Origin of the sequence: Enterococcus sp. 1001283B150225_161107_E12, assembly GCF_015556925.1 — a bacterium.
Classification (GTDB): domain Bacteria; phylum Bacillota; class Bacilli; order Lactobacillales; family Enterococcaceae; genus Enterococcus_B; species Enterococcus_B mundtii.
In genome coordinates, this window is record NZ_JADNNI010000003.1 from 115,344 (window position 1) to 173,014 (window position 57,671).

Sequence of the window (57,671 nt, forward strand, 5' to 3'; positions counted from 1 at the left end):
AAAAGGAAATTACATTTGTCATGATAGTGATCAGTGCAATCAGCAACTAGTAAAGCTGGCACCATTCTATGAATTTACAGACATCGTGAAGAAAGAAAAATAGCGCCATTGTTTTTCTTGAGAATGTATGATAGACTTTCTGTAAATGAATAGGTGATGGTGTTCGCCTTTAAATGTCGATCGATAGATGACTAATGACGCCTACTAAAAATCGGAGAATCCGTTTTTTTAGTAGGCTTTTTTTGTGGGGAGGAATAGAAAAATGGATCAACGTTTACTTAGTCCATTCAAAGTAGGAACATATATGTTGAAATGGTTAGTGATCACTGCTTGTTTAGGCGTACTAATGGGAGGACTTTCCGCTTTTTTTCTAAATAGCTTAACCGTGGTGACGGATTTACGAGAAGCACATACTTGGTTATTGTATCTATTACCCGTTAGTGGGGCATTATTTGCATTTCTTTATCAACGATACGGTGGAAATGCCAGTCGTGGGAATAATCTGGTCATTGATCAAGGGAATGGTGGGGAAGAAAAAATCCCGCTCCGATTGATTCCTTTAACGCTTTTCGGTACGATCACGACGCATCTCTTTGGCGGTTCTGTCGGCCGAGAAGGAACAGCAGTCCAAATGGGGGGCGCTTTAGCTGAAAATCTAGCAAGAGGATTAAAATTGAGTCCTATCGAACGAGAGGTGCTGATCATTAGTGGGATCAGTGCGGGATTTAGTTCAGTGTTTGGGACACCTTTAGCAGGCACATTGTTTGGACTTGAAGTATTAGCGATCGGAAAGATGCGAACAGAAGCGATCTTTCCCAGTTTTTTTGCTGCTTTATTTGCTAATTTTGTAACGGAAAGTATTGGTGTCACGCATATCCATTATAAGATGGGGGAAATCCCAGGGTGGAGTCCTGCTCTATTTGGCAAATTGATGGTGGCGGGTATCGCATTTGGCGTGATTGGTTGGGTTTTTAGTCGTTCGATCGTCTTTTTGAAAAAGTGGTATCTGAAATGGTTCAAACATCCAATCACTAGAAATTTTATTGGTGGAGGAATTGTCGTAGTTGTTGCACTGATTTTACAAACACAACGCTACTTAGGACTTAGCTTACCTTTATTGCAAGATGCATTTGCCGGAAAAGCACATGCCTATGATTTTATCGGTAAATTGGGATTTACTGTCCTTTCATTAGGCGCTGGCTATCAAGGTGGGGAAGTAACCCCTTTGTTTGAGATTGGCGCAACTCTAGGGGCAACTTTAGCTCCTATCTTGCATGTTTCGATTCCTTTTCTAGCTGCATTAGGATTTATTGGTGTGTTTTCTGGAGCGACGAATACACCAATTGCTTGTTTTGTTATGGGGATCGAATTATTTGGAGGAGAAGCAGCTAGTTTCTTTTTTATGATTTGTTTGATCAGTTTCATGTGTTCAGGAAATAACGGAATCTACTCCGCACAAAAAGTAATGATCAAAAAAGGGATTTTATTTTTACCAATGAAAAAAGATCAGAGAGAATAGTTTACTGATTGAAAGAAAAAAAGAAGTTGCATGAAGCGCAACTTCTTTTTTTTAGGCGATAAGTGTGATCAAAGCTAGCAATCCAGTCAGTCCAAAGATAGTACCACATACGATCATGTGACGTTTTTTGTGCAACATCAAGATCGCGATATATTCTCTAAGAAAAGCATTCGGCAAATAATAAAAGGCTGTTTTTGCACCAATACCATTGGCTTTTAACTGTGCTTGCTTCGCAAAGAGTCCTGCACGGAAAATGTGGTAATTATTTGAACTGAAAATCGCACGATAAGCGCCACCGCCAGATTCACGATCCATCAATTCTTTAGAGAAACGCATATTTTCTAAAGTGGTTGTTGAATTTGTTTCAACTAAAATGTCTCGCTCTGGAATCCCTTTTTCCAAGGCATAGTTTTTCATGGCAATTGCTTCTGGTAACTTTTCGTCTGCACCTTGACCACCAGACATCAAAAGAATCGGTGGATTGAGCGTAGCATGACTTTGGGCCCAATAAAAGGCAATCGCTTTGTCGATCCGTTTAGCTAGCAGGGGAGAAACACGTTCCCCGTTGATCAGGCCTGCGCCTAACACAATAATATAATTCTGGTTATAACGTGGTCGGTTGAACTGATATAAGAAAGAGACAGTCATAAAATTATAGAAGACAATAAACAGATAAATCAAGATAACTGCTATACCAGAAAGAAGAACATTGATCCACGCTGGCAAGTAATTGATTAAAAATACTGTGGCAACTATATATAGTGTTAATGCAATCCCTAGTAGTAAAGTCAAAAGATTAGCCAGTGAACGTGATTCTCTTTTTAAGACGATGATGCCATTCCAAATGAGAAAGACGACCAAAATATATATACCAAATAGTAAAATCAATAGAGCAGGTACTGCAATCAAAGCAAAAATCCCACCAATAAAGATATTCTGCGTCTCAAAAAGCAAGAGTAATAAATAAGCGCCGAAACTAATCAAAAATAAATTGAAGATCAAACCATTCAGTAGTCGCCTTTTTTCGGTAAAATAAAAAAAAGCAAAGATACTGAAAAAAGCGAGAGGGATCAAGAAATAAAAACTCGCATAAAAGATCTCCAATACAATGAAATACGTAAGCATCAATGCGAATGTCCAAGTACCACAATAAAAGAATAACGCTGGATCTTTTTGTTTCCTGCGCCAGGTGATGATCCCAACCATCCCAACGATATAGAGAATCGAAAAAATCAAATCTCTTGTTAAATTCATAATACCAACTCCTTTTTCTAATCGTGGAGTCATCACTGCGAATGAAAAAGGAAACAGCTGATTAACAGACTAGTGATGATTATTCAACACGAACTGATAGTGTTACTCGCCCCTCATAGACCAACCCTCCAAGTAACAATCTACCATCTACAGTATAACGAAAAATTTGTAAAAATGCTGTTATAAAAAAAGAAAAAATAGAAAATACATTTATTTTCTGTAAGAAGCAGAAAAATACCCAAACAGTAAAGGTTGATGGCGTCTCGTCGATTCGTGAAGAAGAGCCAGCTTTGACTGTTTGGGTAAGTAGTTGATCTAACTATTTGGAATTTTTATTTAGAATAGATTACTGAAAAAATTAGTGACATTGCGCCAGCCAATCACAAAGATGTTCGCTTTTTCCACCGAACTAGCAGTGATGATGTCTGTGCTTGGAGAGGCACCATCTTCTAAGTAACCTAATTGATCATCAGCTAAAGTGATGGTGGCTGTGCCAACCTTTGTGCCTCTAACGATCGGTGCTTCAAGTTCATTATCCTTTACCTTTGTCTCATCAATCTTAGGTGTGATCGTCAATTGACCCGTATCCATATCATTTCTGACCCAGACACTGACTGGGCTTTTTAATACGACATTGACAGAAGTTTCTTTTCCGTTTTTCACATCGATCGCTTTGAGTGAAGGAATGCTTGCGTTTGCTTTACCGATTTCTTTGACTGACCAGTTATCATAGCAATAATCCATCAAGCGAGCCGTCTCGGTGAAGCGAACGCTTGGGTTTTGCTCATGACCTTCAGCATTCAATATGACTGTAATGATGCGTTTGCCATCTCGTTCGATGGTACCGACAAAACAAGCACCAGCAAAATCAGTTGTTCCAGTTTTTAGTCCATCAACGCCTTCTTTGAAGTTGATAAAACCTGGAAGCATCCAATTCCAATTGACCATTTCCACCGGGGATTGTGTGTTTTCACCAAACATTTTTGTTGCAGTGCTCGTCACTTCTAGTACCTCAGGGAAATCGAGTAACAGGTGACGTGCGATGATTGCTACGTCTTTTGCGGACATTTGATTTTCATCTGCCTCGCCAGTCCCTTCTGGACGATTTGCGCCAAGGTAAACATTGTTCAACCCAGAAACATTGACGATCGTTGCATTTTCAATGCCCCATTCTTTTAACTGGTCATTCATGACAGTCAGAAATGCTGTTTCACTACCAGAGATCTTTTCAGCTAAAGCGACCATTGATGCGTTGGCTGATTGGATAAAGGCAGAGTCAAAAAGTTCTTTTACAGTATAGGTATTCTCCTTATGTAAGGGAACATTCGATAAATTAGGTGCGATGCTTAATGTTTCAGCATAATCGGAGATTGCCACTTCATCATCCCAGGATAAATTTCCTTCTTTGACTTGGTCAAGTACGATGTACAACCCGATGATTTTTGAGATTGACGCGATCCCCATTGTTTTTTCTCCGTCTTGGTCGTATAAAATTTTTCCGCTTGTTGCATCCACAGCAAAGGCTGCTTGGGAATTCACAGAAAATGCTTCATCGGCCTGTACGGATAAAGTTGGCAAGAATGATCCTAACGTCAAAAGAAGCGTTGCCAACAGTAAAGCGAAATGTTTTTTCTTAGTGCCCATGTCCAATCTCCTTGTTTTCTAATTTGATTTGCTACAAATTAAAATTTTATCAGAGAGTGTGCGTAGTTTCAATGTTTCTGAAAAAAACTTTAGATAAACCAAACGAACACAAGAGGATAGTTAGCGTTGATTCTTTTTGACTCGCACAGGTTGAGCCTCGGGTTCATTTAGACGAAAGGCAGTGAATACAAATAGAGCAGTCATACATAGTAAACTAAATATCATCAATAATTGCATAAAAACACCTCGATTTCTACTTTTCTTAATGTTATCAGTTAGGTATGAATAATTTCGCTGTGAAATGTAACGAATCATTGATGAAATTTTGAAGAATAGTTGAAGAAAACAAGCCTTAGTTAGAGATGAGATTGAAAACGTTTTTTTGTCTAGGGGTCATTTTGTTTTATGGATAAAAATGGTTGTGGTAGACTTTAGTTAGTAGTATTGAAGAAATGATTTTTAGGAGGGGTACGTTTATGGCGAAAAAGGATAGAGAGTTACTGTCACAACTGACTTCAGAAGGTGCCAAAGGACCATTTATTACTATTATGCTAAACACTCACGTTGCACATCAAGATGTGGAAAAAGATCAGATCAAATTCAAGAACTTTGCAAAAGAAGCAAAAAAACGTTTTGAAAAGAAATATGCGGAGCATGATTGGTCGATTTTTCAAAAAAAGATCGATCAACTACTAGAAGATGCTTCATTTTGGCGCAGTGCCACTGCGAGTGTCGCGGTGATCTTGTCTCCTGAAAGTACCATTGTTCATCGTTTGAGCATTGCAGTAGATGATCAATATTATGTAAGTGATCTACCTTATTTATTAGCGATCATCAAAAATGGACATTTTAACTACTCGTATTATTTACTGGGATTGAATCGTGATTCAATGAAGCTTTACGAAGTAAGCAACAAACAAGTAAAAGAAGTTGATCTACCCGAAGGAGCACCAACAGATGTGGTGACAGCTTTAGGCTCTGAGTTGACAGGTGGAGGTATCAACTACTCGTCAAATGGTAGTGAAGGCTCAACATTCCATGGGGTGAACCCGAAAGACGAAGAAGTTGAAATTGACTGGATCAATTATTATCAAGCGGTCGATGAATTTCTTAAAGACAGCTTGGATAATCCTGAAAAATGGCCTGTGTACTTGTACGCTTTGCCTGAAAATCAAACAATGTTCAAAAAAGTGGCAAAAAACCCTTATTACCGTTCAGATGTGGCGATCTCAGCTTCACCTGCCCAATTATCTTTAAAAGATATCGAAGCAGGTGCGAAGAAACTTTCGGATGAACTGGCAGCGAAGGAAGCAAGTAGCTACAATCAATTGTTAGATAAAAAATTCTTGGATCAACTAGTGGACATCGTGCCAGCAGCGAAAGAAGGGAAGATTTCTCACTTATTTATCGCAACCTCTAATCTTGCTGACGGATTTGGTGAAGACCCAGAAACAGAATACGACCGTCGACAAGTGTTGAATCAACTGGCTGACGACGTGATCACTAATGGCGGACAAGTCTTTATCTTGGATCAAAAAGATGCGCCTGACGAAAAGAGTTTGACCGCGATATTGCGTTATTAGTCTCTAGGAACAGTACCTAGAAACGTTTGGTCATCCATTTAATAAAAAAGGAAAAGCCATGCAGATCATTTACTTGATTTCGTGGCTTTTTCTTATTTCTCAGGAGAAAGATGAGAAGATCAGCAAGTTGAAAAGTGAATTTTTTTTAAGTGTAAATTAAAAACGTTCGTTTTTTTTGGAGAAATAAGCAAAAGAATGAAAAAAAAATAAAAAAAGTCCAAAATTTACTAGCTAAACTGTAATTAATGTGCTACAATAACTATGTAGTTTTTGTTCGGTAATCTTGGTAGTTTGTTTCAAATAAACATCTTCCAGATATTCACCATTCAAGTAATTGCAAAATATGTGTTTGATACACAAGGAGGATTTTTATTATGGAAACAGGTACAGTGAAATGGTTTAACTCAGAAAAAGGTTTCGGTTTCATTACAGCAGAAAACGGCAACGATGTATTCGTTCATTTCTCAGCTATCCAAGGTGATGGATTCAAAACTTTAGAAGAAGGCCAAACAGTAAACTTCGATGTTGAAGAAGGTCAACGTGGCCCTCAAGCAACTAACGTTGTTAAAGCTTAATTAACCCACTACTAAATAAAAGCTCAGTCTGCTAGTTCCTAGCGGTCTGGGCTTTTTTGTGTTTTCTTTTCATATGCTCTGATTCTCTACACCTTAGACATCGCCTTGCATGGTTGGATGAGTGATAACGAGAGAAGGAGGCTGGAAGTGGACTTACTGTTTCTCTTAGTGGCAAAGATAACAACAGACGTATGCTTTAGGTTGATTTCCTAAGAATTTTCAAGTGATTTGTAGTATAATTTCAAAAGAAGACTAGAGGGAAGAGAAGAGGAAGATATGTTGAAACCGAAAACTTATGCAGTCGTTGATATTGAAACGACTGGGACAAATCCAAAAGAAGATCGCATTATCCAATTTGGATGTGTCATGATCGAAGATGGGCGGATCACCTCTCGTTATTCGATGGATATCAACCCTGGGCGAAAAATCTCAAAACAGATCCAGCATTTGACAGGGATCACCAATCAACGTGTCCATCGTTCACCCTATTTTGAAGATGTAGCACAAACGATTTACAACCTTCTAGCGGATACTATCTTCGTGGCGCATAATATTTATTTTGATTATCAGTTTTTGAATCATGAATTGACTCGCTGTGGCGTACCTAAATTAAAGATTCCGGGAATCGATACGGTCGAGTTGGCACAGATATTTTTGCCGACCGAACCGAGCTTTCGTTTAGCTGATTTGTCAGAAAGTCTGGGTTTTATCCACGATAACCCCCATCAGGCAGACAGTGATGCAGAAGTGACAGCACAGTTGCTCTTACTGATTGAAGAACGGATGCGTCAGTTACCTTTAGTGACGCTTGAACAGATCGTGAAACTGAGCAAGCATACAGGGATGGATACCAGATTATTCATCGAACAAATCACCAACGAACTGAGAAAGCAACCACCCCCTTTATCCGATGAACTGGAAATCATCGAGGGGATCGCCTTACAAAAAAAAGAAGTCGAACTGTTTTCAGAAGTTTACTATGGCCATAAAGATTATCCAAGAAAAAAACAAGCGAAAGAAAAAATATTTGGAAAAACGTTGATATATCGTAAAGAACAAAATCGTTTGATGAATGTTGTCTATGATCATTTTACCAAAGATGAATCGAAAAATTTGATGATCGAAGCAGCGACTGGTATGGGTAAGACGATTGGTTATCTATTGCCTCTTAGCTACTTAGCCACACCGGAGAAGCCGGCAGTTATCAGTACGGTATCGCTTGTTTTACAAGAGCAGATCATGGAAAAAGATATTCCTTTGTTAAACCAATTATTCGACCAACCGATCCAAGCGACGATTATCAAAAGCTACCGCCATTATCTCGATTTGCAACGGTTTAAAGCCACACTACTTGAGCCAAAAGAGCAAAAGCAGTATGCACTCTATCAAATGACGGTTCTTGTCTGGCTGACACAGACGAAAACAGGAGATTTAGATGAGTTGCATCTAACGAATTTGAATCATGCCTTTTTTACAGATGTTTCGCATCGCGGGCTTGACTTTTTAGCGAAAAAACAAGCGTTCTATGAACAAGATTTTATTCGATTCTTGCATCGACAAATCAAGCAAAGTAACTTCTTGATCGTCAACCATGCTTTTTTAGTCCAAGAAACACAAAGAAAGACACCGTTGTTGCCTGAAAGTCCTTATTTATTGATTGATGAAGCACATCATTTGCCAGAGATTGCTGAAAAAGTCAATGATCAACGATTCAGTTTGAGCTATTTTAACAAGGAAGTACAATTATTCGAAGAACCTGACCGTTTGTTCGATCGCTTCAAAGGCTATCTTCCAGCCAATCATGAAGGCCAGCGCTGGCTTGATATCTACAAAGAAGAGTTGTCTGCGCTTCGTGAGGCACAGCTTTGTTTAGCTGAAGGGCTACTTGAGATCGTACCTCAACAAAAAAGACAAACTTACCCGGAAGAAGTCATGATCATGAAAGAGGACTTGGATAAATTATCTTTTGAAGCAAGTACAGCCATTGACCATCTTCATCTTTTTTACCAAGAAATAAAGGAATTGCAGTACAGGATCCGTTCAGGGTTAGAGGTGCTTCAAGAAAGTTGGACGAAGCAAATGCGTGTCGATCTTGCAAGTTTGTATGCTTTATTTGATCGTTTAGATCAACAAGCAAGTTTTATGGAAGAATGGTTGGAGAATTGGCAAGAAAGTTTAGTCCATTGGTTCGTTCCGGGTTCCACCCCTCAGCAGACGATGTTCCATCTCCACGATTTCACTGCCGCACTGATCCCAAACACAGTTTGGTATCAGCGCTATGAACGGATTTTATATATAGGTGGGACATTAAAAGTAGGTCCAGATCGTCAATATTTAGCGAAACGATTAGGAATTGAAGGAACTCCGCTGAAAGTCATTGCCTCTCCTTATGATTACGAAAAACAAGCACGGATCTTCGTACCAAAAGAAGCACCAGAGATCAATCAATTAAGTGGTACAGCATATGTCGATTATCTAACGGATGTGTTATACCAGTTGATCAGACAAGAAAAAAGACCAATCCTGGTTTTGTTTACCTCTCATGATGTTTTACAAAAGGTATATCAACGAATGCATTTGACAATGCTTGAACAAGGAAGAGAGATTTTAGCTCAAGGAATCGGTGGCAGTCGTGAGAAACTATTGAAACGCTTTGTTCTTTCTGAAATGAGCGTACTATTCGGTGCAGATAGTTTTTGGGAAGGCGTCGACCTGCCAGGAGATGCGTTACAATTAGTCGTCATTACGCGACTGCCATTCGATCATCCACAACGTCCGATGGTCAAAGCGAGAAATGCGTATTTAGAATCAGAAGGCATCAATCCTTTTTATCAAGAATCCTTACCAAAGGCAGCATTGAAGGTCAGACAAGCTTTAGGTCGTTTGATCCGTTCGGAAACGGACAAAGGCGTCTTGCTGATTTTAGATCGACGATTGGTGACCGCAAAATATGGCGCGAGGATCATTCATGCTTTACCTAAAAAAATACCTGTCCAAGAGGCGCCTTTTGAACAAATTTGTGAGGATATCCATGATTTCTTAAACAAAAACGAAGAAATTAAGCCATGATCGAGGACTATTTTCACCTCGAAATCTGTTATAATGGACATCAATGAAAAAAGAAGGAGCGACAGTCCTTGAAGAATCAGACAAACAAAGAACATACGATCAATCGCGTGTTATTAGGCTTGATCATCGCTTTATTAGCAGTAATCGTGATCAGCACTATTTTTTATCTGCGTGCGACACGCCCAATGACGCAAGCGAAACAAGAGGCGACAAAGCTAGCTGAACAATATGCAAATCTCGAGGAAGTGGACCAATTCTATTGGTTTACTCGAGAAGCCACTTATTTTTCATTAACAGGCCAAAACGATAAAGGGCAAGATATTGCAGTGATCATTCCTAAATCAGGTGAGCGAGTAAAAGTTTTAGAACAAAAAGCAGGATTGACCGAAGAAGCTGCCCGCCAAGAAATCAGCCAGAAGCATCCCGATCAACAAGTGGAAAAAGCTTCCTTAGGGATGTACAAAGATGAACCAGTATGGGAAGTCATTGCCAAAACGCCAGATGACCAGTTGAATTATTATTTAATTTCTTTTGAAACGGGAGAGGAAGTCAAAGTCATCAGCGGGATATAGAAAAGACGGATGAAAGGGTAGATTGGATGAAACAGTCAAAAAGAGTGGAACGCTTAGAGCCTTCCGTAACACTAGCAACTGCAGCAAAAGCAAAGGCATTGAAAGCACAAGGGAAAGACATTATCAGTTTGACCGTAGGAGAGCCTGATTTTGCTACACCTGAAAATATCCAAGAAGCAGCGATCGCAGCCATCAAGAATGGAAAAGCAAGTTATTATACGCCGACAGCGGGTATTCCAGAATTAAGGCAGGCAATCGTTTCGTATCTGGAAACCTATTATGGATTGACTTACGATGCTTCTCAGACGATTGTGACAGACGGGGCGAAATTTGCCCTTTATGCCTTATTCCAAACGATCCTAGATCCAAAAGATGAAGTCATCATTCCAGTGCCTTATTGGGTGAGCTATGGGGAACAAGTCAAGTTAGCAGAAGGTGTCCCTGTTTTTGTCACGGGTCAAGAAGTCAATGATTTCAAAGTGACCCTTGAACAATTGGAACAAGCACGTTCTTCCAAGACAAAAGCAGTCATTATCAATTCTCCTTCCAATCCGACAGGGATGATCTATACAAAAGAAGAACTACAAGAGATTGGTGAATGGGCAGTAAAAAACGATATTTTAATAGTTGCTGATGATATTTATGGCCGATTAGTTTATAATGACAATGAGTTTACTCCAATTGCAACGATTTCAAAAGCAATACGTGAACAGACGATAATCATCAACGGTGTATCAAAAACCTATGCAATGACAGGCTGGCGTATCGGATACGCGGTCGGCGATCAAAAAATCATTGATGGGATGATTGCGATTGCGTCACAATCAACTAGTAACCCAACTGCAGTCAGTCAATATGCGGCTGTGGAAGCACTACAAGGGGAACAAGATACCGTTGAAGAGATGCGCAAAGCATTTGAAGAACGTCTAGACATCGTATTTCCGCTTGTTGCTGATTTGCCCGGGGTGTCGGTCAAAAGACCACAAGGCGCATTTTACTTGTTTCCGAATGTGAAAGAAACGTTAGCGATATGTGGCTATGAACAAGTGACTCCGTGGGTCGAAGATCTACTAGAAGAAGCAGGGGTTGCTCTAGTTACAGGTGAAGGTTTCGGCGCACCGGAAAATGTTCGTTTGAGTTATGCGGCGAATCTAGCAACGTTAGAAGAAGGAATCCGACGAATCCAACGTTTTATTGAGAGTAAAAGTCAAAACGAATAGAAATTATTATAGGACAAAGGAGAATTTTACGTGGAACAAATTCAAATCATCGATTCAAAAAAACATGTAGGCGAAACAGTAACGATCGGTGCTTGGGTCGCTAATAAGCGTTCAAGTGGGAAAATCGCCTTTTTACAATTACGAGATGGGACAGCATTCTTCCAAGGAGTTGTCGTAAAAAGTGAAGTGCCTGAGGAAGTTTTCCAAATGGCAAAAAATCTTTCTCAAGAAACATCGATCCTTGTGACAGGTGAGATTCGTGAAGACAGCCGTTCTAAATTTGGCTATGAGATCGGGATCACGAACATTGAAGTAGTAAGTGAAAGCCATGATTATCCGATCACACCAAAGGAACATGGAACAGATTTCTTGATGGATCATCGCCATTTATGGTTACGTTCTTCTCGCCAACACGCAGTGATGCAGATTCGAAATGAAATCATCCGTGCAACCTACGAATTTTTCAACAACAACCAATTCGTTAAAATCGATCCACCGATCTTGACTGGTTCTGCGCCAGAAGGAACAACCGATCTATTTGAGACAAACTACTTTGACCAAAAAGCATATCTGTCACAAAGTGGCCAATTGTATATGGAAGCTGCTGCAATGGCATTTGGTAAAGTATTTTCATTTGGACCAACTTTCCGTGCTGAAAAATCAAAAACACGTCGTCATTTGATCGAATTTTGGATGATCGAACCTGAAATGGCGTTCACGCATCAAGAAGAAAGCTTAGAAGTACAAGAACAATATGTTGCTTTCTTAGTTCAAAGTGTATTAGATAACTGCGAGTATGCTTTAGACGTCTTAGAACGTGATAAAGAAGTATTGAAAACTTATACTAAATTACCTTTCCCACGTATCACGTATGATGATGCTATCGAGTTATTGAAGAAAAATGGCTTTGACGATATCGAGTGGGGCGATGATTTCGGTTCACCACACGAAACGTTCATTGCGAACTCATTTGAACAACCAGTCTTTATCTTGAACTATCCAAAAGCGATCAAACCATTCTATATGAAACCACATCCAACAAGAGAAGATGTCGTGATTTGTGCAGATATGATCGCACCTGAAGGATATGGAGAGATCATCGGCGGAAGTGAACGTGCGACTGACTATGATTTCTTACTTGAACAAATCAAGAATCATGGCTTAGACGAAAAAGAATACTCATGGTACCTAGATCTACGTAAATACGGATCTGTTCCACATTCTGGTTTCGGCTTAGGCTTAGAACGTACAGTGACTTGGATCTCAGGGATCGATCATGTACGTGAAGCAATTCCATTCCCACGTTTGTTAAATCGTATTTACCCATAAGAAATAAGACGCGTTCCACGAAAATCGTTCATCGGATTTTCGTGGAACGCATTTTTTTAAGAAGTAGTTATAAAATCACTAATGTTCCATTTCCTTCTTTCTTTGGCTAGACGTGTATGGGATAATAACGTAAAAGTAGCATGGAAAGTAGGGGATGAGATGGAACAACGACTTTTATTCATTGGAGATAGTATCACAGATGCGGGTAGAGAAACTGACGATCTCGGTCATGGCTATGCACTGTTAACAGCAGCAAAATTGGCTGCGAGTGATCCAGAAAACACGTGGACATTCGTCAATCGCGGAATCGGCGGAAATAAGTTGGCAGACCTCAAGAAGCGCTGGCAAGCAGACTGCATCGATTTGAAACCTGATATCGTCTCAATTTTGATCGGTATCAATGATACATGGCACAATGTAGGCGAGCCTGAAGCATTTGCGACAAAAGAATCCTTTACTCGTTTTGAAGCAGATTATCGGTATTTACTTGATCGTTTAGTGGAAAGTGGCATCAAAAAAATCGTCTTGATGGAACCATTTGTTTTGCCAGAGCCTGAAGATCGGAGAAGTTGGCGTAGTGATCTTGATCCAAAGACCCACTTGATTCGTCAACTAGCAAAAGAATATCAAGCAGTTTTTGTCCCGTTAGATGGAACGTTGAATTCTTTAGGCATCTCATATGGCTATGAGAAATACACAGGGGATGATGGTGTCCATCCGACACTACTGGGTCATGAAACGATTGCCAATATTTGGATAGAAACGGTCAAAAAAAGAAAAGAGTGGTTTGAATGATCATTCGGCCAGCAACCGAAGCAGATCTACCGATGATCAATACGTTGATCAGGCAACAAGAAAATCGATTCTTGAAGGAACTAACGTTGCCAGATATAAACGATCCATTGAATATATCGTTTATAGCAGCACAAGATGACGCAGAAAAACCAATGATTTTCGCTTTTGGACAAGCGAGACAAATCGAAACGACTGACGCAGATCAGCAAACTGGTGAACTGATTCAAACGATTTTTGTAGCAGTCGATCATGAAAGAACCGTAGCCGCTCAGTTTATGGAGCAGTGGTTATTAGAAGCAAAAAAACGTAAAATCAAGAGAGTAGAATTCAATAGTTTTTAACGTAAGGCTCTCGTTAGAATGGAGAAAGAAACAATGAGTTGTATTGGAAATATTATTTGGTTTATTTTTGGTGGTTTACTCGGTGGACTTAGTTGGGCGATAGCAGGTGTGTTATGGTGTATCACAATTGTTGGTATTCCGGTCGGGCTACAATGCTTTAAACTAGCTTCTTTATCGTTTGCACCCTTTGGAAAAGAAGTCATTTATACAAACAATGGCGTATCTTTGATCGTCAATATCATTTGGTTGATCGTGTCAGGTCTACCGATTGCTCTAGGGCATGTCATCAGTGGGATTTTACTTTGTATCACGATCATTGGTATTCCTTTTGCAAAGCAGTCCTTCAAATTAGCCCGCCTAGCGCTGATGCCGTTTGGGGCAGAAATCGTTTAAATAGTCACTAAATATAAAAGTAACTCTCTTGCACAGTTGTTTGTCTGTCGAAAGAGTTACTTTTTTTTACACTTAGCGAGTGATATCTGTATGTTTTTTAGGTATTTGCTTACTCAAAAAATTCGATTTGTTGGTTGCGTCTACTATGCGATGATTAAAATTTGCTTGTGTAAGGGACGGATGTGTTGGAGAAGTTGGACTTAGCACGTCTGTGGAGTTACTTTTGGAGGTCTGTCTATCAGAAAAAATCCTTTCTCTGAATGTTTTGACTGTTGCACCAAATCGCTGGCTCTTAACTTTTACTTTTCGTCGATAGGCCTCTTTTGATGATTGATCCGTTCCATCAATGATTGCGCTGATGTGAGCATCCAATGGTTTCAATCGTCTGGAATCATCATAAAAAACATGATAATAATAAGGTGCGACCTCGACGGATTGATTTTTAACAAATGTTTTAGGTGTTCTAGGATCTTGGTAGACTTTCTTTACGAAATCATTCGAAATTTCAACAAAGTCATCTCTTGAGATAGTTTCTTTTAGACCAGTGATGTTTTTCCGCTGTTCATAATGTTTCCATAGCTGGGAAAATTTTTCATTATGCTTTGTGTTTTCACCTAGAAAAGTCTGATAGAAACGTTTGCGAAATGCTATTGATGTACAAAATTTTGGTTTTACTTTGCCTTCAGCAAAGGGGGGCGTGAATGTAGCCTCTTGGCAATGATGAAGGACACTTCGAAAGGCAGTAAGTGGTTCTAAGATGGGGCAAACAGGAATTAGCGCATATCCTCTCATGTCAAAATCAAGATTCTTTGGTGGCGTTTCTGAGAGTTGGTTGATTGCATCAATGATATTGACTTTAGATTCGCTATGATGTTCGAGTTTTGTAGCAAAAAGTATTTTACTTAACGTTTCCAAATGATCTGCTGGGATAGTTGATAACTGATTACCCATGTTGGTATTTGCCGCAAATTTATCTATTTTAGCGACAAGATAGTCATGTTCTTGCTTATAGATGATCAAAGTATAAATATGATTATGATGATAAGAAGGACTTACAATGTATGAAGGAATAATCATAAAACTCGCTGGATCATTTTTTTTCAGATTTTCGATTTCCTGTTGCAATTCTGCCGGTTTTTTCATTTCGTAGTATGTAATCGTACTTTTTAAAGACTGGATCACTTTAGTTTTTTGCGTTTCATTGATCAAGGCATGATCAACATCATTTTCGATCATTTTGATAAATCTTGAAAATAAAAATTGGTAATTCTTTTTCCCGTCTGCACCTACAACTTCAAACGCTGCTGCATTTCCTAATCTTAGAGCAAGTGCCAATTGATGGTATTGTCCGTCAAAATCAAGCATATTTCTTCTCCTTATCTTTTGATCTTTCAAAGATATTCTCCTTTATTTTCTATTGTAAAAAGTTTATCATTCGTCACTTTTACATAAGAAACTTCTTTTACACCTTAAAGAAATAATGATTCTCCCGAACGATACTTAAATCATGATCCGTTGTTACTATGATTTGACATATGAATACTCATTCATGTATAATAACTTATGAAGAGATAGTCATATGTTTAGTAAGGAGGGACTTAAAATGAAAAGTTATCAATTAGAAGGTTTAGATTGCGCAAATTGTGCGATGAAAATTGAAAAAAAAGTACAAGCAATACCTGGCGTAAAAGAAGCATCGGTCAATTTTGCGACTGGAAAAATGATGATCGATGCAGATAAAGCTGTCATTGAAACGATTGAAAAGCAAGCAACAGAAGAAATCCATCAATTAGAACCAGATGTCAAAATAATCGAAGTGAAAAAGCAGACAAGTAAAAATCATGAACCAGAAAAAGAAAATAAAACAGCATTGTTACGTATCGCCATAGCGTCACTTAGCTTGCTTTTATTGTTTTTATGGAAGCCTGCTGAGCCAATTCGTTTCATTACTTTTTTGGCCATTTTTGTTCTCATTGGCTTTGATGTTATCAAGCAAGCGTTCGTCAATATTCGTAAAGGACAAGTGTTTGATGAAAACTTTTTGATGTCGATTGCAACGATCGGTGCGATGATGATCGGTGAATATCCAGAAGCAGTTGCTGTCATGTTGTTTTATCAAATCGGTGAGTATTTCCAACATTTTGCGGTCGATCAGTCTCGTCGGTCAATTCGTGAGTTGATGGCGATCCGACCGGAAGTTGCTCATGTGATCACTGAAACCGGCTTGGTAAATAAGCAACCAGAAGAAGTGCGGATCGGTGAGTCGGTCATGGTCAAACCAGGTGAAAGAATTCCTTTGGACGGAACGATTTTGAAGGGACAATCCCTCGTAGATACATCTGCATTAACAGGAGAATCATTGCCTAAAGAAGTGATGAGTGGTGAAAATGTATTAAGTGGTTTTATCAATAAGACCCATCCTTTAACCATCGAAGTAAAAAAGAACTATGAAAATTCGACCATCAGCAAATTATTAGAACTAGTGGAGACAGCAAGCAGTAAAAAGGCACCAGCTGAAAAATTCATCACTAAGTTTGCTCGTTACTATACGCCGATCGTTGTTGCTTTAGCTGTTCTTTTAGCAACTGTCCCACCCTTACTTTATGGAGGAGATTTTTCTGAATGGATTTATCGAGCATTGACATTTCTAGTGATCTCTTGTCCATGTGCATTGGTCATTTCTGTTCCACTTAGCTTTTTCGGAGGAATCGGTGGGGCTAGTAAACGGGGGATACTTGTAAAAGGTGGAAATTATCTAGAACTTTTAGCTCGTACAGAAACAGTGGTATTTGACAAAACAGGTACCCTGACCAAGGGTGATTTTGCCGTACAAAAAGTTGTTTCTACCATTGACGAGAAAGCGTTTATGAAATATGTGGCGAGTCTAGAAAATCTATCGACACATCCAATCGCCAAGGCGGTCATGGATACCTACAGTGGCCCGTTATATGAAATTGAAGAACCTGTAGAAATCGCTGGTGAAGGAATCAACGCACAGGTCAAGGGACAAGAGGTACTTGTCGGAAATCAAAAATTATTGGCTCGCTATGGAGTCGAGCAACCAGAGAATCATGAAATAGGAACATTGATCTATTTAGCGATCGACAGTCAGCTCGTGGGCTATTTAGTTATCGCGGATACGATCAAAGCAGATGCAACATTTGCTATCGAGACATTGAAAAAAGTCGGCGTCAAAAAGACAGTGATGTTGACAGGTGATGCTAAAACGATTGCGGAACAAGTCGCAAAAGAGGTAAGGGTTGATGCAGTCTATAGTGAACTGCTTCCAGAAGATAAGGTAGAAAAATTAGAAGCTTTGATGAGCGAAACGACTCAGAAAACTGCCTTTGTCGGAGACGGGATCAATGATGCACCGGTATTAGCTCGAGCAGATGTGGGAATCGCCATGGGTGGTTTAGGCAGTGATGCAGCTATTGAAGCAGCCGATGTCGTCATCATGAACGATGAGCCATCAAAACTTGCGGAGGCGATTCAAATTTCAAGAAAAACGTTGAAAATCGTCAAGCAAAATATTGCATTTGCTATTGGAGTAAAAGTGATCGTATTGATTCTCGGAGCTATTGGCTTTGCTTCTATGGGGAATGCAGTCTTTGCCGATGTCGGTGTGACCCTGATAGCAGTTTTAAACGCCATGCGTGGGCTATCTGTCAAAAAAGTCAAATAAACAGTCAAAAAAGCACCGTTAAACCACAGAAATCATTTATTTGAGGACTGTGGTTTTTCTGTGATTAAAATAACTGGAAGATTTTAATTGTTCTGAAAATTCCAAAATAGTTAGAAAATAATTCATGTTTGTGAGCCTTTAGATTAGGTGTTAGAGGATAAAATGAAAAATAAATGTAAAAACAATGTGTTTTACCTAAAATAATCCACAAATAAAATAACGAAGTGTTGTAAACATTATGAAAATTGAATATGATAGTCAATGAATAATTATTAAATATTTATAAAGGAGAAATCAGATGAACGAAAAACAACTGCGCTGGTTTACAGTAGCGTTGATTGCATTCAACATGGTCTGGGGTATGGGGAATGTCGTCAATAACTACGCGCAACAAGGAATCTCAGTAATCACTTCATGGTTATTGATCCTGGCTATTTATTTTATCCCCTATGCACTGATCGTCGGTCAATTAGGATCAGCATTCAAAGATAGTAAAGGGGGCGTTAGTTCTTGGGTAGAAAATACTACTTCGAATAAACGCTTAGCTTATTATGCTGCCTGGACATACTGGGTCGTGCACATTCCATACTTAGCACAAAAACCACAAGCGATTTTGATTGCAGCTGGTTGGGCAGTTCAAGGAAATGGCGATATCGTCAATACGATGTCTGTCCAAATGGTCGCAGTGATCTCCTTGATCATTTTCTTAGCTTTCTTGTATCTATCAACAAAAGGCTTATCAACGTTGAAAGTTATCGGTGGTTTAGCAGGTACAGCGATGTTCGTCATGTCATTATTATTCATTTTACTTGCTGTTACTGCGCCATTCATCAATCCAACGATGGAATTTGCGACAGCAAATATGAACCAAGTCAAAACGTATATTCCTAAGTTTGACTTTAGTTACTTTACGACTGTTTCAATGTTAGTCTTTGCTGTAGGAGGCGCTGAGAAAATCTCTCCTTATGTTAATTCTACACGTAACCCGGCAAAAGAATTTCCAAAAGGGATGATCTTTTTAGCAGCGATGGTCGGTATCTGTGCTGTTTTAGGTTCTGTGGCAATGGGTATGTTATTTGCAAGTGACAATATTCCTAAAGATTTAATGGCAAACGGTGCGTACAGTGCCTTCCAAATCTTAGGTAACTATTATGGTATTGGCAATGCATTGATGATCATCTATGCATTGACGAATATGGTTGGTCAAATTTCTGCCTTGGCATTTTCTATTGATGCGCCATTGAAGATCTTGTTAGCCGATGCAGATCCAGAATTTGTGCCAAGTTGGTTACGTAAACGTAACCGTAAAGGAACGTTGGTCAATGGTTACATGTTAACTGGTATCTTAGTCGGTATCATCATCCTATTACCGATTATTGGTATCAAAGATATGAATGAATTAGTTAAATGGTTGACGAACTTAAATTCAGTCGTTATGCCAATGCGTTACTTATGGGTATTCCTAGCCTACATGATGTTGAACAAAGCATACAAAAAATTCACGTCGGAATATAAGTTCGTGAAAAATCCTAAAGTTGGATTCATCTTTGGTGCTTGGTGTTTTGCTTTCACTGCGTTTGCATGTATTTTGGGAATGGTACCAAAAGTGGAATACGCTGCTGATCCAAAAGCTTGGTGGTTCCAATTGATCTCAAATATCGTCACACCGATCATTTTGATTTTACTAGGTATGATCTTACCAGCGATCGCACGTCGTGATAATAAGAAAAATCCGTTGAAAGAACCAGTTTCTCAACTTTAAAATAAGATTTGACCGAATCAGTCCAACGATTGGTTCGGTCTTTTTTTACGTTATTAAGAATAAGAGGTAAAATAAAAAGATGACCATTCGAAGGAGGACAAAATGAAAATAATGATTATTGGACAGTCGGGTGCAGGTAAGTCCACACTTGCAAGAAGCTTACAAGCAACGACAGGAAGCCCTCTTTTAGCTCTCGATCAATTGTGGCTAGCAACGGACTATGGAAAAGCAGCCAAGCAATGGTTGTTAAAAGAACAGGAAAAATTTATGGCGGAGAACAAGGATTGGATCATCGAAGGAAATTATCTATCGATTGCAAAAGATAGAATTGAACAAGCTGACTTGATCCTAATGCTTCGCTTGCCGAGATACCGAGCGATGTATCGTGTGATCAAGCGTTCGCTCAAACGAAAAGTAGATAAAAGTACCCGTCCAGATGTTCCAGAAGAATTTATAGAAAAATTCGACAAAGAATATTTGGACTTTTTACTTTTTGTTTGGCGTTTCAAGAACGAGAGGGAACCCTTAGCGATCAAAAAAATCTATGAACAAGGAGCAGAAGAGAAATTAGTCATTTTGAATGGTCCACGACAGCAAAAAAAATTTCTAGAGCAATGGCGAAGTAAAAGTAGTTGACACGTTTCGTTTACAAGTGTAATCTGTATTTAGAAATGAAGTTTACATTTGTAAACGAAGAGGAGAGTGATACATATGGAAGAAGTGAAAAAGCCAATCAAAATCAGTGATTCAGAATGGGAGATCATGCGTGTCGTCTGGACATTAGGAGACACCACAGCTCAGGAAATCACACAGATCCTTTCTGAATCAATGGGCTGGAAAGCAGCAACAGTCAAAACGTTATTAGGACGACTTGTCAAAAAAGAAGCGATTTGGACAGAACAAGAAGGGAAAAAATTTATTTATCATCCAGCGGTGTCTGAAACAGATACTGTGCAAAGTGCCGCAGAGAATTTATTCTCACATATTTGCGCGAAGAAAATCGGCGAGACGATTGCAGATCTTGTCTCAGAAGCAACTTTAACACAAGCAGATATTGACCAAATCATGGCAGAACTAAAGAAAAAAGAGCCAGTAACAAATATCCAGTGCAATTGCATTCCAGGACAATGTCATTGCCATCAAAACAACTAGGAGGAAACCAGCGATGAAAACAAAAGTAACGATCAAAGGAATGAGCTGTAAACATTGCGTTGCAAGAGTGGAAGAAACGGTCAATGCGCTACCGGGTGTAAAAAAAATCAATGTCAACTTAAAAAAAGAGATCGGAACTGTGTCATTAGATGAAACAGTGATCCAACCATCAACCGTATGTCAAGCAATCAATGATTTAGGCTATCAAGCAGAGGTGATTTAAATGGAGCATCCAGCTAAAAAAGACACACTGGTGATTACTGGAATGACTTGTGCCAATTGTGCTGCACGAATCGAAAAAGAGTTGAATGAACAGCCCGGTGTATTATCTGCGACTGTTAATCTGGCAACAGAAAAAGCGACGATCAATTATCAGGAAGTATCGATCGAAGAACTGATCCAAAGTGTTGAAACCATTGGTTATGGTGCGATTTTATATGATGAGGCCCATAAGCAAAAAATTGCAGAAGAAAAGCAAACTTATTTAACAAAAATGAAGCGAGATGTCATCATAGGTGCTCTCTTGACGCTTCCTATGATGATCGCGATGATTGCAATGATGTTAGGCTTCCACGGAACGCTAGTCCATTTTTTCCATGATCCATGGGTCCAACTGATTTTAGCAATCCCTGTCCAGTTTTATATTGGTTGGCGCTTTTATGAAGGAGCGTATCATGCCATCAAAACAAACGCACCCAATATGGATGTGTTAGTGGCAATCGGTACGACCGCTGCATTTGCGCTTAGTGTATACAATGGTTTTTTCAGTACACATTCATCGGACTTATATTTTGAAAGTAGCAATATGATCATCACGCTGATTTTGTTAGGAAAATATTTGGAACACACAGCCAAAAGTAAAACCGGCGATGCCATCAAGCAGTTGATGTCTCTTCAGAAAAAAACAGCACAGGTCATAAAAAATGGCGAAGAAAAGACCATACCAATCGAGGAAGTAGCGATTGGGGATATTTTACTCGTCCGACCGGGAGAACAAATCCCAACAGATGGGAAAGTCATCAAAGGGGATAGTGCGATCGATGAAGGAATGCTGACTGGAGAAAGTGTGCCAGTTGAGAAAAAAACGGGGGATCTACTCTTCGGTGGCACCATCAATTCCACAGGGATTCTTGAAATGACGGTGACGCAAGTAGGAAAAGGAACCGTCCTCTCACAAATCATCCAAATGGTGGAAGATGCCCAAGGAAGCAAAGCACCGATCCAAAAAATTGCTGATAAGATTTCTGGCATTTTTGTACCTATCGTGTTAGTCATTGCCTTCGTTACCTTAATAGCCACAGGACTAATCAGTGGCAACTGGGAACTGGCAGTGATCCATAGTGTTTCAGTGTTAGTCATCGCTTGTCCTTGTGCGTTAGGACTAGCGACGCCAACTGCTATCATGGTTGGTACAGGCTTAGGCGCACGAAAGGGTATTTTGATCAAAGGCGGCGAGGCATTAGAAGCTGCGACACATCTAGACACGATTCTTTTAGATAAAACTGGTACGATCACACAAGGGAAACCAGTGGTCACAGACGTTATCGGTGACGAAGAAGTGTTAACGATCGCCACCACATTAGAGCAAGGTTCAGAGCATCCTTTAGGTAAAGCCATTGTGACTTATGGAAAAGAACAGTCGATCACGACTTTGCCTGTGCTTCAAGCAAAAGCACATCCGGGTGCTGGGATCAGTGGAGAAATCAACGGAACATCTTATTTTATTGGTACGAGAAAACGACTAGTCGAGATGAACGTTTCATTTGAAGTGTATCAAGAACAAGCGTTACAATTAGAAGGACAAGGAAAAACCGTAATGTTTCTTGCAGATGATAGACAAGTATTGGGGATGATCGCTGTGGCTGACCAGATCAAAGAACATGCGCGATCAGCAATCCAACGATTACAAGCCCAAGGATTGGCAGTTTATATGGTCACAGGGGACAATCAATCGGTTGCAACGACGATTGGAAAAGAAGTGGGTATCTCGCCAGAACACATCTTTGCTGAAGTATTACCTGATGAAAAAGCAGGCTATGTCGAAAAATTGCAAAAAGAAGGAAAACAAGTGGGAATGGTCGGCGATGGTATCAATGATGCTCCCGCCTTGGCTTTAGCAAATGTCGGCATCGCGATGGGTAGTGGTACTGATATTGCCATGGAAACAGCAGATGTAACGTTGATGAATAGTCAACTCTCGTCGATTGGACAAACGATCGAGCTTTCAAGTGTGACCTTGAAAAAAATCAAACAAAACTTATTTTGGGCATTTATTTATAACACGATTGGCATTCCATTTGCTGCGTTTGGCTTATTGAATCCAATCATTGCCGGAGGAGCGATGGCCTTTAGCTCAATCAGTGTGTTACTCAATTCATTAAGTCTAAACCAAAAAATGAAGAAATAAACGGTTCAACAAAGGAAAGGACAGAATGAAAATGAACGAGCAAAAAAAACAAACGATGCACGAGCATCATCATGATGAAATGAAGCAACAAAAGAACATGACACACCATAAAATGGATCATACGAGTATGGACCATACAAAAATGAACCACGAGAGCATGGCACATGAGCATCACTCAATGGATCATAGTTCCATGGATCATCATGACCATATGAGTGGCGGGATGGATCATTCGATGCACATGGGGAATTTTAAACAAAAATTTTGGTTGTCCTTGTTGCTAGCGATTCCGATCATCTTGTTTTCTCCCATGATGGGCATGGAATTCCCCTTTCAAGTGACTTTTCCTGGCTCTGATTGGCTCGTCTTGATCTTGGCGACCATCTTATTCATCTATGGCGGACAACCCTTTTTAAGTGGTGCTAAAATGGAATTGAAACAAAAAAGTCCAGCAATGATGACCTTGATTGCTATGGGAATCAGTGTCGCCTATGTTTATAGTGTCTATTCTTTTATCGCAAATCTCATCAATCCCCATACTCATGTGATGGACTTCTTCTGGGAATTGGCGACGTTGATCGTCATCATGTTGTTAGGACACTGGATTGAAATGAGTGCCGTTTCTAATGCAAGTAATGCGTTACAGAAATTAGCAGAATTATTACCGGAAACGGTCAAACGATTACGTACAGATGGGACAGAAAAGACAATTTCTTTAAAAGAGGTCAAAGAGGGCGATCATTTAGTCGTTCGAGCAGGAGATAAAATGCCAACGGATGGGAAGATCCTGAAAGGTGAAACGATCGTGGACGAATCTGCCGTAACTGGCGAATCCAAAGGGGTCAAAAAGCAAACATCTGATCCAGTGATCGGTGGTTCGATCAATGGAGACGGCACTATTGAGATCGAAGTGACTGGAACTGGTGAAAATAGCTATTTAGCCAAAGTCATGGATATGGTCCGTCAAGCACAAGGTGAAAAGTCAAAACTAGAATCTTTATCTGACAAAGTAGCCAAATGGTTGTTTTATGTCGCATTGATCGCCGGCCTATTGGCATTTGTTGTGTGGCTCTTTTTAACCGATTTACCAACTGCTTTAGAACGGATGGTCACCGTCTTCATTATTGCCTGTCCTCATGCGTTAGGTTTGGCGATTCCTTTAGTTGTTGCACGTTCGACGTCGATTGCTGCTAAAAATGGGTTGTTGCTTAAAAGTCGTCGCGCCTTAGAACAAGCTAATGAGTTAGATGTCATCATGCTGGATAAAACAGGTACGTTGACGGAAGGAAAATTCACCGTCACTGATATCGAAAGCTTAGACGATGATTATCCTCAAGAAGAACTATTGAAATATTTAGGTGCCTTAGAAGCGAACGCCAATCATCCATTAGCCATTGGGATCATGCGTTATTTGAAGGAACAGAATATTTCTCCTTATCAAGCAGAAAATCAAAAAAATCTTTCAGGGGTTGGCTTAACTGGAACAGTAGCAGATAAGAATGTAAAAGTAGTCAACGAAAAAGAAATCAAACGTTTAGGAATTGAAATTGAAAAGGAACGACTAACGCCTTACGAAGAGCAAGGGAATACAGTTAGTTTTCTATTGATCGATGATCGTTTAGTCGGATTAGTGGCATTAGGTGACATCATCAAAGCAGAAGCAAAAACCTTTATTCAAAGTCTCAAAGAAAGAAAGATCACTCCGGTGATGTTGACTGGTGATAATCAACATGCTGCAGAAGTGGTCGCGCAATACTTAGGTATCGAAGAGTTTTATGGTGGGCTTTTACCAAATGACAAGGAAGACATCGTCAAACGTTATCAGGAACAAGGAAAAAAAGTCATCATGGTCGGTGACGGAATCAACGACGCCCCAAGTTTAGCACGTGCAACGATCGGGATGGCGATTGGAGCAGGAACCGATATTGCGATCGATTCAGCGGATGTTGTTTTGATCAACAGTGACCCAAAAGATATCTTGCATTTCTTGGATCTAGCTAAACAAACGAGAAAGAAAATGATCCAAAATCTATGGTGGGGAGCGGGTTACAACATTCTTGCCATTCCTTTAGCAGCAGGGATTCTTGCACCCATCGGAATTTTGTTAAGCCCAGCGATTGGAGCTGTCTTGATGTCATTGAGTACCGTAGTTGTAGCATTGAATGCGTTGACGTTGAAGATCAAAGAATGATCATTTTTAGTAAATAATTATTGAATAAAGAGTGAATATGACTATGTCAATGGGAGGTCGGGACAGAAGTGTTCAACCTCAAGATATAAGGCGCCGGCCACGAAAATTGTTCTTCAAATTTTTGTGGCTGGCGTCTTATATCTTGAGGTTACTTCTGTTCTCGCCGTCTATTCGTTTTTAAATGGAGGGAGGGAACTAAGGTCCTACTTCCTTTTTTTGTCATTGGTACGATTTACACAAACGAGAGACTTTGGATTAATTTCTGGTTAATTTTGTAAATTAGTAAAATAAGAAAAACAAAAAATATTTCTTTGCGTACTTTATATAAGAGACATTTTCAGAGTATTGATGAGCCACTCTGGAAAAACTATTGATAGAGTGAGGTTAAGCAATGAATTGGCAAACATTACTAACAAAAAATGCACAGAATATCTTTTTACTGATCAACCAAATGAAAGATCTAACATGGAAGAAAAGCGACTTAGCAAAAAGGATGGATGTTGATGTCAAAACGATCGATCGTTATTTGAAGCGATTGAAATCAGAGGATTATCCCTTAGAACTAGCGTATGATAAAAAAGAAGTCCAACTCGTCTACCACCAAGCATACAATGAACCATTTCTTTTGTTTGAATTTTTGATCCGATCGGATTCGTTCTGTTTACTACGGGATCTGATTTTACAAAGGGAATACTCCTTCGAATATGATCGTTCCGCACAAGAACGATTGAAAAAATGGTTAGGGGATTATCATCTTTCTTTTTCCTATAAAAAGCAGCAAATCTATGGTTCTGAACGAAAAATCAGATATTTACTTTTTTGCTTTCTCAAAGAGTTCCCAACTTTTTTTAAGGAAGACCATGATCAAACATTTTCAGAACTATTCATCCAACTTCTAGATCATCGTCCCAAACATACAGATATTGAGATTTTTACAAATCATCAATTGTTCTTCTATGAGATTTTTCCAGAACTACTCTTTCGCTCTGAACAAAAGCTTCCGACAAAAGAAAAGAATTATCGGGCTATCCTGCGACTGAATAGCCATTTGATCACAGACAAGCGGTGGGAAAAGATCGAAAAAACCTCCGTCTATCAAAAATTATCGATTGTTACTGAAAAATTAGATTCATTATTTTGGTTGACGAATGATTTTGAAAGTTCCAACAAAAAGAAAATAACAAGAGTACTATTCCAAGAGTGGTTGAAATATTCAATTGGTCTTCATGATCGCTTTATCCATGAAGAAGCCGTTGCCTACAAAGCATTGGCAGACACGATCCCTAATTTCATTGAGAAATCAAACCAGTTTCGTATCGCTTTACAACAAGCTTTGTTTCAGCCAACGACCGATTGGGCAAAGATGTTGCTGAAATTATTGAATGAACGAGGCTATTTGGAGATGTATGCACCGGAAGTGAAAATCGTGTTCTTTTTTCGCTATGACCACGAAGAAGCTAGACGACTTGCAGCCATCTTAGATAAAACGTTACGTCATCGTAAACGAACATCGATCCATGTATGTACCAGAAGTAAGCCACCTAGTTATGCTCAACTTGTCATCACAGATCACTTTTTTTCTGCTAGTCTCACTAATGATCAGAAAACATATTTTTATCAAGATTCACTAGGAATCGAAAGACTATTATCAGACATCGATTATTGGATCAACACAAAGATAACTTTTACGAGTAAACGAATCATCGAGCGCTAGAATATGCTATAATGGACTGGAAAAACAAAGGAGGAAAATCCATTGGAATTAAAGAAACTAGAAGTACCTACATCTTCGATTACAGAAGTTAAAAGATCGCCGATGGATGTGTTTGACCAAGCTAGAAAAGCTGAAACAGGCGTATATATTTTTAATCGTGAAAAAGTTGCTGGTGTGATGTTGACCCAAGAGCAATATGAAACGTTGTTGCAAGAATTAGCCACGCTTCGCCAACTCATTGCGACAGAAACAGAAGAGACAAAAACAAATGGATCAGCGACAAACGAACCATTCACAAAAAATCGCACGGCCATCGTATCCACTTCTGAATCGTTAGATGAATTGGTTAGCGTCTTAAAACAATATTTAGTTACAGGTGTGTCTATCTCTGCTAAAAATCTTGATGAACGAATGGTAGCATTAGGATTCATTACGAAGAAAACTGGTTTTGGCGGGGTTGTTGATATGCTCAATGAATTAACAGAAACGGGTAAAATCAATTACCAATTAAGGAAAAAACCAAATGGTAAAATCGTGATCGCAGAGATCATCGGTGAACAAGATAGTCAATCGCAACTATTCGATAAGCTGATCATCAAGAAAATCTATTTACATGAAATATAATAAGTTGCGAAGTATTGACGATAATTTATTTATCAAACATTACAACTAGGTAAAATAGAGCATAAAAATAAAAGTAAAGCATCTGAGGACAGTTCACAGCTGTTGTGGATGCTTTACTTTGTTTGTCATTAAAAGTGAGTATGTCTACGATAACGCGCGAATATGCTACCCCAGATGATCCCTAATAACTGTGGAAATAAGTAAATACCAGCGAGCAGTAAGATGATCTGTTCAGGTGAAAAAGGATGATACAAAAAATGCCATTCTGTACATTTAGCAAAAAATAAATAAGAGGTGCTCGTAGAACAAAGATTGCCAAGAAACAATGTTTTTAAACGATTGGTTCGCCTCAACGTAAAACCAAGAAAAAAAGCCCAAAATATCAATAATATAAATAGGATGACTGAATGATAATAATAATCAAAAAGTAGAGCGAGATAAAAATAAGGCACACACATCAATAAGTAGATTGTTTTTTTTATGTAAAATAATCGCAAAGGTACATTCCTCCAAATCATTTCCCTTTGGTTTTTATTGTAAAATCAAACAATGAATAATCAATTCTTTTTTGAAATATTCTGAATAAAATGAATAAACTCTCATTGCTTTATTCTTAAAAAACTAGTCTTTCCCCTCAGTTTTTTTAGAGAAATAGAATATAGTATGATAGATGGAGTGTCTTTTGGGAGGTTTTGTATGAAAAAGAGAATAAAACTAGAACAATTGTATTTGTTTCTTTGGTTTTTCCCAATTTTTCTTTTGCCTTTTACATGGGTGAATGCAGTGGTACAAGGTGCCGAGATTCTTGGCATCATCAATGGAAGTGGCTTTATTATTTCCAAAAATTTTCCGACATTGACCCTTTTTTATTTTTTGATCAGTGTGAATTTGATCGTTTCAAAAACATTTATAAAAAAGTATAATTGGCATTTGATCCAGTTTTCTTCTATGCTGGTCTTTACATCTTATTTCTCGATATTACCGAGGATCATCATCGGTCCGAATGGATTAAGTGAAAGTGGACTAAAAGATACAAGCTATTCTGCGATGTATTTTTTGACCATCAAACCTTGTTTTTATGTAGCGATTGCTTCCTTTGCGTTAGCAGTTGGCCTATTCTATTATACAGAGATCCGTGAACAATCCTTACTGATAGAAAAGATATAGTTTTTTGTAGGACGTCCATTTTCGGACGTTTTTTTGTTTTACGATATATTTACACAACTTAACAATAACTTTACATATTCAATATCTAGGATTTACAGTACCCTGATACAATCAATTTGTAACTAAGAAAGGGGCATATAAATGAAAAAAGTTTTATTTTCTTTAGGAGTATTAGGTTTTATCTTAGCTGGATGTGGTTCTGGTTCAGGAAGTACGGATGGATCAGCAAGCAACTCGGCTAGTTCAGATGATCAAGTAAAAATCGTAGCGGTCGGTTCAACCGCTTTGCAACCTTTAGTTGATGCTGCACAAGAAATGTTTACACAAGATAACCCCAACTATCAGATTTCTGTTCAAGGTGGCGGAAGTGGAACAGGTCTTAGTCAAGTAGCGTCAGGTGCTGTAACAATCGGAAACTCTGATGTATTTGCAGAACAAAGAGATGGGATCGATGCAAGTAAATTGGTAGACCATCGTGTAGCAGTTGTTGGAATGGCACCAATCGTAAATAAAGATACAGGCGTTGAAGATATTACAAAAGAACAATTGATCGAGATCTTCACTGGTAAGATCACTAACTGGAGTGAACTAGGCGGAGCAGATCAAGAAATCAATGTCATCAACCGTGCAAACGGAAGTGGCACTCGTGCAACCTTTGAATACTGGGCATTAGATGGCGCTGTACCAATACAATCTCAAGAACAAGATTCATCAGGAACAGTTCGTCAAATCGTTTCACAAACACCAGGTGCGATCAGCTATTTAGCTTTCTCTTATTTAGATGATTCTACTCAAGCGTTGAAAATCAACGGTGTAGAACCAACTCCTGAAAATGTCTCAGACAATAGCTGGGAAATTTGGTCTTATGAGCATATGTATACAAATGGCGAACCAGAACCAGAAGTGAAGAAGTTCTTAGACTTCATGATGACTGATGCCGTTCAAGAAGGACCAGTACAAGATTTAGGCTACCTACCGATCAGCATGATGAAAGTTGAACGTGACGCAGAAGGTAACTTATCATAAGATTGAATACATCTTTCAATCACATGTTTATTCATAACGACTACCATTGATTATTAAGCTTAGTTCCTCGTTGAGGATCTAAGCTTTTTTTAGTTTATTGCTCACTCTACGTTTTCGTTTTTTTCCATATGACAGTTTTGAAAGAAGAATATCAGTTATATCTGAGGATTTATTTGGCAAAATGACGTATGGTTAAAGAGTAGAAAAAAAGTTGAGGGATTAGTTATGAAAAGAAAAGAAAAGCAGCGAGAAAAACAGATACAGCAAATGTTGGCACAATTAGAACGCATCGATCCTAACAAAAATGAAGGGCTGACAGAGAAACAGGTCCAAGAGCGAATACGTGTTGGCGCTGTCAATCAAGCAACGAGTCCTACATTTAAAACGAACAAACAAATCGTGATGGAAAATGTCTTTACTTATTTCAATCTGATTTTTTTAGTCCTAGCGATTTTATTGTGTGTCGTCAATTCCTATAAAAATTTGACTTTTTTACCTGTCATATTGGCAAATACTGGCATTGCGATCTATCAAGAGATCCATTCCAAGAAAATTTTAGATCAGTTGAGCATGTTACATGCCGCAACAGTCAAAGTATTACGGAATGGTCAAGAACAGAAGATAACTATCGAAGAGTTAGTTCTAGATGATCTCGTCATTCTAAAAACAGGAGACCAGATCCCCGCAGATGGAAAGATCATAGAAGGTAATCTACAAGTGAATGAAGCGTTATTGACTGGTGAAGCGGATGAGATAAGTAAGGAAATCGGCGATGAATTAATGTCAGGAAGCTTCATCGTTACGGGTAAAGCAAAAGTTCAGTTGACACGAGTTGGCAATGAATCTTATATTGCCAAATTAACGATGCAAGCAAAAGAAATGGGTACTGGAGAACAATCAGAGATGATTGCTTCGTTAGATAAGATCATCAAATGGGTGGGAATCATTATTATTCCTATTGGATTGACTTTATTTTCTCAAAGTTACTTTTACAATGGCAATACATTAAGAGAGAGTATTGTTTCGATGGAAGCTGCGTTGATCGGCATGATTCCTGAAGGGCTGTACCTACTCACAACGATTGCACTAGCAATGAGTGCGACGCGCTTAGCAAAACAACAAGTGTTGCTGCATGACATGAAAAGCATCGAGACGTTAGCACGAGTGGATGTATTATGTGTCGATAAAACAGGAACAATCACTGAAAATGCAATGGACGTTCAACGTGTGCTGATTCCTGAAAATTCTTTAGCAAAACAAACAGCAGATCAGTTGGATGAATTACTTGGTGACTACGCACAGGCAATCGAAGCTGACAATGAAACGATGCAAGCAATCAAAAATTACTTCACGAAGCATTCTGACAGGGAGGCAACAGCAAGTTTACCCTTTTCTTCTGTGAGAAAATATAGCAGCGTGACATTTACGGATAAAACGTATGTCCTTGGAGCACCAGAAATGGTCTTACGCGAAGCGTTCACGAGTTATGCTTCTGAATTTAGCGCGTATACGGAACAAGGCTATCGGGTATTAGTTTTCGGTGAATACCAAGGGGTACTGTCACAAGAAGACTTGGAAGAAGCCGTTATCCCGTTAGGTTATTTATTGATTGCTAATCCGATCCGTCAAGAAGCGAAAGCAACGTTTAATTACTTTAAGAAACAAGAAGTTGCTATCAAAGTGATTTCTGGTGATAACCCAGCGACAGTTTCTCATGTTGCCACACAAGCGGGTATTTCAAACGCGGAGCAATATGTGGATGTCTCCTCGTTAAGGGAAGAAGAATTTCCAGAAGCCATGGAAAAATATACTGTCTTTGGCCGTGTCAAACCAGAACAAAAAAAGGAATTTGTCCGTTTACTAAAAGAGAAGCATACAGTGGCGATGACTGGGGATGGGGTAAATGATATCTTGGCGATGAAAGAAGCCGATTGTAGCATTGCGATGGCATCAGGGAATGAAGCGACGATGCAAGCGGCACAAGTGGTCTTGTTGGAATCAGATTTTTCTAAAATGCCAGAGATTGTTGGCGAAGGACGGCGTGTCGTAAACAATATCGAACGTTCTGCCAGTCTTTTCTTAGTAAAAAATATCTTTTCATTTTTACTGTCTGTTTTTTCTGTTCTCTTTGCATTCACTTATCCATTAGAACCTTCACAAATCACATTGATCAGTTTATTCACGATCGGGTTGCCTTCCTTTTTATTAGCTTTGGAAGAAAATGAGAACCGGATCAAAGGCCGATTCATTGAGAATGTCTTGGAAAAAGCTATTCCGGGGGGGCTGACTGATATGATGGTGGTAGGCGCTTTAGTCGTGGGTGGTTCGATTTTAAATCTGAACAAAACGGATACATCGACAGCTTCTACCATGTTGTTGATTGTTGTTGGCTTTTTAGTCCTTTATAAAATCTGTCAACCATTGAACCAATTTCGAACACGGATCATGCTATTTTGTGCAAGTGGAATCGTCTTTTCTGTTGTCTTCTTGCATAAACTATTTTCAATATCAGCCATTTCTCCAGTGTCTATCTTAATGGTGGTCATGCTCTTTTTCGCAGCAGAATCCATCTTTCGTCAGTTGACCTTTTTCGTGGAAAAATATTTGCATTTAGATAAGATCGATGCGACACGTACGAAAAAACGTTGGAGAAAAGTATTTCCCTTTTTCAAGAAGTGAGCCAAGACTTATTGTATACAAAAAGATAGCGTCAACCTCCTAAAACAGAAATGTTCTTGGATGTTGACGCTTATTTCATTTATACCTATCAGGCCCACGATTAATTGATTTTAGGGATCGTCACAATAAAGGTAGAGCCGATACCAGGGTGACTCTTGATTTCCACCGTGCCATGAAGTAAATTCACGTATTCTTTCACGATCGACAATCCTAATCCTGTACCACCTGAATGACGACTACGCGCTTTATCTACACGATAAAAACGTTCAAAGATGCGTTCTTGATCTTCGCGATCGATACCAATACCAAAATCTTGTACAGAGAAAATCAGCTGATCGTGGCTTTCGTAGCGAAGGATGATCTCACTTTCTTCTTTTGAATATTGGATCGCGTTTTCAAACAAGTTTTTGATGATCGGGTAAAGCAAATCAGGATGTGTCGTAAAGGCAGTATTTTCTCCAATCAATTTGATCGTCAACTGTTTTTTCCGAATCATTGGTTGATAGCTTTGGATCACCTGTTGGAAATAAGGCTCCATATAGATCGTTTGGGTTTCATGTAAACTCTCTTCGTCTTTTGATAACTGAATAATTTCTCGGATAAGCTTATCTAAACGAATCGCATCTTTTTGCATGATCAATAGAAATTCAGTCAGTGTGTCGGGGTCCTCTTTTGCACCGTCCAGTAAAGTCTCAGTAAACCCAATCAAAGAAGTGACAGGTGTTTTTAATTCATGTGAGACATTGCCGACAAAATCTTTTTGCATTTTTTCTAAATGTCTGACTTTTGTCAGATCATAAGCAACACCTAAAATTTGTCCAGTATCCTCTGAACTACTGAAATAACGCAAGCTGATATCCAGTGTTTGCGTACCGTCAGCAATCGTGACTTCTTGATGAACGATCGGTTCAGACGGAGAAACTTGATGGATCAATTGAATCAATTTTGGTTCGCGGATCACTTCTGTGTAATGTTGATTTTCTTGATAATCTTTCACACCTAGATGGACTTGCATTTTTGGATTAAGCAGGCGCAGTGTGGCATTGGAGTCAATCAGAAAGACACCGATCATCAATTCATTCAACAAGCTGTATAATTGTTCCTCCGTCGTCGTATAAGCGCGATACATTTTGGTCATCTGTTCACTCAAGCCATTGATCGTCTGGTATAATTCTTCCCATTGATCAGAAGTCTGCATGATGATCTCCGTTTGTTCCGGGTTCTTGACCATTTTTTTCAAAACAGGAATCACTGTTTTGAGTGGTTGGTTTCGTTGGTAAATCAGGTAGTAGATCATAAATGTCAATAAAAGAAAGAAAACCAAGAAGAAACCGAATACCCAACGGCGAAAACTTTCCGTACGAGGAAGAAAGCCACTTGTAGGTTCAGCGATGCGAATGATCGCTACCAATTTTCCATTGACTTTGATGGGCAAGGCGACATAAAGTAATTCTTCATTCAATGTCGTACTCTTACGAAGAGAAGTACCAAGCGTACTTCCTTCTAAGATCGCTTTGATTTCCGGGCGTGTTTTTCTTTGTTCATGCAAAGAAGATTCTTCTGTGTCATAAATGATCGTGCCAGTTTGATCGATCAACGTCACTCGTTCATTGGATTGATGGACAAATTCATCCAGAACTGTTTTATTACTAGCAGAAGTAGGATTCTCGACATCTAGTTGACGAGCCAATAACTGCGCTTTTTTAGTCAAATAACTTTCTTGTTGTTCAATGATCTGTTGTTGGAAATAATGGGAGATGATCTGCCATCCACCAAAAAATAAGCCAAGCAACAAGATGAGAAAAAACAAGCGCTCGGAGAATTTTTTCCATTGTTTTTTCATCGTTTTGGTTCCTGGAATTTATAACCAAAGCCCCGAACAGTCAGTAAATATTTAGGATGTTTCGGATCACGCTCGATTTTTTCACGTAAATGACTGACATGGACATCAACAATACGACTTTGTCCAGAAAAATCAAAATTCCAGATACGATCCAACAGTGTATCTCGGTCGATCACTCGATCTTTGCGTTTCATGAAATAAACAAGCAACTCAAATTCTTTCGGCGTAAGTTCGATCGGTTGGTCCTCGATCGTCACTTGATAATTCGTCAAGTCGGCTTTGATTTGTCCAATCGATAAGTATTCTGGTTCTGCCTCATCAGATTGAGTTTTACGGGGCTCGATCCGACGAAAGATGGCTTTCATCCGTGCAAGGACTTCCCGAGGGCTGAAAGGTTTCGTCAAATAATCATCCGCACCGATCTCCAGTCCGATGATTCGATCGACTTGATCATCTTTAGCTGTTAGGATCAATATAGGTGTATCATTTTTTTCTTGACGGAGCTTTTGTGTGATCGCGATGCCATCGATCGAAGGAAGCATCACATCTAAAATAATGAAATCATATGAATGTTCCAATGCAAGATCAAGACCTTCTTGACCATCTGCAGCACTGGTTACTTTATATCCTTCTTTTTCAAGATTGAATGTCAGTAATGTTACAATTGAGGGTTCGTCATCAACAACTAGTACTTTTTTCATAAATTCTCCTTTTGATAAATTTCATCTCCTTTATTTTAGCACAGAATCGGGGGCAAGGACTATTTAACCAGCTAAATAAATGGTATAATATAAAAGCAATTTGCTCAGCTAAAGGAGAAAATGTCCGATGATCGGTATCAGTGCTTGTTTAGGTGGCGTCTCATGTCGCTATGATGGCCGGGAACAAACAATCCCTGCCTTAAAAAAACTCGTGACAGAAGGTCAAGCAATCGTGATCTGTCCAGAAGTAGCAGGAGGTTTGCCCATTCCAAGAGAACCAGCAGAAATCGTTGGTGGTGATGGGTTTGATGTCTGGGATCATCAGGCTAAGGTCATGACGATCTCTGGAAAAGATGTTACAGAAGCTTATAAAAATGGTGCGATCAATGCTTATCAAGTACTCAAGGAAAAGCAGATCTCAACGTTGATCTTAAAAGCAAATAGTCCTTCCTGCGGCTCATCAACTATCTATGATGGTAGTTTCACTGGTAGTCTGAAAGAAGGCATTGGCGTAGCAACCGCCTATTTTCTCCAACAAAAAATCAGTGTCTGCTCAGAAGAAGAGTGGATGGATCAACGAGGTGAGTTGAATGGAAATTGAGAAAACCAATCGGATGAATGCTCTTTTTGAATTTTATTCGACACTGTTGACTGAGAAACAAATGAATTATATGGAATTATATTATGCAGATGATTTTTCACTTGGAGAAATCGCTGAAGAATATGAGGTCAGTCGCCAAGCAGTTTATGATAATATCAAACGAACGAGCAAGATCTTGGAGAATTACGAAAAAAAACTCCACCTTTTTTCTGATTATGTCGTTCGTGAACAGTTGTTGACAGAATTGACGAACTATATCAATGAACAGTATCCTGAAGATCAAACGCTGCAAGGATACATCAAAAAAATTCAAGAAATCGAAGAATAACAAAAAGGAATGAATAAAATATGGCATTTGAAAGCTTAACTGAACGCCTACAACAGGCGATGTCAAAGTTACGAAAAAAAGGAAAAGTCTCTGAAGCTGACGTCAAGGAAATGATGCGCGAGATCCGTCTTGCGCTATTAGAAGCCGATGTCAACTTACAAGTAGTCAAAGATTTTACGAAACGTGTGCGCGAACGTGCAGTTGGAGCAGAAGTACTTGATAGTCTTTCTCCAGCACAACAAATCGTAAAGATCGTGGATGAAGAGTTAACGATCACTTTGGGTTCAGAAACGGTCGAATTGACTAAATCTCCAAAAATCCCGACTGTCATCATGATGGCTGGTTTGCAAGGGGCAGGTAAAACAACGTTTACTGGTAAATTAGCGAATTATTTAAAGAAAAATGAAAATGCTCGTCCCTTATTGATTGCAGGTGACGTGTACCGTCCTGCTGCCATCGACCAGTTAAAAGTTTTAGGACAGCAATTGGATGTTCCGGTTTTTGATATGGGAACAGATGTGAGTCCTGTAGAAATCGTTCGTCAAGGGATGGAACTCGCGAAAGAAAAGAAAAATGATTACGTATTGATCGATACAGCCGGACGTTTACACATTGATGAAACATTGATGGATGAATTAAAACAAATCAAAGACTTGACACAACCTAACGAAATCCTACTCGTTGTCGATGCGATGACTGGTCAAGATGCCGTCAACGTTGCGGATAGCTTCAATCAACAATTAGGGATCACCGGGGTCGTCATCACAAAATTAGATGGAGACACACGTGGGGGAGCGGCGCTATCGATTCGTTCAGTGACCGGTGCACCAATCAAGTTCATCGGTTCTGGTGAAAAGCTGACTGACTTAGAAGTCTTCCATCCAGATCGTATGGCAAGTCGTATCCTTGGTATGGGGGATATGTTGACGCTGATCGAAAAAGCGCAACAAGACTATGATGAGAAAAAAGCAGAAGAGCTTGCGCAAAAAATGCGTGAGAACTCATTTGACTTCAATGATTTCATTGAACAATTGGATCAAGTCATGGGTATGGGCCCAATCGAAGACTTATTAAAAATGATCCCAGGAATGAATCAGATGCCAGGAATCGAAAATATCAAAGTTGATCCGAAAGATGTTGAGCGTAAAAAAGCAATGGTTTATTCGATGACACCTGCAGAACGTGAAAACCCAGACCTATTGAATCCAAGCCGCCGACGCAGAATTGCTGCTGGTTCAGGGAACAGCGTAGTGGAAGTCAATCGTATGATCAAACAATTCAAAGAATCCCGTAAGATGATGCAACAAATGTCTAAAGGGGATATGAATATTCCTGGCATGGACCAAATGTTCGGTACCGGTGTCAAAGGTAAGCTAGGAAAAATGGCGATGAATCGCATGATGAAGAAAAATAAAAAGAAAAAGAAGAAAAAGAAATAAACAGTAATCAAGTGCAAAAAAGCTTCGAAGACGTATTTAATTTTGTCTTCGGAGTTTTTTCATACATTGTCTGAAAATCCCAAAAGGAGTGAGTCGATGCAACGCTGTCCATGGAGTGAATCAACTGAAATGATGCGTGAGTACCATGATACGATTTGGGGAGTACCTGAATATGATGACCAACGACTGTACCGTAAATTAATGCTTGATATCAATCAAGCAGGTCTCAGCTGGCAAACGATCTTGAACAAGAGCCAAGCTTTCGATGAGGCTTACGACCAGTTTGAACTCGAAAAAGTCGCTAGCTATACTAAAGAAAAAATCGAAGAATTGATGAGCAATAAAGGAATCATCCGCAATCGCCGGAAAATTGAAGCGGCAATCGCTAACGCACAAGCTATTTTAGCCATGCGAGCAACCGGACTGAGTTTTTCTGATTACCTCTGGTCTTTTGTCAATGGCGAAGTCGTGATCGGAAACTACCAAGACCAAAGTGAAGTGCCAACTACTAGTGAACTCTCTGATCGCATCTCAAAGGACTTGAAAAAACGCGGTTTCAAATTTATTGGAAGTACGACCATTTATGCCTTTTTAGAAGCGGTAGGGATCATCAACGATCACCTGATCACATGTTTTCGCCACCAAGAAGTCACTCGCTAAAGGAGAAAGATGAAATGTCTAAGATCATTTTTTACGGAGCAATCAGTATGGATGGCTATCTAGCAACAATTAATGATGACTTGCAATGGCTCTTCGATACGCCTACTGGGGAAAAAACAACCTATGATGCATTTTATCAAACCATCGATACAACGATCATGGGCAGAAAAACGTATCAAGAAGCCAAAAAATATTTAGATACAGCCAAGATCTATCCAGAAAAAACCAATTATGTCTTTTCAACAGACAAAGAATTGAAGTTAGAGGATGCTAGGGTCGTTCACGAAGATCCCGTAAGCTTTATCAAGGAGTTGAAGGAATCAAGTGAACAAAGGATCTGGGTAGTTGGTGGCGGTCGTTTGCTCAAACCAATCATTGAACAGCAACTGATCGATGAATGGTACATTCAAATTGCGCCTGTATTACTTGGGAAAGGGATTCGTCTTTTTCAAGAAGGAGATTATGTACAGCGGTATCAATTGGTGGACACGAAACGCTTTGGCGAGTTTATTGAGCTACACTATCGTAAAGAAGGGCACAAAGAATAGTAGGTCACACAAAAAACCACGAAACAACATGCTGTTTCGTGGTTTTTTTTGTAAAAATAGCAAGACATCAAGCGTTCAATTTTCCAGCGAAATCTAGATACGCATCTAAAATCGTTTGGAAGAAATCAACGGTTCCTTGGATAATGTTGCCATCTTCATCAAGTAAGTTAGTGATATTTCCGATATAGGCTTCTGGTTGTTGTAATGTTGGGACATTTAAAAAGACTAATGATTGACGTAAGTGATGATTTGCGCCAAAACCACCGACTCCACCAGGAGAAGCAGTGACCACTAAACCAGGTTTCTTATCCCAGACACTTTGACCATAAGGACGAGAACCAACATCCAAGGCATTTTTCAATACAGCTGGCACTGAGCGGTTGTACTCAGGAGTAACAAAGATCACGCCGTCTAGATCTTTGACTTCTTCACGGAAACGTGTCCATTCTGTAGGTGTTTGCTCAGGTGTTTCGATATCTTCGTTATAAAAAGGAAGGTCATCGATTTTTACAAATACGCTCTCGTATCCTTCCGGTAATAAGTCCGCAAAAGTTTCTGCAACTTTCTTATTGTATGAATCTTTTCTTAAACTTCCGATGAAAAAACCAATTTTTTTTGTCATAAAACAATTCCTCCTTCAATCTTTCTATATTTATCTTACAAAAAATAAGTAAACTGAGCAAATAAAAACACTTGGGTTATTTTATTATGTGATCGAAAACATAAGAAATGTTTATGGATAGGGGATTTACAAGCTTCTTATGTTCAATCATGATGATTCAAAAAAGTAAGAAGAAATCCGTAGAAAAGGACATTAACTACTTAGAGAAAGAATAAAAATAGAAAAAAATCAGACTGTAAAGAAAAAAAGCTTTACAGGGTAAAAAAAAACTGGTACACTACATCTTGTGAATAAAACAATGGAGGTGGAAATATATAATGGCAGTTAAAATCCGTTTAAAACGTATGGGTTCTAAAAAGAGTCCTTTTTACCGTATCGTCGTAGCTGATTCACGTTCTCCTCGTGATGGACGTTTCATCGAAACTGTAGGTACTTACAACCCTTTGAAAGACCCTGCAGAAGTAGTTTTAAAAGAAGATTTAGTACTTGACTGGTTATCAAAAGGTGCACAACCTTCAGATACAGTACGTAACATCCTTTCAAAAGAAGGCGTTATGAAAAAACATCATGAAGCTAAATTCTCAAAGAAATAAGGTGACCGGATATGAAAGATTTAAGCGAATTAGTCTTAACAATCGTTCGTCCGTTAGTTACTTATCCTGATCAAGTCCAGCTAGAAGTCGTTGAATCGGAAGATTTTTACGAATACAATCTAACTGTGGCTCCCGAAGATATCGGTCGTATCATCGGTAAACAAGGGCGCGTTGCGAAAGCAATCCGCACGATCGTTTACGGAGTACGAATCAATGCACCGAAAAAAGTGCGTTTGAATATCATCGACAATAAAGAATAAACTGTTTCGTTTTCGCGAAACAGTTTTTTTGTGTTCTTTAGAGATCATATTTGGCAAAAACAGGTACAAAGCGTATCCTTAATAGTAAGAGAGGAGTGTTTCAAATGAAAAAAATAGGTTTGATCAGCTTATTCGCTGTCGCTTTACTCGGTGCTTGTCAATCACCAAGTGAAACGAGTCAAGAAACGACAAATGAAACAGTTCGTACGACAGAAACAACTACTTCAAAGGAAGAGATAGGGGCATCTTCCACAAGTAGTCAGGAGACAACAGCTTCAACAGCATCATCAGCTGAAACAAGCACGAGCACACAAGAAAATTCGACGCAAACTGCCTTTGAGCAATTGCAAAAAGAGTATCCAGACACACCGATGCCAAAAGAGATCCCAGTTGGGTCATCTAACTTGAACATCGCAGCAACGATGACAAAACAAGGCTTTTCTGTCTTATACTATCAATCAGAACAAGCGCTACCACTAAACGACGCCTCATTGAACCAAGCAGAACCAATCGCTTCTTACCTTTATCAAGATGACTTTGCATCTTCCCAAGAAACACTGAACACGATTCAGCCATTTACGGTCGATACTGGAGGAAGACAAGTCGATCTCGGCTATAACATTGTCGGTTATCAACAAGGTGCTGCCGGTTCTTCGATTCTTGAATGGCAAGAAGGAAATTGGCGGTTACGAATACGTGCCAGCAATATTGACGGACAAGATCCTGTACCTTTGGCGAAACAGATCGTGACTTACTTGGAGTCTGCCCGCTTACCTGCACCGGAAAAAGTCGGAACGATCGAAATCAATATGACCGATGGCACCAATCAAAATACTCGGATCATTTGGCAACAACCAACCACTGTCTATACGATCACGAATCAAGATTCGATGAATGCATTAAAAATGGCTGTTTCCATGGAACAACAATAAAAGAAGACTAGAATTGCCAAGAACCACATGCTAAAATAGACAGGAAACGATAGAACACTCTGAGTCCAAAAGCAAATCGTGACCAAGCAGAGTGACAAGAATCATGAAAGAAATGAGGACAAAAGTTGACTGAATATCTAAATGTTGGCAAGATTGTCAATACCCAAGGAATCAAAGGCGAAGTCCGTGTCATCTCAACCACAGATTTCCCTGAAGAACGTTACAAAAAAGGTGAAGTTTTGACACTCTTCCAAGAAGGAAAAGCTCCTGTAGAATTGACTGTAAAAAGTCACCGTAAACATAAAAACTTTGATTTACTCAGCTTTGAGAATCATCCTTCCATCAATGACGTTGAAAAATACCGTGATGGTATCTTACGTGTATCAAAAGAAAACTTAGTTGAATTGACAGAAAATGAATATTACTACCATGAAATCATTGGCTTAAAGGTCATTGATGAAAACGAGAAAGAACTAGGAAAGATCAAAGAGATTTTATCTCCAGGCGCAAATGATGTTTGGGTCATCCAACGACCAAAGAAAAAAGATGCACTGATCCCGTATATCGATTCCGTCGTTCAAGAAGTCGATCTTGAAAATGGCTTGGTTCGTGTGACATTATTAGAAGGATTGATCGATGATGAAGATTGACGTGTTGACTCTGTTTCCGCGAATGTTTGAAGGCCCGATGGGGGAATCGATCATTGGTAAAGCAGTAGCAAAAGAATTGTTAGAAATCAATGTTTCTAATTTCCGTGAGTATTCGGACAACAAACACCAAACGGTCGATGACTATCCTTATGGTGGTGGAGCAGGGATGTTATTGAAAGTCCAACCCATCTATGACAATATCAAAGCCATCGAAGAAAAACATCCAGAGACTAAGAAACGGGTGATTTTACTTGATCCAGCTGGTCAACCGTTCAATCAAAAAATGGCAGAAGAATTTTCGGAAGAAGAGCACCTGATCTTTATTTGTGGCCACTATGAAGGCTATGATGAGCGCATCCGTTCGCTCGTAACTGATGAAGTCTCATTGGGAGATTATGTACTGACCGGTGGAGAGTTAGGTGCCATGGTCATGATCGATGCGACCGTTCGGCTATTGCCGGATGTTTTAGGTAATCAAACATCTGCCCAAACAGACTCGCATTCTACTGGCTTGTTGGAACATCCTCAATATACGAGACCAGCAGAATTCAACGATATGAAAGTACCAGAAGTATTGACCAATGGTAACCATAAATTGATTGAAGAATGGCAACTAAAAGAATCCTTACGCCGGACATATCTTCGACGTCCAGACATGTTAGAAAAATTAGACATGACACCGCAAATGGAAAAAATGCTAGCGGAGATCAAAAAAGAAGAAGCTTGAGTTGCAACAAATAAATGAAAATTTTCTTTACACTCACCATAGAATATGATAGTATTCTATGGTGAGTGTAAAAACACTTAACTATTACGATGTTCCGCTGTGAGAAATTACTCATAAGAATGTTTGGAATAAGGAGAAGAAAACAATGAATCCATTAATCGAAGAATTAACAAAAGAACAACTACGTTCTGACATTCCAGCTTTCCGCCCTGGTGACACTGTACGTGTTCATGCGAAAGTTGTCGAAGGTACTCGTGAACGTATCCAGTTATTTGAAGGTGTTGTAATCAAACGCCGTGGTGCTGGAATCAGCGAAACTTATACAGTACGTAAAGTTTCTAACGGTGTAGGCGTTGAGCGTACATTCCCATTGCACACACCACGTGTTGCAAAAATCGAAGTTGTCCGTTACGGTAAAGTACGTCGTGCGAAATTGTACTACCTACGTGCATTACACGGAAAAGCAGCTCGTATCAAAGAAATCCGTCGTTAATTTGTTATTATCAGACAGAGGAAGAACCCTTGAATTTTCAAGGGTTCTTTTTTATCGTTCGAAATCTGTTTACGCAAGTCTATCAGCTATGCTATAGTAAAAATGAAATCAAACGAAAGAAGGTGAGTATAATGAAAAAAAATATCAACCAACCGAAGCTCTTTGTGAACTTGAATTTATCATACTCACCATGGATCGTTGTCTAGTATTGATCGTAAATGCTGACGATAGTGATTGAATGTTGATAACTTTGTGATTTCGCAAATGAGCGGGTCATGAAGTTTTTTTATTTCTAACTATCAAAGGAGTATCAATATGACAACAAATAAATATCATGTTTCACTGATTCGTGGAAGAGTTATAATTAGTTATGGAAGTAGTTATCAGATCCTAAGCAATGATCAAGAGATCTCAGCTAAATTATCTGGTTCTTTAAAACACCAATCGACTTCTCAAAGTGAGTTACCTGTTGTTGGCGATTGGGTGAAATTTCAACTGTTACCTGATAATAAAGGTATTATCCATTCCGTTGATGAACGTTTCTCAAAGTTTTCTAGAAAAACAGCAGGAAATCGTTCCGACGAACAGATCATCGCAACGAATATCGATTGGCTCTTTATTGTCAGTAGTTTGAATAATGATTTCAATCTGCGAAGAATCGAACGCTATTTAGTTGCTGGTAAACAAAGTGGCGCAAAACCAATAGTCATTCTTACGAAAGCTGACTTATGTCCGACGATTGACTTATTTCTCGTGCCACTTTATACGTTAAAAACAGATATTATTGTGACTAGTTTTGACAATGAACAAGGTATCCAACAAATCGCAGACTTATTAGCAGACGGAAAAACGGGCGCACTTGTTGGTTCCTCCGGCGTGGGGAAATCAACCCTCGTCAATCGGTTGATGAAGGCTGAAACAATGCACGTTTCAGTAATCAGAGAAGAGGATGATAGAGGCCGCCATACAACGACACATAGAGAATTACTCACGTTACCAACCGGTGGTTTTTTGATCGATACTCCAGGGATGCGAGAATTCCAACCATTTCAAGAAGAGCAGTTAGATAGCCAATTTGAGGATATTGTTCAACTCTCTTTCAAGTGCCGATTCAGGAATTGTCGGCATAATCGCGAAAAAGACTGTGCAATCAAGCAAGCAATCGACAGTGGAGAGCTATCAGAAAATCGCTATAGGAACTATTTGAAATTGCAGAAAGAACTGCTCTTTCAAGAAAAGAGAATCCGTGAAAAGGAGAAGCTGAAGAACAGAAGAAAAAGAAAATAGCTCACGGTAAAATAATATCGCTCTAAAGAAGTAACCACAGCCTAAAACGTTCGATACGTTGGCTGTGGTTACTTTTTTAAAACTAGATACAAAGAAATAAATAATTAAGACGGACGGCTACGGATAGCTGCTTGAGCCACAGCTAATCGAGCAGCTGGAATCCGGTAAGGAGAGCAGGAGACATAGTCGATTCCAATGGCTTGAAAGAAGGGAATGGATTGAGGGTCTCCACCGACTTCACCACAAATGCCGATCGTCATCGTTGGTTTGGTTCGTCGTGCATTAGAAACAGCGAGTTTGATCAATTGACCAACACCTTGTTGATCTAAATGTTGAAATGGATCATGGGTCATGATCGCTTTTTCTTGGTAGCGATTGATGAATTTTCCAATATCATCTCGAGAAAATCCATAGGTCATTTGAGTGAGATCATTTGTACCGAAACTGAAGAAATCAGCTTGTTCTGCTAATTGATCGGCAATCAAACAAGCACGAGGTAACTCGATCATCGTACCGATCTCGTAAGGAAATGGTATGATGTTTTGTGCGTTGAAAGTTGCTTCAATCGTTTCGATCAATAAAGCTTTAAGGTGCATTAGTTCTTCTTTTTCAGCAATCAATGGGATCATGATTTCTGGAACAACTGGTATCCCTTCTTGTACTAGCCGAATCGCACTTTGAATGATTGCTTTGACTTGCATCTGATAGATTTCAGGTGTAGTGATCCCTAAGCGACACCCACGGTGACCTAACATCGGATTGGTTTCTTTCAAATACTCGATCTTTGCTGTCAGTTCATTGACTGATCGGTCCAGTTTGTCTGCTAAATTCGCAATGTCTGGTGCCTCATGGGGAAGAAACTCGTGCATCGGTGGGTCAAGTAGGCGAATGACCATTGGTTTATCTCGGATCGTTTGGAACATCTGATAAAAATCATTTTCTTGAAATGCCAGCAATTTTGTCAAAGCTGTTTCCATTTCTCGGTGATCTTCTGCTAAAATCAAGCGGCGCATTTCTAAAATACGATCTTCTCCGAAAAACATATGCTCGGTCCTTGCTAATCCGATACCTGTAGCCCCAAAATCAAGAGCAGTGGTTAAATCAGTCAACGTTTCAGCATTGGCGCGCACTTCTAAGTCGGCGAGTTCATCAGCCCAAGATAAAAATAAAGTAAGGTCCTGATTGTTTTCAGCGACAACTGTAGGAAGTTCGCCTAAGTAAATCTCGCCTGTATTGCCATTGACGGAGAGAATATCGCCTTCTTTTAGCCGAATGTCATTTGTTGTTACAGTTTTTGCTTCTTCGTCGATCGTCAAGGTTTCCGTACCAGTCACGCAACAAGTGCCCATCCCACGAGCGACGACAGCGGCATGAGAGGTCATCCCGCCACGACTAGTGACGATGGCTTCACTAACGATCATTCCTTCGATATCTTCTGGAGAGGTTTCGTGACGAACTAAGATGACCTTATTTCCTTGTTCATATCGTTCTTTTGCTTTTTCGGCAGTAAAGACGATCTCACCTGTGGCAGCTCCGGGACTTGCAGGTAAGCCTTGAGCAAATGGTGTTGCTTGTTCGAGGGCTTCAGGTTTAAAAATCGGATGAATTAACTGGTCGATCATTTCTGCTTCCACTCGCATCAAAGCCTCTTCTTTTGAAAGAACGTTCTCGTCTACTAAGTCAGTCGCAATCTTTAAAGCAGCTTTAGCTGTGCGCTTGCCATTTCTTGTTTGTAAAATAAATAGCTTTCCCTGTTCAACGGTAAATTCGATATCTTGCATATCTTTGTAATGGAGTTCTAGCATTTGTGCGTAGTGCAAGAAATCTTGGTAGACATTAGGTAATCGCTCACTAAGCTCTTGGATCGGTTGAGGCGTGCGAATGCCAGCGACAACGTCTTCTCCTTGTGCATCCAGCAAAAATTCACCAAAAAGCTGATTGTCACCTGTAGCGGGATTTCTGGTAAAGACGACACCTGTACCGCTTTCATTTCCGCTATTTCCAAAAACCATTTCTTGGACATTGACAGCCGTGCCTAAATGATGAGAGATACCATGTAACTCTCGATAAACGTTTGCTCGTGGATTGTTCCAAGAGTGGAAGACCGCTTGGATTGCTTCTTTTAGCTGATCCATAGGATGTTGAGGGAAAACTTTATTATGTTTGATAAATAGCTCTTTATAATTTTTGATCAATGCTAACTGTTGTTGTTCGTTGAAATCATTAACCGTTTTATTGATTTCTTTTTCTGCATTTGTGAGTAGAAGATTGAATTTTTCTTTGGGGATACCGTAGACGACATCGCCAAACATTTGCAACAAACGACGGTAGCAATCATAAGCAAAAGCTAAACTAGTTTGCTCAGCTAAAGCATGGACACGTGAATCATTTAGACCTAGATTGAGGATCGTATCCATCATACCAGGCATAGAAAAGACTGCACCACTCCTTACAGAAACTAGCAATAGCTCATCATCGTTCGTAAATGACTTGTTTGTTTTTACTTCTAGCCGTTCGATAGCTGTTTGAATCTCTGTTATCAATTGTTGATCAAAGAAAGCGGTATTTTTAAGATAGCGCATACAACTTTCTGTAGTCAGGGTAAAGCCAGAAGGAACAGGCAATCCTAAGTGAGTCATCTCCGCTAGATTTGCACCTTTTCCACCCAATAATGCTTTATCTTTGCTTCTGCCTTCGTTAAAGTCATAGATCCATTTTACCATATGATAAGCCTCCATTGATTTAATGTGAGTCATTTATATTGTAAACACATCTTAATATGACTCATATATATCTGTCAATAAGAATAATGAAACACAAATTTATTTTGAAATCGGTTTATATATGTGTATAATAAGAAATGAAGATGAGGGAGGGAGAGAAAAAGCACAAATGAAATTGAGTGAACGACAAAAAAAGATCATCGAGATCGTCAAAGAGACACAACCTGTCAGCGGAGAAAAAATTTCTGAACTCTTAGATGTTTCAAGAGCGACACTGCGGTCGGACTTATCCTTTTTGACAATGTCTGGGATACTGGAAGCTACGCCGAAAATTGGTTATACGTATACAGGTTCTGACCTAGAGACGCTTTTTTTCTTTAAAACATTCACAGTCAAAGTGGATGAGATCATGGTGCCACCATTGCTGATTGATTTGAATACTTCGATCCGTGATGCGATCACGACATTATTCGTGTATGATGTTGGCTCGATTTATGTGATTGACGGAGAAAAACAATTGGTGGGTGTATTATCTCGAAAAGATTTGTTGAGAGCTTCCTTAAATACTGAAATCGATCATACGCCGGTCGCTCTTTGTATGACACGAAATCCGCATATCAGAACTTGCACGAAAAAAATGGATTTATTGGAAGTAGCGACGATCCTTCAAGATTTTGAAGTTGACTCTCTGCCAGTGGTTGATGAAGCAAATGAGCGAAACGTAATCGGTAAGATCACTAAATCAAAAGTATTGAATTTTATCACTCAGCAAGCGAGAAATGCTGAACGAAATCGATAGGGGGAGTTTATCCATGCAAAATGAAGTCATTGTTTATTCTATCTCAGATTCACTAGGTGAAACGTCGCAAAAGTTATTATCCGCTGTGATGGTCCAATATCCTAACTTGGTGTTCCATAATAACTATAAATTTCCTTTTGTGAATCAGAAGGAAGAGCTGTTGCCGATTTTATCAGATGCTTTACGTGATAAAGCAATTGTGATCAGTACACTCGTGAATCATGAACTATCGGAAGTGGCAAAATCTTTTAGTCGGAAAACTGGTTTACTCTATATCGACTTGATGCATCCTCTTTTCGAGATCATTCATGCAAAAACTGGGATGCAGCCCATTGAAGAACCAGGGGCTGTCCACAAGTTGGATACTGAATACTTCAATCGGATTTCTGCCATCGAGTTTGCTGTAAAATATGATGATGGAAAAGATCCTAAAGGTTTTTTAGATTCAGATGTCGTACTTCTAGGGGTTTCCCGAACGTCAAAAACACCTTTAAGTATGTATCTGGCAAATAAGGGGTACAAAGTGTCCAATCTGCCATTGATCCCTGAAGTACCATTACCCAAAGTATTAGAAGAAGTAGACAAAAGTAAAATCGTTGGTTTGACTTGTCATCCAGAGAATTTAGTGAGAATCCGGAGCAATCGCTTAGATTCTTTAGGTTTGCATCAATCGTCAAGCTACAACAATTTAGAAACGATCCACAAAGAATTGGCTTACTCGCAAGAGATTTTTGATCACTATGGAAATTTTGTCATTGATGTGTCGGATAAATCGATTGAAGAAACTGCTTTTATCGTTGAACATCATTTGAAAAGCTTGAAGTGAGGAATGAAATTAAACGCGACCTATGTAAAGATCATTTGACTTTACATGGGCCGCTTTTTTAATTTATTACTCTTTGATGAACGTATTGATTTGTACAGAAAGTTTTTTAGTCGCTTTTTTGATTTCTTCTTTTGCTAGGATCGCTGAAACCACAGCAAATCCTTGGACGGGGCAAGTTTTGAATTCTGCAATCGTTTGTTCGTTGAGACCACCGATCAAAACAACAGGGATCGAAACGTGTTGAAGAATCTTCTTGAGTTCATTTTTAGATACGATGATGGCATCTGTTTTAGTAGCGGTTGGGAACATCGTCCCGACACCTAAATAATCTGCCCCAGCTTGTTCAGCGGAAATTGCTTGTGCGAGTGTTTGGACGGAAGCGCCGATGATTTTTTCAGGTCCAATCATTTTTCTCACCACAGCCACAGGTAGATCTGTTTGACCGACATGAACACCTTCTGCATCACAAGCTAACGCAATGTCTACTCGATCGTTGATGATCAATGGAACATTGTATGGTTTAGCTAATCGTTTCAACGCGATCGCTTCCTCATAAAAATCTCGTGAATTGGCTTTTTTTTCTCTCAACTGTAAGACAGTGATACCACCTTCAAGTGCTTGTTGCACTGCTTCTTGGAGGGTCTTTTTTTTCAGCAGTGACTGATCGGTCACTAGGTATAAGGAATAGTTGATGTCATTTTTCAAGATAGTTTCCTCGCAGTAGTAATGTTTCCCGATCAATGCGGCTGATTTCATCAATCAATGCGATCCGAAAACTTCCCGTACCAGCCGTTTGTTCCAACGCAAGCTCACCAGCAATCCCCATGGTAAGAACGGCTGTGGTTGTGGCGTGGAAAAGATGTTCAGGAAAACCCCCACAAAAGCTAGCAATCAACGAAGTGAGCATACAGCCAGTGCCAGTGATCCGACTCATTTCAGGACAACCATTGTGCACTAAGATTTTACGCCGCCCATCAGAAATCACATCTGTCGCACCGGTGATCACTACGATACATTTGTGAGCGGTTGCTAATTGATCAGCAATCTGTTGGGCTTCTTCAATGGAGCTTGCATCATCTGCCGAGGCATCAACACCTTTCGTTGTGCTTGCGATCCCTGCTAAAAAGCGGATTTCTGAAATATTGCCACGAATCACTGCGCATTTCAAGTTTTCCATGATCGTTTTTGCTGTTTGATTACGAAACTGTGAAGCCCCTGCACCGACTGGATCAAAAATAATCGGGATACCTTTTTCATTGGCTGTTTGCCCAGCTAAAAGCATCGAAGCTACGGTACGTTCATTTAAAGTACCCATGTTTAGTACCAATACCTGTGACATTGCTGTGATTTCTGCTACTTCTAACGCTTCATCAGCCATGATCGGTGAACCGCCGATCGCAAGTGTGACATTCGCACAATCATTGACCGTTACATAGTTCGTGATATGGTGGACCAAAGGATTTTTCATACGGACCGTTTCTACAGCTGTTTTTAAAAATGTATTCATTGACTTTGTTCCTCCTTAAGACCATTGCGATAGAGTGAATAGAAATGATTGGTTGGGCCATGACCTTCGCCCAATTCTAGTGAATGTGCGATTGCAGTAGTGATATATTTTTTTGCCTTGGAAATTGCTTGGTCTAATGGTACGCCCAAAGCGAGTTGTGAGGCAATCGCTGAAGAGAAGGTACAACCAGTGCCATGGGTGTTTTTTGTGGCGATTCGTTCAGACGTATAGGAGTAAATATTTTCCCCATCATACAAGATATCAGTGGCTTCACCTGAGCGATGCCCTCCTTTGATCAAAACTGCAGCGTGACATCTTTCATAAATGGCTTTTGCTGCTCGTTCCATTTCTTCCAGGGAAGTAATCGAGCAATCTGCGATTTTTTCTGCTTCTGGAATATTTGGGGTGATCAAAGTAGCTAATGGTAAGACGTTTTTGATCAATGTGTCGATTGCTTGTGGCTCCATCAAGGCATCGCCATTTTTTGCATACATCACAGGATCTAGTACAATATTTTTAGGTTGCCATTCTTGTAGACTGCTTGCGACAGCTAACATCGTATCTGCACAAGACAACATACCGATTTTGACTGCATCAGGATAGATGTCCTCGAAAACAGCTGTCATTTGTTCATTGATAATTGTTGGTGCGATGTTTTGGTATGAGATCACACGAACGGTATTTTCAGCGACTACTGAGGTGATCACAGACATTCCATATACACCATGAGCGGCAAATGTTTTTAAATCGGCTTGGATACCGGCGCCCCCGCTACAGTCTGAGCCAGCAATACTTAGTACTTTTTTCATCAGATTCCTCCTTAAAATAGAAAAAAGACATTCTTCCAGTATAGAAGAATGCCTTGATTGTTTCGATTTCGCATCAACAAAAAGGACATTTGCTCCCTACGCTGGTATCAACCAACAGGTTCAAAGGGTCAGGTTTTACCTTCTCAACGCGATAACGTCCCCCTGCAAACAAAATCATATATAGTTACGAACCAATGATATCTGAAAAAAGCAGAAGATTCAAGTTTTACAGGAGCAAGCCTACACTGAGTACCTAAAAGAAACAGTTTACTTTCTTTCGAAGTAGCGTTCTTATCTGAATTGCTAGTGCGTTTCTCAAAATGGTATACTAAAGAAAAACGATAGAATATTCTAAGTGTACTATGCAATATATCAAAGCCAGACTTTTGGAGGGAATCTCATGACAGAGTTAAGTAATCTACCGAATATAGGGAAAGTATTAGAAGAAAATTTACGAAAGATTGGTGTGACAACGGAAGAACAATTTAAAGAAAAGGGAGCGGAACAGATATTTTTTGAAATTCGTCAAAAGGTGGACAGTGGCGCCTGTCTCCATATGCTATATGGAATCGAAGGAGCGAGAAAAGGCAAGCCTGTGCAAGCTTTATCAAAAGAGGAAAAAGAAAAGTTAAAGCAATTCTATCGAAGCCTATGCTAAAAAAATAAGCAATGAAATCTGGACATGGTGGCTAGTTCCGGATTTCATTGCTTATTTTGATGTACCTTTTTTAAAAAAAGTTAATTGTTATAGACAGATGAGCAATCATTTTATTTTACTTTTCTGTTCAACATAATCGATAAAGTTTGAAAATATAAAGTGATTAAAAAAATATATATGTGAATTTAATAACATTGTTGAGTTTTTTTATAACTTCAAATAGAAATATACATAGCTTGAAAGAAGCAATGGAATTAATTTAATTTAATAAACAAGATAACTTAAACCAAAAATAGAACATATTTAATTACTGTTTTATTGGCATTCTGAGGATTAGGTATGTAAAAATTCATACAATTTTAATGTTTAATTTGTTATAATTTACTTGAGATTAAGATATCTATCATCTTTATAAACTGCTAAAAACAGCTGATTAATTAAAAAAATAACAATTTCAAAGGATAATCTAAGGCTTTTATATTTTTTGTAATATTAATAATAAATTAAAAGCGAATGGAACATCACAACTAAATAGAGAGGCAGGAGTTTAAATTTATGATCGAGTTTATTATCATTATTTTTTTCGGAAAAAGGGGGTTTAATAAATAGAGGTATATGCGATTTTTATTGTTCATCATTGAGCAATTTAAAGTGTCAACACAATATGGTTATTGACTTCATGCCAGAATGGAGGATCATTATGAAAAAGATAGTATCGTGTTTTATTGTTTTTCTTGTATTTGTAGGGTTCAACCCAAATGTTTCTGCGGCAACTTCAGGAGTCAATTCAGAAGTGTCTTATTCTGCAAATGGCATTGATTATTATGACGTCGGGGAAGATGAAATGATCCCGTGGCGCTTTAATGGTGCACAAATCAATCCTGGAAGTTCTCCAGGGATTTTTTCAACACAAGTGAAGCTATTATCTCAAAATCAACAAAGTGGTGTGGCAATGGTCATGGTTGATCTAAGTACGCTAGATAATACTGATGCGGAAAGAAGAAATCCTAGTGAGATGGAGCTGGAAGTTTTTCTAAATGGGACCTCATTAGGAAAATATCAGGTCGGCGAGCTATTCAGTCATACGAATCCATACCTAGATCCAAGTGTACGTATGATCGGAGTTCCATTTTCCATCGAAGGTGAAGTCGGTGATATAAATACACTTGAAATTCATGTTTCACTACCTGTAGATGCATCCAATGCTTCGCGAGTAGCTGAAATTAGAGTAAATGCCTCATTTACACCAATTGAATCCTATACGGTGAGTTATGTCGATGGCGTGGAGAATGAAGTTGTATTCGAGGATCAAACATTCAAACGTATCGAACCAGGAGCTGCGACACCTACTTTTGGTGAAGAGCCAACAAGAAAAGGTTATACATTCGCTGGTTGGAGTCCAACCGTCAGTGAGACAGTAACTAGCAACGTAATCTATACAGCAATATGGGAACCCGTTCCAACTTATCAGGTCAATTATACAGACGGTGTACCAGATGAAGAAATTTTTGCAGATCAAGTCTTTAAAGATTTAGTCGCCGGTTCTGCGACACCCACATTTAGTGGGCAACCTACAAGAGCTGGGTATACATTTAAAGGATGGGATAAAGCAGTAACTGATACAGTGACTGGTGATGTAACTTACACAGCTATTTGGGAACCTGTGATTCCACAAACCATCAATTACCAAGTGATCTATACAGACGGTGTAGAAAATCAAACTGTTTTCGATAATCAAGTGTTTTCAGATTTGACTAAAGGCGTAGCAACTCCGGCGTTTAGTGGAACGCCATCAAGAGAAGGCTATAAATTCATCGGTTGGACGCCAACTGTCAGCGAGTTTGTTGAAGGTGATATGACTTATACCGCACAATGGGAAAAATTGCCAAAAATCATTGAGCCTGTGTCACCACCAATCAAACAAGCAGAGGTAAAGAAAGTGAGTGAAACAGTCAAAACGACTGAAATAACTAAAGCGATAACAAAAGTAATGAATAAGGAACAAGTCACGTATACTAAAACCCCCATCAACCATTCAAGAAAAGTCAGACAGCTTCCGAAAACAGCAGAACAATCGATGTACTCGAATATCTTGGTTGGCTTGGGTATGATCATAGTCTTTATAGTAGCAATATACTGGTTGAAACGTTCAAAATCAGAAGGTAGCCGATAAAACTGAAAGATAATGCTCATGTAAAAAAATAGAATAGAGCAAAGAACTAGTAAATAAAAAAAGCATCACTTATAAAAAGACATTAAGTCAGATTTTTTTTGGAAACTCAAAAAAAGTCTGGCTTAATTATTTTCCTTTACGTAGCTATACTGAAAGCGTAAACAAAAAAAGGGGTGATCGCTTATGACAAATTGGCTGAACATTGAGGGGAAAACGATTATTGTAACCGGAGGATCTTCTGGTATCGGGAAAAGTATCGTCGAAAGTTTATTGGAACAACATGTCAATGTAGCAAATTTTGATATTAAAGATTCGACACTTAAACATCAACGATTATTGTTTGTAAAAACCAATATAACATTACGACAAGAGGTAGAAGCTGGAGTTGCAAAAGTAAAGGATCACTTTGGTACGATCGATGGGTTGGTCAACAATGCAGGAATCAACATTCCGCGCTTATTAGTGGATAAAAAGCACGCGCACGGGGAATATGAATTATCCGAGGAAGTCTTTGACAAAATCATCGCAATCAATCAAAAAGGTTTGTATTTGATGACTCAAGCAGTAAGTAGAATTTTAGTTGCTAAAGGAGAAGGAGTTATCATCAATATGTCTTCTGAATCAGGACTTGAAGGTTCAGAGGGACAAAGTGCTTATGCGGCAACGAAAGCCGCTGTCAACAGCTTTACTCGATCTTGGGCAAAAGAGTTAGGAAAATCAAATGTTCGGGTAATAGGGATTGCTCCAGGAATCATGGAGGAAACCGGACTACGCACACTTTCTTATGAAGAAGCCTTGGCCTATACTCGTGGCATCACGATTGAAGAGCTTAGAGCAGGTTATGCCAAAACAAGCACGATTCCATTAGGTCGAAGCGGGAAATTAAAAGAAGTCGCTGACTTAGTTAGTTACTATCTATCTGATCGTTCGAGTTATATCACTGGAGTAACCACAAATGTGGCCGGAGGAAAAACTAGAGGATAAAAAGTGGGGGAAGTAAATGACGGTAGTGAACAGATGGTATCAAATTCTACAATTACTGGTTACCCACAAAGAAATGAGAATCGGCGGGTTGAAACAAAAGCTGAATACAAGTACGCAAACGGTGAAAACCAGCATTGAATCTTTAAACGAAGAATTGATTGGAATTGCAGAAATCGTTCAACATAAGAATGCTTTTCATATCGAAATTGAAAATTTTGAAAAATTTGACTTGATAATGAACGGCAGTTTGAAGCGGAAGAGCGATTTTAATTCTTGCAGTAAAAGAGTTTTCTTTATTCTCAAGAAGCTGATCGAGCAAAAAGATTTTTTGCTGATCGATGATTTGTCAGAAGCATTAGGGGTCAGCCGAAGTACTGTCGTCAAAGATCTAAGAGTGATGAAAAAACTGATTTCCTCTTTTGATGTCGAAGTGATTGGAACGCCGAATCGTGGACTGCGTATGCGTGGAGAAGAACTGGATCTACGACTATTACACCTTCATTATGTACAAGAATATTTTGCAGAACGTCCATTATCAGAAAGCACACAAGACTTCGTAGAGCACTTAGTTCAAAAATTTAATTTACCTAAAAATCAGGGTCTTCTTTTGAAAAAAACGATTTCTATTACAATGAAACGACTCCTTAAAGGAAATATACTGGTAGATTTGCCAAATGAGTATATGGACCTTATGACGAGTCACCCTGCTTTTGTCGAATTGATCCATCATTTGGAATATGAATATAGCATCACACTAAGCCAAACAGAACAAGCTTTTCTTAGTTTTCCACTTAATATAAGTGCCATCGCTGGCATGGATAAGTCTACTATTGATGAGCAAAAAATCGAACAGTTATTTCAACAAATGATAGAGAGAATCCATAAAAATTTACTAGTAGAATTTGATGAAACCTTCTTAGTTCATGAAATAAAAGAGCACTTCATTTACATGCTCAATCGTTTGATTTTTCGAATAGAGCTGCAAGATCTGTTCTATGGTGAAATCGAATCCCAATATCCTCTAGCCTATGAACTGGCAAAAATTGGTCTACAGCAGATTGGGGAGCAGTTACAACGAGTGGTTCCGACTGTAGAAATCAGCTATATTGCCTTTTATTTTGAACTTGCATTGAGGAAACAAACCAGTAACAACGAACACAAAGAAATTGCAATTGTCTGTAATACCGGAAAAGGAACAGCTTTGATTATTCGCCGTCAATTGGAACGGGTTTTGGGTCCTCAAATAAGCATGGTCCATTTTTCTGAGGAGGAGTATCAGCAGGAAGACTTAGACCAATATTTTGCTGTTTTTACAACCATTCCTCTGAAAAATGTAAAGAAACATACGCCAATCATTCGATTGATCAATCTATTCAACGAAACTTGGTTGCAAGAAGAGTGGCGTAAAGCAGAAAAGTTGAGAGCTGCAAACGTTCATCACTTAAAACTAGATTTTGAGATTTTAAATGAAAAGAAACCCTACAAACAAAATCTTGATCATATGCTAGAATCTCTTGAGAGCAAAGGCTTAGTCGATCAAGAATTTAAGGAACAATTGTTCATTAGAGAAAAGTTAAGGAGTACGATTTTTGAATATGGAATTGCTTTTCCTCATGCCATCAATAAAAAATCGGCTGAAATTATTTTATCAGTGGGGATCTTTAGGAAAGGGATCTCCACGATCAACGGACAAGTGCAAGTCGTCTTGTTGTTAGCCATTCCACAAGTTCTAACGATGGAAAAAGAAAAAGAATTGCTAAAACTGTATGATCAGCTTTTTGCTGTTATTGGCGATCCTGAATTTAGAAGTGAACTATGTCGTTTGGATGATTTAGTTGGGTTACAAAATTGGATGATACGAAAGGGGGTCATAACATGAACTTCATATATATATTCGGCGCATTTGCACTTGCTGCTTACGGACTGCAAGTAATATTTGGAATGAAACAAATCAAACACTTTAATCAAATCTATCTAGAAATGCGCAGAAAAGGGAAGGTGGCTATCGGTCGTCGATCTGGAAAAATCAAAGCAGGAACGATCGTCATGTTTGCTGTCGATCAAAAAGGGATCATTATTGATGCGCGAAAGATGCAGGGCGTAACTGTCCTAGCAAAATTTCGTCTATTGCCACAATATATTGGAACAGATATCCACTACATCGACAACTATCATCCTTTGGTGCGAACAGAAAATAAATTGGTGCAACAAGCAATGGCAAATGCCAGAGAAATCTATTTGCGGGTAGAATTAGGCAATTATCAAGAAGAATCGCTACCTTCCCCACTTACGATGCTTGGTATTCAATTCAGTTTATGGAAAAAACAATACCTATCAAGAAAAAGGAGTGTTGAATAATGGAATATATCACAAAATTTGCGGAAGGCTTCATCGGTTTATTTGAAACGGGTGCGGAAACTTTTGTATCTTGGATGACTGGTATCGTCCCTGTAGTGTTGATCCTAATGGTAGCAATGAATACACTGATTGCTTTCTTAGGTGAAGAACGAGTAACTAAACTTGCCAAACTATCAACGAAGAATCCCGTCACAAGATATTTGATCTTACCTTTTTTATCTGCCTTTATGTTGGGAAATCCGATGTCTTTTACAATGGCTCGCTTTTTGCCTGAATATTACAAGCCAAGCTATTATGCTTCTCAAGCACAATTTTGTCATACGAGCAATGGCGTCTTTCCCCACATCAATCCGGGTGAATTATTTGTTTGGTTAGGAATCGCCCAAGGAATCACAACCTTAGGATTGAATTCAATGGAGTTAGCTGTGCGTTATATGTTTGTCGGAATT

General features: G+C 39.1%; 53 protein-coding genes and 2 riboswitches (2 of these 55 cut by a window edge). Of the genes, 43 read left to right on the top strand and 10 right to left on the bottom strand.

Annotated elements, in window-relative coordinates; genetic code table 11:
• Both I2F89_RS03685 and I2F89_RS03690 read left to right on the top strand, forming a co-directional pair.
• A protein-coding gene (locus tag I2F89_RS03685) for a FusB/FusC family EF-G-binding protein (RefSeq protein WP_195513498.1) crosses the window boundary here: on the top strand, positions 1 to 103 show its 3' portion. It extends 554 nt beyond the left edge of the window; only the last 103 of its 657 coding nucleotides appear in the window; its start codon lies off the left edge, out of view; its stop codon occupies positions 101 to 103.
• Positions 104 to 143: 40 nt separating this feature from the next.
• A riboswitch (Fluoride riboswitch) is annotated at positions 144 to 211 on the top strand.
• 51 nt (positions 212 to 262) lie between these two features.
• On the top strand, positions 263 to 1,519 hold the full coding sequence (locus I2F89_RS03690) for a voltage-gated chloride channel family protein (protein WP_086334943.1): 1,257 nt from the start codon (positions 263 to 265) through the stop codon (positions 1,517 to 1,519).
• A gap of 51 nt (positions 1,520 to 1,570) precedes the next feature.
• On the opposite strand, the gene I2F89_RS03695 is transcribed toward I2F89_RS03690, so the two are convergent.
• Both I2F89_RS03695 and I2F89_RS03700 read right to left on the bottom strand, forming a co-directional pair.
• Positions 1,571 to 2,773 (bottom strand): YdcF family protein, encoded by a 1,203-nt coding sequence (locus tag I2F89_RS03695; protein ID WP_074799533.1) that lies wholly within the window; start codon positions 2,771 to 2,773, stop codon positions 1,571 to 1,573.
• Between the two features lie 336 nt (positions 2,774 to 3,109).
• Positions 3,110 to 4,417 carry a serine hydrolase gene (locus I2F89_RS03700; RefSeq protein WP_195513500.1) on the bottom strand — a complete coding sequence of 436 codons (1,308 nt, stop codon included), beginning with the start codon at positions 4,415 to 4,417 and terminating at the stop codon, positions 3,110 to 3,112.
• Positions 4,418 to 4,893: 476 nt separating this feature from the next.
• Between I2F89_RS03700 and I2F89_RS03705 the strand changes: the two genes are divergently transcribed.
• The 9 genes from I2F89_RS03705 to I2F89_RS03745 all read left to right on the top strand — a co-directional run bounded on the left by I2F89_RS03705 (position 4,894) and on the right by I2F89_RS03745 (position 14,294).
• Positions 4,894 to 6,000, top strand: coding sequence for a hypothetical protein (locus I2F89_RS03705; RefSeq protein ID WP_071867474.1), 1,107 nt, complete (start codon positions 4,894 to 4,896; stop codon positions 5,998 to 6,000).
• Positions 6,001 to 6,374: 374 nt separating this feature from the next.
• A complete protein-coding gene (locus I2F89_RS03710; protein ID WP_005875554.1) occupies positions 6,375 to 6,575 on the top strand; it encodes a cold-shock protein in 201 nt (66 codons plus the stop codon).
• Between the two features lie 279 nt (positions 6,576 to 6,854).
• On the top strand, positions 6,855 to 9,644 hold the full coding sequence (locus tag I2F89_RS03715; protein ID WP_195513591.1) for a helicase C-terminal domain-containing protein: 2,790 nt from the start codon (positions 6,855 to 6,857) through the stop codon (positions 9,642 to 9,644).
• Positions 9,645 to 9,712: 68 nt separating this feature from the next.
• Positions 9,713 to 10,216, top strand: a complete 504-nt coding sequence (locus I2F89_RS03720) for a DUF5590 domain-containing protein (RefSeq protein ID WP_071867476.1) — start codon at positions 9,713 to 9,715, stop codon at positions 10,214 to 10,216.
• Positions 10,217 to 10,242: 26 nt separating this feature from the next.
• A complete protein-coding gene (locus tag I2F89_RS03725) occupies positions 10,243 to 11,436 on the top strand; it encodes a pyridoxal phosphate-dependent aminotransferase (RefSeq protein ID WP_071867477.1) in 1,194 nt (397 codons plus the stop codon).
• A 30-nt stretch (positions 11,437 to 11,466) separates the two neighbouring features.
• Positions 11,467 to 12,765, top strand: a complete 1,299-nt coding sequence (asnS, locus tag I2F89_RS03730) for an asparagine--tRNA ligase (protein ID WP_010734979.1) — start codon at positions 11,467 to 11,469, stop codon at positions 12,763 to 12,765.
• A 159-nt stretch (positions 12,766 to 12,924) separates the two neighbouring features.
• Positions 12,925 to 13,560 (top strand): SGNH/GDSL hydrolase family protein, encoded by a 636-nt coding sequence (locus I2F89_RS03735; RefSeq protein ID WP_195513593.1) that lies wholly within the window; start codon positions 12,925 to 12,927, stop codon positions 13,558 to 13,560.
• Positions 13,557 to 13,901 carry a hypothetical protein gene (locus tag I2F89_RS03740; RefSeq protein ID WP_195513502.1) on the top strand — a complete coding sequence of 115 codons (345 nt, stop codon included), beginning with the start codon at positions 13,557 to 13,559 and terminating at the stop codon, positions 13,899 to 13,901. Before I2F89_RS03735 ends, I2F89_RS03740 begins: the two co-directional genes overlap by 4 nt.
• Positions 13,902 to 13,934: 33 nt before the next feature.
• Complete coding sequence (locus tag I2F89_RS03745) at positions 13,935 to 14,294, top strand: YccF domain-containing protein (protein ID WP_071867480.1); 360 nt, start codon at positions 13,935 to 13,937, stop codon at positions 14,292 to 14,294.
• Positions 14,295 to 14,366: 72 nt separating this feature from the next.
• On the opposite strand, the gene I2F89_RS03750 is transcribed toward I2F89_RS03745, so the two are convergent.
• Positions 14,367 to 15,659, bottom strand: coding sequence for a hypothetical protein (locus I2F89_RS03750; protein WP_195513504.1), 1,293 nt, complete (start codon positions 15,657 to 15,659; stop codon positions 14,367 to 14,369).
• 238 nt (positions 15,660 to 15,897) lie between these two features.
• Between I2F89_RS03750 and I2F89_RS03755 the strand changes: the two genes are divergently transcribed.
• The 12 genes from I2F89_RS03755 (at position 15,898) to I2F89_RS03810 (ending at position 32,701) form a co-directional block, all read left to right on the top strand.
• Positions 15,898 to 17,979 (top strand): heavy metal translocating P-type ATPase, encoded by a 2,082-nt coding sequence (locus tag I2F89_RS03755; RefSeq protein WP_195513506.1) that lies wholly within the window; start codon positions 15,898 to 15,900, stop codon positions 17,977 to 17,979.
• Positions 17,980 to 18,277: 298 nt separating this feature from the next.
• Positions 18,278 to 19,741, top strand: coding sequence for an APC family permease (locus I2F89_RS03760; protein ID WP_074799527.1), 1,464 nt, complete (start codon positions 18,278 to 18,280; stop codon positions 19,739 to 19,741).
• Between the two features lie 102 nt (positions 19,742 to 19,843).
• On the top strand, positions 19,844 to 20,377 hold the full coding sequence (locus I2F89_RS03765) for a topology modulation protein (protein WP_074799526.1): 534 nt from the start codon (positions 19,844 to 19,846) through the stop codon (positions 20,375 to 20,377).
• Positions 20,378 to 20,452: 75 nt separating this feature from the next.
• Positions 20,453 to 20,893 (top strand): CopY/TcrY family copper transport repressor, encoded by a 441-nt coding sequence (locus I2F89_RS03770; protein WP_074799525.1) that lies wholly within the window; start codon positions 20,453 to 20,455, stop codon positions 20,891 to 20,893.
• Positions 20,894 to 20,906: 13 nt separating this feature from the next.
• The gene (gene copZ, locus I2F89_RS03775; RefSeq protein WP_071867486.1) at positions 20,907 to 21,116 is read left to right on the top strand and encodes a copper chaperone CopZ; all 210 of its coding nucleotides are present in this window, start codon (positions 20,907 to 20,909) and stop codon (positions 21,114 to 21,116) included.
• On the top strand, positions 21,117 to 23,300 hold the full coding sequence (locus tag I2F89_RS03780) for a heavy metal translocating P-type ATPase (RefSeq protein WP_195513508.1): 2,184 nt from the start codon (positions 21,117 to 21,119) through the stop codon (positions 23,298 to 23,300).
• Positions 23,301 to 23,325: 25 nt separating this feature from the next.
• Positions 23,326 to 25,491 carry a copper/silver-translocating P-type ATPase CopB gene (copB, locus tag I2F89_RS03785; protein ID WP_324250203.1) on the top strand — a complete coding sequence of 722 codons (2,166 nt, stop codon included), beginning with the start codon at positions 23,326 to 23,328 and terminating at the stop codon, positions 25,489 to 25,491.
• A gap of 391 nt (positions 25,492 to 25,882) precedes the next feature.
• Positions 25,883 to 27,205: a hypothetical protein gene (locus I2F89_RS03790; RefSeq protein ID WP_195513512.1), complete on the top strand. Its 1,323-nt coding sequence runs from the start codon at positions 25,883 to 25,885 to the stop codon at positions 27,203 to 27,205.
• Positions 27,206 to 27,247: 42 nt separating this feature from the next.
• The gene (locus I2F89_RS03795; protein WP_071867489.1) at positions 27,248 to 27,829 is read left to right on the top strand and encodes a prevent-host-death protein; all 582 of its coding nucleotides are present in this window, start codon (positions 27,248 to 27,250) and stop codon (positions 27,827 to 27,829) included.
• 696 nt (positions 27,830 to 28,525) lie between these two features.
• Positions 28,526 to 28,996, top strand: a complete 471-nt coding sequence (locus I2F89_RS03800; protein ID WP_010734995.1) for a hypothetical protein — start codon at positions 28,526 to 28,528, stop codon at positions 28,994 to 28,996.
• 141 nt (positions 28,997 to 29,137) lie between these two features.
• A complete protein-coding gene (locus tag I2F89_RS03805) occupies positions 29,138 to 30,022 on the top strand; it encodes a phosphate ABC transporter substrate-binding protein PstS family protein (RefSeq protein WP_086334935.1) in 885 nt (294 codons plus the stop codon).
• A gap of 225 nt (positions 30,023 to 30,247) precedes the next feature.
• Positions 30,248 to 32,701, top strand: a complete 2,454-nt coding sequence (locus tag I2F89_RS03810) for a cation-translocating P-type ATPase (protein WP_195513514.1) — start codon at positions 30,248 to 30,250, stop codon at positions 32,699 to 32,701.
• A gap of 100 nt (positions 32,702 to 32,801) precedes the next feature.
• On the opposite strand, the gene I2F89_RS03815 is transcribed toward I2F89_RS03810, so the two are convergent.
• Together I2F89_RS03815 and I2F89_RS03820 are read right to left on the bottom strand one after the other, a co-directional pair.
• Positions 32,802 to 34,544 carry a sensor histidine kinase gene (locus I2F89_RS03815; RefSeq protein ID WP_195513516.1) on the bottom strand — a complete coding sequence of 581 codons (1,743 nt, stop codon included), beginning with the start codon at positions 34,542 to 34,544 and terminating at the stop codon, positions 32,802 to 32,804.
• Positions 34,541 to 35,245, bottom strand: a complete 705-nt coding sequence (locus I2F89_RS03820; protein WP_010734999.1) for a response regulator transcription factor — start codon at positions 35,243 to 35,245, stop codon at positions 34,541 to 34,543. The genes I2F89_RS03815 and I2F89_RS03820 overlap by 4 nt, the downstream gene beginning before the upstream one ends.
• 127 nt (positions 35,246 to 35,372) lie before the next feature.
• Here I2F89_RS03820 and I2F89_RS03825 point away from each other — a divergent pair, with 127 nt between their 5' ends.
• The 5 genes from I2F89_RS03825 (at position 35,373) to I2F89_RS03845 (ending at position 38,821) form a co-directional block, all read left to right on the top strand.
• Positions 35,373 to 35,846, top strand: coding sequence for a DUF523 domain-containing protein (locus I2F89_RS03825; RefSeq protein WP_071867494.1), 474 nt, complete (start codon positions 35,373 to 35,375; stop codon positions 35,844 to 35,846).
• Positions 35,836 to 36,174 carry a putative DNA-binding protein gene (locus I2F89_RS03830; protein WP_010735001.1) on the top strand — a complete coding sequence of 113 codons (339 nt, stop codon included), beginning with the start codon at positions 35,836 to 35,838 and terminating at the stop codon, positions 36,172 to 36,174. Before I2F89_RS03825 ends, I2F89_RS03830 begins: the two co-directional genes overlap by 11 nt.
• A gap of 20 nt (positions 36,175 to 36,194) precedes the next feature.
• Positions 36,195 to 37,613, top strand: a complete 1,419-nt coding sequence (gene ffh / locus I2F89_RS03835) for a signal recognition particle protein (protein ID WP_010735002.1) — start codon at positions 36,195 to 36,197, stop codon at positions 37,611 to 37,613.
• Between the two features lie 96 nt (positions 37,614 to 37,709).
• Positions 37,710 to 38,273, top strand: a complete 564-nt coding sequence (locus tag I2F89_RS03840; RefSeq protein WP_074799519.1) for a DNA-3-methyladenine glycosylase I — start codon at positions 37,710 to 37,712, stop codon at positions 38,271 to 38,273.
• Between the two features lie 14 nt (positions 38,274 to 38,287).
• Positions 38,288 to 38,821 carry a dihydrofolate reductase family protein gene (locus tag I2F89_RS03845; RefSeq protein WP_115358010.1) on the top strand — a complete coding sequence of 178 codons (534 nt, stop codon included), beginning with the start codon at positions 38,288 to 38,290 and terminating at the stop codon, positions 38,819 to 38,821.
• Positions 38,822 to 38,888: 67 nt separating this feature from the next.
• On the opposite strand, the gene I2F89_RS03850 is transcribed toward I2F89_RS03845, so the two are convergent.
• Positions 38,889 to 39,443 (bottom strand): NADPH-dependent FMN reductase, encoded by a 555-nt coding sequence (locus I2F89_RS03850; protein ID WP_066025729.1) that lies wholly within the window; start codon positions 39,441 to 39,443, stop codon positions 38,889 to 38,891.
• A 317-nt stretch (positions 39,444 to 39,760) separates the two neighbouring features.
• Between I2F89_RS03850 and rpsP the strand changes: the two genes are divergently transcribed.
• The 7 genes from rpsP (at position 39,761) to rsgA (ending at position 44,385) form a co-directional block, all read left to right on the top strand.
• Entirely contained in the window at positions 39,761 to 40,036 is a 276-nt protein-coding gene (gene rpsP / locus I2F89_RS03855; protein WP_010735006.1) for a 30S ribosomal protein S16, read from the top strand.
• An 11-nt stretch (positions 40,037 to 40,047) separates the two neighbouring features.
• Positions 40,048 to 40,296 (top strand): KH domain-containing protein, encoded by a 249-nt coding sequence (locus tag I2F89_RS03860; RefSeq protein WP_019722767.1) that lies wholly within the window; start codon positions 40,048 to 40,050, stop codon positions 40,294 to 40,296.
• A gap of 104 nt (positions 40,297 to 40,400) precedes the next feature.
• Positions 40,401 to 41,228: a hypothetical protein gene (locus I2F89_RS03865; RefSeq protein ID WP_142433336.1), complete on the top strand. Its 828-nt coding sequence runs from the start codon at positions 40,401 to 40,403 to the stop codon at positions 41,226 to 41,228.
• A 125-nt stretch (positions 41,229 to 41,353) separates the two neighbouring features.
• Positions 41,354 to 41,878 (top strand): ribosome maturation factor RimM, encoded by a 525-nt coding sequence (gene rimM, locus I2F89_RS03870; protein ID WP_010735009.1) that lies wholly within the window; start codon positions 41,354 to 41,356, stop codon positions 41,876 to 41,878.
• Positions 41,868 to 42,605, top strand: a complete 738-nt coding sequence (gene trmD, locus I2F89_RS03875) for a tRNA (guanosine(37)-N1)-methyltransferase TrmD (RefSeq protein WP_195513595.1) — start codon at positions 41,868 to 41,870, stop codon at positions 42,603 to 42,605. The genes rimM and trmD overlap by 11 nt, the downstream gene beginning before the upstream one ends.
• Positions 42,606 to 42,750: 145 nt before the next feature.
• Positions 42,751 to 43,098 carry a 50S ribosomal protein L19 gene (rplS, locus tag I2F89_RS03880; protein WP_002286913.1) on the top strand — a complete coding sequence of 116 codons (348 nt, stop codon included), beginning with the start codon at positions 42,751 to 42,753 and terminating at the stop codon, positions 43,096 to 43,098.
• 315 nt (positions 43,099 to 43,413) lie between these two features.
• On the top strand, positions 43,414 to 44,385 hold the full coding sequence (rsgA, locus tag I2F89_RS03885; protein ID WP_195513518.1) for a ribosome small subunit-dependent GTPase A: 972 nt from the start codon (positions 43,414 to 43,416) through the stop codon (positions 44,383 to 44,385).
• A 104-nt stretch (positions 44,386 to 44,489) separates the two neighbouring features.
• Here the strand turns inward: rsgA and ppdK are convergent, their stop codons facing one another.
• On the bottom strand, positions 44,490 to 47,108 hold the full coding sequence (ppdK, locus tag I2F89_RS03890; RefSeq protein WP_195513521.1) for a pyruvate, phosphate dikinase: 2,619 nt from the start codon (positions 47,106 to 47,108) through the stop codon (positions 44,490 to 44,492).
• 169 nt (positions 47,109 to 47,277) lie between these two features.
• On the opposite strand from ppdK, the gene I2F89_RS03895 reads away from it, so the two are divergent.
• Positions 47,278 to 47,907, top strand: a complete 630-nt coding sequence (locus I2F89_RS03895) for a CBS domain-containing protein (protein WP_074799514.1) — start codon at positions 47,278 to 47,280, stop codon at positions 47,905 to 47,907.
• Between the two features lie 13 nt (positions 47,908 to 47,920).
• A complete protein-coding gene (locus I2F89_RS03900) occupies positions 47,921 to 48,733 on the top strand; it encodes a pyruvate, water dikinase regulatory protein (RefSeq protein WP_195513523.1) in 813 nt (270 codons plus the stop codon).
• 66 nt (positions 48,734 to 48,799) lie between these two features.
• On the opposite strand, the gene thiE is transcribed toward I2F89_RS03900, so the two are convergent.
• The 3 genes from thiE to thiD are packed head-to-tail and all read right to left on the bottom strand — an operon-like array spanning position 48,800 to position 51,049.
• Positions 48,800 to 49,438, bottom strand: coding sequence for a thiamine phosphate synthase (gene thiE, locus I2F89_RS03905; protein ID WP_195513525.1), 639 nt, complete (start codon positions 49,436 to 49,438; stop codon positions 48,800 to 48,802).
• Positions 49,428 to 50,240, bottom strand: coding sequence for a hydroxyethylthiazole kinase (thiM, locus tag I2F89_RS03910; RefSeq protein WP_086334928.1), 813 nt, complete (start codon positions 50,238 to 50,240; stop codon positions 49,428 to 49,430). Before thiM ends, thiE begins: the two co-directional genes overlap by 11 nt.
• Positions 50,237 to 51,049 carry a bifunctional hydroxymethylpyrimidine kinase/phosphomethylpyrimidine kinase gene (gene thiD / locus I2F89_RS03915; protein WP_086334927.1) on the bottom strand — a complete coding sequence of 271 codons (813 nt, stop codon included), beginning with the start codon at positions 51,047 to 51,049 and terminating at the stop codon, positions 50,237 to 50,239. The genes thiM and thiD overlap by 4 nt, the downstream gene beginning before the upstream one ends.
• 76 nt (positions 51,050 to 51,125) lie before the next feature.
• A riboswitch (TPP riboswitch) is annotated at positions 51,126 to 51,223 on the bottom strand.
• Positions 51,224 to 51,449: 226 nt separating this feature from the next.
• Between thiD and I2F89_RS03920 the strand changes: the two genes are divergently transcribed.
• From I2F89_RS03920 to I2F89_RS03945, 6 genes are all read left to right on the top strand, one after another.
• On the top strand, positions 51,450 to 51,707 hold the full coding sequence (locus I2F89_RS03920; RefSeq protein WP_074799509.1) for a TfoX/Sxy family protein: 258 nt from the start codon (positions 51,450 to 51,452) through the stop codon (positions 51,705 to 51,707).
• Between the two features lie 700 nt (positions 51,708 to 52,407).
• Positions 52,408 to 53,880: an InlB B-repeat-containing protein gene (locus I2F89_RS03925; protein WP_115357954.1), complete on the top strand. Its 1,473-nt coding sequence runs from the start codon at positions 52,408 to 52,410 to the stop codon at positions 53,878 to 53,880.
• Positions 53,881 to 54,063: 183 nt separating this feature from the next.
• A complete protein-coding gene (locus I2F89_RS03930; protein ID WP_071867513.1) occupies positions 54,064 to 54,864 on the top strand; it encodes an SDR family oxidoreductase in 801 nt (266 codons plus the stop codon).
• 16 nt (positions 54,865 to 54,880) lie between these two features.
• Positions 54,881 to 56,743, top strand: coding sequence for a BglG family transcription antiterminator (locus I2F89_RS03935; RefSeq protein WP_115357953.1), 1,863 nt, complete (start codon positions 54,881 to 54,883; stop codon positions 56,741 to 56,743).
• Positions 56,740 to 57,222 carry a transcriptional regulator GutM gene (locus tag I2F89_RS03940; protein WP_074799506.1) on the top strand — a complete coding sequence of 161 codons (483 nt, stop codon included), beginning with the start codon at positions 56,740 to 56,742 and terminating at the stop codon, positions 57,220 to 57,222. The genes I2F89_RS03935 and I2F89_RS03940 overlap by 4 nt, the downstream gene beginning before the upstream one ends.
• Positions 57,222 to 57,671, top strand: the 5' portion of a protein-coding gene (locus I2F89_RS03945; protein WP_161641941.1) for a PTS glucitol/sorbitol transporter subunit IIC. Its footprint extends 105 nt past the window's final position; 450 of the gene's 555 nt are visible here — the first part of the coding sequence; it begins with the start codon at positions 57,222 to 57,224; its stop codon lies beyond the right edge, outside the window. Before I2F89_RS03940 ends, I2F89_RS03945 begins: the two co-directional genes overlap by 1 nt.

Bases quoted from the DNA above. Each gene is read 5' to 3' on its own strand.
- I2F89_RS03690 (WP_086334943.1), top strand. From the start codon at position 263: ATGGATCAACGTTTACTTAGTCCATTCAAAGTAGGAACATATATGTTG.
- I2F89_RS03695 (WP_074799533.1), bottom strand. From the start codon at position 2,773: ATGAATTTAACAAGAGATTTGATTTTTTCGATTCTCTATATCGTTGGG.
- I2F89_RS03700 (WP_195513500.1), bottom strand. From the start codon at position 4,417: ATGGGCACTAAGAAAAAACATTTCGCTTTACTGTTGGCAACGCTTCTT.
- I2F89_RS03705 (WP_071867474.1), top strand. From the start codon at position 4,894: ATGGCGAAAAAGGATAGAGAGTTACTGTCACAACTGACTTCAGAAGGT.
- I2F89_RS03710 (WP_005875554.1), top strand. From the start codon at position 6,375: ATGGAAACAGGTACAGTGAAATGGTTTAACTCAGAAAAAGGTTTCGGT.
- I2F89_RS03725 (WP_071867477.1), top strand. From the start codon at position 10,243: ATGAAACAGTCAAAAAGAGTGGAACGCTTAGAGCCTTCCGTAACACTA.
- I2F89_RS03735 (WP_195513593.1), top strand. From the start codon at position 12,925: ATGGAACAACGACTTTTATTCATTGGAGATAGTATCACAGATGCGGGT.
- I2F89_RS03740 (WP_195513502.1), top strand. From the start codon at position 13,557: ATGATCATTCGGCCAGCAACCGAAGCAGATCTACCGATGATCAATACG.
- I2F89_RS03745 (WP_071867480.1), top strand. From the start codon at position 13,935: ATGAGTTGTATTGGAAATATTATTTGGTTTATTTTTGGTGGTTTACTC.
- I2F89_RS03750 (WP_195513504.1), bottom strand. From the start codon at position 15,659: ATGCTTGATTTTGACGGACAATACCATCAATTGGCACTTGCTCTAAGA.
- I2F89_RS03755 (WP_195513506.1), top strand. From the start codon at position 15,898: ATGAAAAGTTATCAATTAGAAGGTTTAGATTGCGCAAATTGTGCGATG.
- I2F89_RS03760 (WP_074799527.1), top strand. From the start codon at position 18,278: ATGAACGAAAAACAACTGCGCTGGTTTACAGTAGCGTTGATTGCATTC.
- I2F89_RS03765 (WP_074799526.1), top strand. From the start codon at position 19,844: ATGAAAATAATGATTATTGGACAGTCGGGTGCAGGTAAGTCCACACTT.
- I2F89_RS03770 (WP_074799525.1), top strand. From the start codon at position 20,453: ATGGAAGAAGTGAAAAAGCCAATCAAAATCAGTGATTCAGAATGGGAG.
- copZ (WP_071867486.1), top strand. From the start codon at position 20,907: ATGAAAACAAAAGTAACGATCAAAGGAATGAGCTGTAAACATTGCGTT.
- I2F89_RS03780 (WP_195513508.1), top strand. From the start codon at position 21,117: ATGGAGCATCCAGCTAAAAAAGACACACTGGTGATTACTGGAATGACT.
- copB (WP_324250203.1), top strand. From the start codon at position 23,326: ATGAAAATGAACGAGCAAAAAAAACAAACGATGCACGAGCATCATCAT.
- I2F89_RS03790 (WP_195513512.1), top strand. From the start codon at position 25,883: ATGAATTGGCAAACATTACTAACAAAAAATGCACAGAATATCTTTTTA.
- I2F89_RS03800 (WP_010734995.1), top strand. From the start codon at position 28,526: ATGAAAAAGAGAATAAAACTAGAACAATTGTATTTGTTTCTTTGGTTT.
- I2F89_RS03805 (WP_086334935.1), top strand. From the start codon at position 29,138: ATGAAAAAAGTTTTATTTTCTTTAGGAGTATTAGGTTTTATCTTAGCT.
- I2F89_RS03810 (WP_195513514.1), top strand. From the start codon at position 30,248: ATGAAAAGAAAAGAAAAGCAGCGAGAAAAACAGATACAGCAAATGTTG.
- I2F89_RS03815 (WP_195513516.1), bottom strand. From the start codon at position 34,544: ATGAAAAAACAATGGAAAAAATTCTCCGAGCGCTTGTTTTTTCTCATC.
- I2F89_RS03820 (WP_010734999.1), bottom strand. From the start codon at position 35,245: ATGAAAAAAGTACTAGTTGTTGATGACGAACCCTCAATTGTAACATTA.
- I2F89_RS03825 (WP_071867494.1), top strand. From the start codon at position 35,373: ATGATCGGTATCAGTGCTTGTTTAGGTGGCGTCTCATGTCGCTATGAT.
- I2F89_RS03830 (WP_010735001.1), top strand. From the start codon at position 35,836: ATGGAAATTGAGAAAACCAATCGGATGAATGCTCTTTTTGAATTTTAT.
- ffh (WP_010735002.1), top strand. From the start codon at position 36,195: ATGGCATTTGAAAGCTTAACTGAACGCCTACAACAGGCGATGTCAAAG.
- I2F89_RS03840 (WP_074799519.1), top strand. From the start codon at position 37,710: ATGCAACGCTGTCCATGGAGTGAATCAACTGAAATGATGCGTGAGTAC.
- I2F89_RS03845 (WP_115358010.1), top strand. From the start codon at position 38,288: ATGTCTAAGATCATTTTTTACGGAGCAATCAGTATGGATGGCTATCTA.
- I2F89_RS03850 (WP_066025729.1), bottom strand. From the start codon at position 39,443: ATGACAAAAAAAATTGGTTTTTTCATCGGAAGTTTAAGAAAAGATTCA.
- rpsP (WP_010735006.1), top strand. From the start codon at position 39,761: ATGGCAGTTAAAATCCGTTTAAAACGTATGGGTTCTAAAAAGAGTCCT.
- I2F89_RS03860 (WP_019722767.1), top strand. From the start codon at position 40,048: ATGAAAGATTTAAGCGAATTAGTCTTAACAATCGTTCGTCCGTTAGTT.
- I2F89_RS03865 (WP_142433336.1), top strand. From the start codon at position 40,401: ATGAAAAAAATAGGTTTGATCAGCTTATTCGCTGTCGCTTTACTCGGT.
- trmD (WP_195513595.1), top strand. From the start codon at position 41,868: ATGAAGATTGACGTGTTGACTCTGTTTCCGCGAATGTTTGAAGGCCCG.
- rplS (WP_002286913.1), top strand. From the start codon at position 42,751: ATGAATCCATTAATCGAAGAATTAACAAAAGAACAACTACGTTCTGAC.
- rsgA (WP_195513518.1), top strand. From the start codon at position 43,414: ATGACAACAAATAAATATCATGTTTCACTGATTCGTGGAAGAGTTATA.
- ppdK (WP_195513521.1), bottom strand. From the start codon at position 47,108: ATGGTAAAATGGATCTATGACTTTAACGAAGGCAGAAGCAAAGATAAA.
- I2F89_RS03895 (WP_074799514.1), top strand. From the start codon at position 47,278: ATGAAATTGAGTGAACGACAAAAAAAGATCATCGAGATCGTCAAAGAG.
- I2F89_RS03900 (WP_195513523.1), top strand. From the start codon at position 47,921: ATGCAAAATGAAGTCATTGTTTATTCTATCTCAGATTCACTAGGTGAA.
- thiM (WP_086334928.1), bottom strand. From the start codon at position 50,240: ATGAATACATTTTTAAAAACAGCTGTAGAAACGGTCCGTATGAAAAAT.
- thiD (WP_086334927.1), bottom strand. From the start codon at position 51,049: ATGAAAAAAGTACTAAGTATTGCTGGCTCAGACTGTAGCGGGGGCGCC.
- I2F89_RS03920 (WP_074799509.1), top strand. From the start codon at position 51,450: ATGACAGAGTTAAGTAATCTACCGAATATAGGGAAAGTATTAGAAGAA.
- I2F89_RS03925 (WP_115357954.1), top strand. From the start codon at position 52,408: ATGAAAAAGATAGTATCGTGTTTTATTGTTTTTCTTGTATTTGTAGGG.
- I2F89_RS03930 (WP_071867513.1), top strand. From the start codon at position 54,064: ATGACAAATTGGCTGAACATTGAGGGGAAAACGATTATTGTAACCGGA.
- I2F89_RS03935 (WP_115357953.1), top strand. From the start codon at position 54,881: ATGACGGTAGTGAACAGATGGTATCAAATTCTACAATTACTGGTTACC.
- I2F89_RS03940 (WP_074799506.1), top strand. From the start codon at position 56,740: ATGAACTTCATATATATATTCGGCGCATTTGCACTTGCTGCTTACGGA.